The organism is Vibrio sp. A11 (assembly GCF_013048705.1).
Lineage (GTDB): Bacteria > Pseudomonadota > Gammaproteobacteria > Enterobacterales > Vibrionaceae > Vibrio > Vibrio metschnikovii.
Genome location: NZ_VHSI01000003.1, coordinates 230,687 through 277,143 on the forward strand (window position 1 = coordinate 230,687; position 46,457 = coordinate 277,143).

The window sequence follows — 46,457 nt, forward strand, 5'->3', positions numbered from 1 at the left end:
AATTAAGGATTATTTAAATGATCATCTAAATCATTAATATTTTTACTCTGTGATTTTTTATTTAAAGCACCATACTTTATTCCCATTCACCCAGGTTTCTTTTAATTCAAACGCTGGGTTAACAAATAAAAAATTGGCTTTTTTACCGATGGCGATTGAACCATATGTATGTTCGATACCTAGTAAACGAGCCGGGAATAAACTGGCTGATTCAATCGCGTATTTTAGTTCTACACCCACCATGGTTGATAAATTCTTCACCCCTTGGAATAACGCTAAAGTACTCCCCGCTAACCCCCCTTCTTGAGTTGTCACAATGCCACTTTGCATACGGACCAAATTACCGCCCAAGAAATACTCACCATCAGGTTGACCAGTCGCACACATAGCGTCACTGATCAGCACTAAACGTTCTGCGGCACAACTGACACAAATTTTCATTGCCGCTGGATGAACATGATGACCATCCGCAATCAACTCAATATAAGCTCGAGAGTCACTTAATCCAGCCCCCACCACACCAGGTTCCCGATGATGAAGACCACTCATCCCATTGTAGCAATGGACAACCCCATCTGCACCAGCCTCAAATGCCGACTGTGCTTGGGCGTAACTCGCATTGGTATGCGCCAACATCACGTTGACTCCTCGCCGCTTCAAATGACGAATGGCGTAGCATGCCTGATTTTTTTCTGGCGCTAACGCGACGGCTTTTAATGTATCTCGACTCACCGCGATCAGATGATCCAATTCCTGTGTGTCTAGCTCACGAAATAAACTCGAATCATGAGCACCTTTATGCCTCTCGGTAAAATAGGGACCCTCTAAGTAACTGCCTAAAATCGTCGCCCCAGGAACACCTTGCACCATGGCTTCAGCCACATTAATCAAAGCGCGTTCAATATGTGGTAGCTGATCGGTAACCGTGGTTGCGAGAAAAGCACCGACGCCTTGACTGGCTAAGTGTTGTGATAATTTCGTTAATGATTCGAGCGTACCGTCCATCACATCGACACCAGCGCCACCATGCACGTGTGAGTCTATCAATGCTGGTAACATCACATCCGCTTGCACCATGGTGGATATATCGTCTTCGGGTTGCTTAGGCCGAATTTGTGTAAAACACTCATCTTCGATAGTAATAATGTAATCTTGCTGCCATCCTTGTTCGGTAAGAATCTGTTTTACATAAATTTTCACTTTATTCACTCCTCGACATATCACAAAAGCATTTGGTTAAATGCCTTCACATGCCATTTCGGTCTGTGATTGTTTGGCTAACTCATCAAATAAACATGTCATTCCACGGTGGCCACATAACAAGGCCTGTTCTCTAAACTCGGTAATATTGAGTTCGTCACGCTCCAACATCATCTCCAAAATTAATTGCAGGTTAGCCCCTGTAATGACTTCTATATTACCGTGTTCTAAAGCAAGGGTTGACGCGATACGAAAGGGACTACCACCCAATAAATCGGTGATAAATACCAGCCCATCTTGTGTACCAACGTTCTCCATTGCGGTTCGAAATTGTTCTTGCAATTGTTGGGTCGTCGATTCCGGAGGGAAGTCAATCGCTACACATTGCTCTTGTGCCCCAATCACTTGGTGCATAGCCTTTTCCATGCCTGAAGCAAACGCGCCATGGCCAGAAATAATCACACTCAACATCTTCTTTTCCTCTTCTATTGGAGAGGGGGGATCCAGCTGACTAAAAGCATGAGCGAGGTCATGTATTATCCAACGCTCATAGCAATGCTAAGTAGATTGGCAGGAATGTTTATCCCTTTGGGCATTCACACCCCCCTCTGATTGTTCATCTTCTATCTCGGTTAAAATGTTATAAGAAACCGATAAAACGACCCGCAACCGCCATCACAACCGTGACCACAATCAGTTTAATTGGGCTCCAACCACGTTTAACCAGGGCATACATCAACAAGGTATACACTAATGGAAGGAATGCAGGCATCAGCTTATCAATTACATCCGCTTGCAACTTAACCACCGCATCACCAGCATTAATTTCTAGCGTAGTGGAGAGGCGTACATACGTCGCGACCAGTGCACCAATCACCGTCATCCCAACAATGGAGGCCGCATGACCTACTTTTTTGGTATTGGCTTTAATCATCGGTATCGCTGCTACGCCCATTCGGTAAGCGTAATGTGCTAAACCAAATCGAAGGCCAAAATGAACCACGTTAAATAAACAGAAGAAAACGACCGCCCCAAGAATCGAGCCTTGTAATGCGAGATCGGCACCAATCCCGCCACAAATCGGCAGCAAAGTGAGCCAGAACATGGCATCGCCAATTCCTCCCATGGGAGCACCAACCGCGATCTTAGTACTTTGGATACTATTCACATTCTGTTTTGAACGCTCCATCGCCAAAATAATGCCCATTACAAACGTGACTAAGAATGGGTGTGTATTAAAAAAGCCCATATGCCCACGCATTGACTTGGATAGATCATTTTTGTTGGTATGAATTTTTTCTAGTGCCGGTAATAGCCCATATAACCATCCTGCGGCTTGCATACGCTCAAAGTTAAATGAGGCTTGTAATAGTAGTGAACGCCATGCCATTCGGTTAATGTCTGATTTGGTTAACTCAGTACCAATCGATTTATCACTATATTCATCTTGTGGGACGTCAGGTGCTTGGTTGACATCGATATTGTGATTAGATTCCATCTTCAAATTCCTCTTGTTTAGTCGCAACAACAGTGGTGTCTGTTCCTTTTTTCATAAAATCAATCAATGCCATCGCCAGTGCTGCAGCGGCAATCGCTAACACAGGAAGTTCAAGCCAAGCTGCCGCGACGAATCCAAGAATAAAATAAGGAATGTAGGCATTTTTCATCATGATTTTCATCAGGACCGCAAAACCAATAGCTGGCATGATGCCACCCGCAACCCCTAAACCATCGATCAAGGTTTTAGGTAGCGCTTCAACAGCAACCTTGGCGTGTTCTGCACCCAAATAGATTGGAAGAAAAGCCCATAAGAAATAAAACGTACCCAATACCAGTAGCGCAAAATAGTTGACGCGTTCAATGCCTTTAGTGTCGGCGTTATCTGCCATTTGGTCACATTTAGACATCATTGGTGCCATCACAGAGAATAAGAAAGTAATCCCCATTTGTACTGCAACCGCAAAGGGTACCGCGACCCCAACAGCGACATCAGCAGGCACGCCAGAACTGATGGCAAACGTCGTCCCAACAATAGTCCCAATAATAACATTGGGTGGCTGAGCACCCGCTAATGGGGCTAATCCCATCCAAACTAGCTCTAATGTTCCGCCCACTAATATCCCCGTAGGTAAATCACCCAAAATCAAGCCGACTAAAGGGCCTAATACCACGGGGCGATGAAAGTGAGTTAAACCGTTGAAGAGATCTAATCCAGCGAAAAATGCGAGTATTCCCAGCATCAACGCTTGCATGAATCCTATTTCCATCTTTCAGTTCCTTTATAATTAAAGTAATTCAAAAATATCCGTAGCAGATTCGGTAGGGACTCCCTGCACACGGCATTTCACGTTATGTTTTTTTAATTGTTGAAAGCTTTCAATATCTTGTGCATTCACGGAAACGGTTTTATGAATTTGTTTTTTTCCATCCACATAATGCATATTACCAATATTAATTTCTTGGATTGGAACTCCCCCTTCGACTATTTTTAAAAAATCAGACGGTGTTTTTGCCACCAACAAAATTTTCTGGCGCTCAGAGGCTTTGTGAATATTATCGATGACTTTTTGTATGCTCCAGAAACGGATCGCAATCCCTTCAGCGATCACCATTTCCATCAAACTTTGTTGGATGCTGTCCTCGGCAACTTCGTCATTAGCAACAACAATAATATTGGCGTCGACAAACCCAACCCATTGCACACCCACTTGACCGTGAACCAAACGCTCATCAATACGACTTAATACGATATTTGGCATTATCTATTCCTTTCTAACGATTAAATGGATAAATAGTGACACCTTGTACAACGCGATTTACTTCACCACTAGGACAAGGATTATCTGGACCAATTTCGAGATCAAACGAGCGAGTAAACGCATAAATCTGTGCAAATAGTAAAAATGGAAAAACCAGTGCCGCATCATCCGCACCCACAAAATCTGGAATTTGAAAATAATCGCCTTCCGCAATCATGGCATCGACTTCCGTTGTTAACGCCACCACTTTCAAGGCTTTATTTTCCGCTCGTAACTCCCTCAAGAGATCCCGGTCATACTGGCGGGTATAAGGATCATTCGAAATAAAAATAAAAATCAGACTAGCATCATCGACAACCGACTTAGGACCATGACGAAAACCAACAGGGGAATCGAACGTGACGGAGAGCTTACCCGCCGTTAATTCAAGTAACTTTAATGCCGCTTCTTGCGCGACCCCTTGCAAGCTGCCACTGCCTAAGTAAATAATTTTATTGGCGTCTAAACGAGCCAATGCGGTAATACTGGCTAACTGGCCGGTCAAAATGGCACGGCACGCCTGTTCTATCGCTTTAAACCGTTCTTCATTAAACTGCTGGGGAAGCAAGGCATGTAAACAAGCAGCCATCATACTCGTTAGGCTACTGGTCATAGCAAAGCCTAAGTCATTCGTTTCTGGTGGCATTAATAATGCTAGACTCCTTGAATCACCCATGGCTCGTAAATACAGATTGCCTTGATCATTACACGTAATCACCAAGTGATAACAGTTATCAAGGACTTGGCTGGCAAGTTCAACTGCAGCAACGCTTTCTGGGCTATTACCAGAGCGAGCAAAAGAAACGAGTAAGGTTGGACAATTTTCAGCGAAATACTCATCGGGATCGGCAACAATATCAGTCGTTGCTATCGCATCAATTCGACGCTTTAATTTTCCAGATAGATAAGGGGCAAGTGCTCGTCCAGCAAACGCAGAACTCCCAGCTCCCGTTAAAACAATGCGTCCATTGGGATAAGAAAAGAATGAGTTCATAAAATCATGAATAATGGCTTGCTGAGATATCAACTTTTGCAAAGTTCTTTGCCAGACATCTGGTTGCTGAGTAATTTCTTTAGCCGTGGCTAGTCCATTTTTAGTCGCTAGCTGTTGTTGAGAAATATTTAAATACATAAGGTTAACCTTCTATTTATCACGGCAAGCAGCAGCGTATAACGCAACCACTTCACCAATTTTATTAAGAATGATTGTCTTGGGCTCAGGAGTGAGCCTACCTTCACGGATGGCTTGAAACTGAAGGGGGAGATATTGGCTGATTAACGGCAGAGGAATAGGATGATCTTGTAAGTTTTGTAATAGCACAGCTAAGCCGTCATTGACCTTTTGATCAGGCCAATAGTAGCGAATACGATCAGAAAAACTAAAGCTGCGAGCTAAACGCTGGGTTTCGCTGTCTCCTTCGTAATACCCCTGCCAATACTTAGGTTCAGCATGCATCGCACCTTCAAGCACTTGCCGCAATCCAGAGCAATGCCTTGCTGGAATCAATTCTTCTTCAATACATGAGAGGGAAAATAGCGCTTCACGTAAAGCAAATGTTAAAGCTGGACCGACTTTTAAAATCGCAAAGTGATCGCGAACTAATGCTTTATAAGCCTGTGCGGTTTGATAATCCGTCGAATGAGCTTCAAACACCAAATGAGGATAACGTTCAACGACTTTACTCAGCGCCTGTGCTTTCTCTGGGCAATAATCAATAATACCTTGATGATCAAACTCAACACCCGGCTGCACAACAACACCTATAACACGTGACCAGATATCGCCTAAACCAAGGTCAGAGAATGCTGAATAATGCGTTTCTATTGTATCAATAGCGGCTTGCGGCTGAGTCACTTGTAAACAATCGAGTTCCTCTACTGCACCGCCAGGAACCGGAACCTCCGTTCCTATTACATAAACTAATGACGAATGGCCAAATAAATGACAGGCGGTTTTCTCTGCCACTAATGCTAAGCGAGCAGCACGCTTCGCAACAGTAAAATCAGTTAATGGCTTTTCATCACCGAAGCAACTCATGCTGCAATCTAGATGAATTTTTTGAAATCCCGCAGCGACATACGCTGCAATCTGCTCTTCTGCATAGTTCATTGCCGTTTCCGCATCTAGATGCTGCCAACGGTTTGGCCCTAAATGATCACCACCGAGTGTGATACGTTCTATAGGAAACTCAGCTTTGGTGGCTAATTGTTTAACCATTATTTTGAAATCTTTTGGCGTCATGCCTGTATAACCACCAAATTGATCTACTTGATTTGATGTTGCCTCTATCAATAATTCGCTATTGTCACTCTTGGCATACTGAATTGCAGCTTCGATAACCAGTGGGTGAGCTGAACAGATAGAATAAATACCAACAGATTTTCCAGATTTGTGCTTTTTAATGATTTCCACAAGAGGGTTCATTTTCCTTACCTTTCCTTTTTATTTTATGATTTAAACATAAATCAAAACGTAACGAATAAAAACAAAAGAAAACAGCAATTGATAAGTGACTCACAAAAACAAAAAGAAAGAAAACGAAAGAAATGAAGTATTGAGAGGCAACTGAAGACAAAAGAAACAAAACGAAATATGATAGTCCTTTTGATTCCTACTCATAACAACAATATTGATAAGTCGTAATTATCAGAAAATAGGGTAACTAAAAGTGAAGAATACTAGCGAAAGACGTGAACACACGATTGCACTCCTGAAGAAAAACGGAAGTGTTCAGGTTACTGATCTTTCGAAAAAATTTGGGGTTTCAACGGTCACGATTAGAAATGATCTAGCCGCTTTAGAAAAACAAGGTATCGCAACACGTGCTTATGGAGGAGCATATCTTCAAGATGGTGATATTCGTCTTCATGAGCACTCGGTTGAAGATAAAAATCAACTCAATAAAGTCTTAAAACAAAAAATTGCAGCAGCGGCAGTAACGTTAATTGAGAAGGGGGATACTTTAATACTCGATTCAGGTACGACAACTTACTATATTGCAGAAGCATTAAGAAATGCCCATGATCTAGTAGTGATGACGAATGGATTAAATATCGCCAACGCCCTTTTTTCTGCAGAAGGGGTTGAAGTCATGCTAACGGGAGGAAAACTTCGCAGAAAATCGATGTCCTTCTATGGAATAGAAGCCGATAATATTCTAGAACACTATCACTTTAATAAATTATTTCTTGGCGTTGATGGATTTAATTTAGAAAAAGGCATAACTACCTACAATGAGAATGAAGCAAGACTTAACCGTAGAATGTGCAATATTGCCGATGAAGTGATTGTTGTAACCGATTCATCTAAATTTGGCAAAGTGAGTCTACATAAAATTCTTGAAACCGCCCGAGTTGATAAAATAGTGACTGACGAAGGTATTCCTAAAGAATATCTACAGGGGCTTGAGCAACTTGGCATTACTGTCATTGTAGTGAAGCAATAGCCTTTACTATGAAGGTCTAGGGCAAAAAACTCAAAATTAGCACCAGCTCTTCTAGTGATCGAATACTATCGCTACATCAGAAAAATGACTACCTATAACAATACTGTGTTAGGTCGCTATTCACATCAATGAATTCGACCATCAGAGGAGATCAAAGCATAGCAACGGTGCGTAGTTTCAAATCTGAGAGATATAAAATTTTTTGAATTTGATCCTGATTAGCCACACCATTACACTGACAACGTGACATCATAAGGTTGAGAGAATATATGCAGAATAGTCATGCCAAAATTGATATTCCAGAGCGCTCTGTGGAACGAAAATTTGTGCCCAAGCTGAGTAATTTCAAAGTTAGCGCATCCTATGAGGGGCTAATCGCTAGTGGTAAACCCTCAACTCTAGAAGCACTAAAGCGCCAATATGCGAGATAAGTACGGCGTCAGTCGGGATCATTATTGCTACCCCGATTCAGATACACTCGAAAATCAACTGAATATTCAAGGCAGTGATGAACTGCATGAGGCGGAAACCGCCTTTTCTGAATACCGATATATCCACTACGTCAGCCACCTTTCTACTTTAGAGCAATTCGACGTTGAGCACTTTCGAACCCTGCATTGGGTACTTTTTCAAGATGTCTACTCATGGGCTGGAAACTATCGCGATGTTGATATTAGCAAGGGCACGACGCGCTTTTGTAATTGTCTCTATATTGAAAGAGAGCTAAACCGCCAGCTGGCACGAATTCCTCAGCTACGTAACTGTGTCGATAGAGCTGCGTTTGTGCGCCTGATTGCTGATATTTTCTGTGAAATTAATATCGTTCATCCCTTTCGCGAAGGTAATGGCAGAGCAACGCGATTTTTCTTTGAAGAGTTAGTCTTTGTGGCAGGGTATGAACTGGATTGGCCTGAAGTATCCAAAGACCACTGGATTGAAGCCAATATTCAAGGCTATCACGGCAATTTATCGCTTCTCGAAGAACTATTTGATAGAGCGATCAGCCAAACCAAGCTCTTATAAATTGCTTTATTCTCCACCTTCATGATTCACGCAAGGTCAAGTCCTACTCATCATCCAAATACACCAATCAAACATACTTAGTGTCAACTCATGCTGAATTGAATGTAATTTGTCGTCACCACCAGCACGGCAACAACAAATTACACAACGTTCACTTAGCGAGATTCTAGTGGATAAGAACGATAGCTCCACATACCATAAGTTCTTAAAGCATCACGATTGTAATAGATTCCATCTCTTGATCCATTCTTAAAAACGAGTTTATCTTGAACCGCCCTACAAGTTGCTTTTATCAAAATAGGATATTTAGATTTTCTATACTAGGATGAAAATCATCAATGATATTTGTCTGGACTCTACGTAATGAAAGATCGCCTATTTCATTCGCTAAGCTTGGTGGTGTTTCTAGCATTCCTAGTACTCACGAGTTTTTATGCTTGGCAAGATAGTCGTAGAGTTAAACACTTTATCCAACACTATGAATTACCTTCCATAGGTATGGCATTAGCGGCAAGCGTCGATAGAACAGCTGGCGAATATCATCGAATTAGTGGTGAACTACAGCATAATAATTTTATACGTGACTGGATTCTAGCTGGCGAACAAGATATTGATATATTACGTACTTTCTTACGTGATATTAGTCTACGATTTCGTTTAGCGGATGCTAGCATAGTCAGTGATCGTTCCGAGACTTACTATTCAGATGATCAGCGAATCATAAAACTTGATCCCAATAATGTATCACGAGATGGATGGTATTATCTTTATCGTGAAACCTTACGAGATATCAATATAGATACATGGTATTACGCTGAAGAAGATAAGTTGCACATATGGGTTAATGCTCCTCTTTTTGATCATAATGGCGAATTTCTAGGTCTTACTGGCGTGGGAGTCGATACCGAAGATTTTAGTAATCTGCTGATGACTTATGGCCGCCTTAAAGGTTTTGACATTTATCTAGCACGATTAGATGGTCAACTGGTTTATGCAAGAAACCGACAGTTATTAGCAGACCAGCTTAACTTAAGCGATCTGTGGGATATAGAGTTCAACTTTCTTGATAAAAATAGAGACGGCATAGCATTAAGTTTTGCTAATAGAGATGATTCAGAGGTATTACTCTGGATACGCTTTATGGATACTTGGAATACTTGGTTAGTGGTAGAAAAATCTGCCGAATCCATTCAGTCTCGCATCAATGAAAGTTTAAAAAGTAGTGCACTTCTGGGTGGCTCTCTTAGCCTATTACTATTTTTAGTGATTTTTGCTTCTATTATGCTTGCACGGCACAAAGTAGATGAGAAGACACTCCATCTTGAATATCAAGCAGGTACTGATTGCCTAACGGGGCTGTTTAATCGCGCATACCTATCAGGGCTTATTCAGTTAGAATTAACTCGATTACGTAAGGTAGAAGGTGTCTCTGCAATCTTACTGATTGATATCGATTATTTTAAAAGAATTAACGATACATACGGACACCCAATCGGTGATCAAGTACTTTGTTGCGTTGCTCATAGCTTAAATCAAAATATTCGAGAAGGTGATGCGGTCGCGCGGTTTGGTGGTGAGGAGTTTATGGTACTGCTGCCGAATATTTCATTACAAGATGCCGTAGAACATGCAGAAAAGCTGCGTTTAGCGGTTAGTGAACTGACCTTTCCATGCCTTCCACAAGAGGTGAGTATTACGGTAAGCATCGGGATTTCATTGTTAGATATAACTAAAGATAATCCAATAGAGACGGCTTATTTTGATGCGGATAGAGCATTGTATCGTGCAAAATCTTCGGGGCGCAATCGTGTAGTGTGCTCATGAACAGTCCGAGTGTTTAGTGTTTATGCTTAAGTGGCTTAACGACACTATCCAAACCTTCGATTTTTAATGCCAGACACAGCTGAAGCAGTTGGCCTAACTCCCCTTCGGGAAAACCTTTGTTGGCGAACCACAGTAGGTACTCTTCAGGTAAATCGATCAAAACCCTACCAGCATATTTGCCAAAAGGCATGGGCATTCTGGCGAGTTTGAGTAGGTTTTCTTTTTCTAACATGATGTCACTTAGGCTCGGTGGGGCATTGGAATTGACAGCATACAAAAAGTCTCCCGAGCAGAGCAAGTGCTGGGAGACTGATAGCTTTATTAGTGGTCTTTAACCACGTAAAATCATTTGCTCACGTTCAGGCCCCACCGAAATCATCGATACCGGCACTTGCAGGAGCTCTTCAATCCGTAGTACGTACTTTTGAGCCGCAAGAGGCAGGCTTTCAAAAGTGCGACAACCGGTAATGTCTTCTTGCCAGCTTTCCATTTGCTCATAAATAGGCGCAAGGGCTGCCGTTTGTGGCCAAATCGGGTTTTCGCTGTGATTACCTTGATAGCCGACACAAATTTTCAGATCAGATAAGCCCGTTAAGCAGTCAATTTTGGTCAAAGCAACTTCGGTTGCCGCTTGTAGCTCAACCCCATTACGGGTTGCTACGGCATCAAAATAACCCATATCACGTGGACGGCCAGTAGTCGCGCCAAACTCGTTGGCTTTTTCACGAAACGCATCTTGCTCTTCCATCGCGGTGATCAAGGTGCCAGTGCCAACCGATGAGCTAAAGGCTTTCGCCACGGCAATCACTCGCTCTGGACGCAATGCGGGTAAACCACCGCCCAAACCTGCGTAAGCAGAAGTCACATGAGAAGACGTTGTCCATGGGTATTCGCCGTACACTAAATCTCGGCCAGCGCCCAACTGGGCTTCAAACAACAAGTTTCCACCTTGGGCTTGAATCGCTTTTAGCGGTACGGTGACATTACACACCGATGCTAACCATGGCTGAGCAACCTCTAGTAGCCATGCTGCCATTTCCGCAGCGCTTTGGGTAAACTCAAAACTTGGGTAAAGGGCTTTGAGTTGGGGCAATTTCCAATCTAGCCAAAATTGAATGCGTTCTTGTAACACTTCAGGTTGCTTTAACCAGCCAACTAAGATGCCTTTTTTCATCACTCGGTCACCATAAGCCGGAGCAATGCCTTGACGAGTAGAGCCGTAGGCGCGATCGCCTAAACGTGCTTCTTCTAAACTGTCTTCTAAAGCATGGAGAGGCAAACACAAAGTCGCACGATCGGAAATCGCCATGCGTAGCGATACGCCTGATTGCTCAACTTCCGCCATCTCTTTTGACAATAACTCAGGACTTATCACCATACCAGGGCCAAGTACCGCCAAACAATCTGGATTAAACACGCCACTCGGCAGTTGGTGTAATTTAAAGGTTCCGAATTCATTAACTACGGTGTGACCGGCGTTATTTCCGCCTTGAAAACGAACACTGGCTGAAGCTTGATCGGCAAGATAATCAACAATCCGACCTTTACCTTCATCACCCCAGTTAGCACCAACAACAACAATCGACGACATGAGTTACTCTCCTTAAAAGCAAGTGCCACCATCCTATGCCTAAGATTGAAATATGAAAAATTAATTATTATTATAACTCTGATAAGAATTCCATATCACCTTTACTGAATGCTCTCTGGTTTAAGGATCCATCATGCTTGATATTCACTGGCTCAATACCTTTGTCACTTTAGCGAAATATCAACATTTTGGTAAAACCGCAGCGGCATTACACATGACACAGCCCAACGTTAGCTTGCATTTAAAACAGTTAGAGCAAGCAACGCGAGTCAAATTGATTGAACGTAACCCTTTTCAACTGACTCAAGCGGGTGAGCGATTATTGCAAAGTGCAGAGAAAACCTTACTTGAATTACAAGTCTGCCAAGCCGATCTCAATGCTATTAACCATCTTCATCAGGGCACCTTAACCATTGCAGCCAGCGATATCATCTCTCGCTTACTCTTGATTGGCCCTTTTCAGCTGTTTCGTAAAACCTATCCGGGGATCGACCTGTCATTATTTAATACCACCTCTTCACAAGCGGCAGAGCTGGTGAAAACGGCCAAAGCCGATTTGGGATTTGTGATCGCGCAGAAAGAAGAAGCACCACTGAGTTTTACCGAGCTACGTGAGGTGCAGTGGTGCGCAATCGGCAATGGACTTGCGCAGTGGCAGGCGCAGGCCACGAATCAAAGCCTAGCGGTGAGCGAGCATTCACAAGATCCTCTCACCGCAGATGAACCGACGCTTATTCTGCTGGGTCATGATACTCGTACTCGAGATTTAATCGATCTCAGTTTGCCGAAACTGAACCTGCCTAACTATCGCATTATGGAAGTCGGTAGTGTGGATGCACAAATTGACTGGGCAGAAGCGGGGTTCGGAGTCGCGATTGTCCCTACGTTTTCAGTCAATCCGCAAAGGACATTACACACAACGCTTACCCCACTGCCCGACTTTTCTTCCACCAGTTTGGGTTATATCGTGCGCCAAAACCAATTGCTCTCAAGAGCTATCAAACAGTTGCTGGTGTGGGTCGATGAAGAAATCCCAAAATCGCAATCGTTGACTTAATGGTAAAATACCAGCATCAAAATGTGATTCAAGTCCCAAATTATTTCAGCAAAACGTATTGATAATAATTATCAATTACATCAGTATCCTTGCTCTCATTTTGACAAGGATCAAATTATGCAGTTGAAACCTTTGTTGGCTCTTATTCCTCTTCTGTTGACCAGCGCAACTCAAGCAGAAACCGCCGCTCCATCAGAAACCGATGAAACCATCACCGTACATGGGCAACCCATTCCTACTCATCAACGATTACGCAGTGATTTAGACAAAATGCGTGGTATCGCCAATGCGGATATCTTTTCTGGGATCACCAGCATACAAAGTAATAATATGCATAATGAAGCTGGCGCATTGGATATTGGCATTCGCGGCTTGCAAGGCGAAGGTCGAGTACCGATTTTTATTGATGGCAGCTTGCAATCTACTCACACCTCTCGTGGTTACCAAGGCGTCAGTGACCGAACTTATATTGATACTGACTTACTCAGCACCTTGACGGTTCATCAAGGTGCGACCATGGATAGTTCACCTTACGCTAGCGGCGCTGTTGGTGGCGTGGTTAACGCCACCACGCTAACCATTAACGATGTGATTAAAGATGACAGCTCTTTTGGTGTGATATTTAAAGCTCGGGCCAATAACCATAATCGTACCCCAGAAGTCAGTGGCGATTACCGTCAACAAGGCCGCTATTTATTAGCGAACCGTGACTCTGAATACAAATTTAAACACGGCTCAGCTATGATTGGCCTTGGTTATCAACATGAGTTATTCAGTACCGTACTGGCTTATAGTAAACGTTCAAAAGGTAACCATTTTTCCGGTAAAAATGGCTATAACGATTATCACGAACCCGTCGTCGGTCCGGCTCAAGAAGTGGTTAACACCAGTTTTGAAAGTGATTCGTGGCTCTTAAAATTAGCGACCAACAATCGCACCGCACATAATGCCGATCTCACCTATCGTTACCACGAACAAAAAGCCGGTGAGGTTTTGGCCGCTTATTGGTACAAATTTGATTATGACCAAAATTGGAACCCACTACCCGATGGTCAAGAGATGATGCCGCAATGGGGATTAGGCACAGCAAAAGTCAGTACCTATGCCGCCAACTACTACTATCAACCAAATCAGCCTTGGCTAAATCTGCATGCCAATGTGTGGTACACCGATGCGAAGCTCGCTCAATATAATGGGCTTTGGGCCCACGGCACTAACGCCGAGCAGTATTTCCATGGCTACAGTAACGATCGTTCCGGCTTTAGCGTCAGTAATGAGAGCTTACTGACCGACTGGCCGGTGCGTTTAACTTATGGTTTTGCGCAGCAGCAAGAGCGCTTATCGCCTGAAGAAGATGGACAAATTCGTTTTACCCAAACAGTGACTTCACGTGATGGTAAACGTCGTACACAAAATATTTTTGCTAATGCCGATATAAATTACGCACCGCTGAAAATAAAACTGGGGCTAAATGTCCACAATGCCAAGTCCACTGACCACCAAACCAAGCAACATCTCGATTACAAAGAAAAAGTGGATTTACTGAGTGAACTGACTTACCAACTCACCCCAACTACCCAGCTATTTTTGAAATCCTCACGTACTTATCGAATGCCGAGCTTATATGAAACGACACTATCGAATGAGGTATTCAGCTACAATCCTTTCAACCCTCTTAAACCTGAGCAATCATTCAATAACGAGGTCGGCGTGCAATGGCATAGCACGGATACAATGGCGAGTGGAGATAATCTTCATCTATCAGCGTCTTATTTTAGAAACAGCATTAAAAATTATATTTCTGGTGGGGTATTGCCAAAAACGCCGGGAATGCCTGAATGGCGTTCCAACTTTACCTTTACCAATTACGATAAAATGCAACTCTCTGGTTGGGAGCTGAGCGCCAAATATCACTATGCGTGGTTATACGCTCACCTTGCCGCTACCTTATACAGTGAAACCAAAATTTGCTCTACAGACCAAGCGGCATATGCAGAAAGCGAGCGCTGTAATTCTATGGGCTTTGCTTGGGGATTAACCCCAACGCGTATTCCCCCCAAAGAAAACATACACCTCAATCTTGGCACGCAATTTTTTAATAATACCCTTGATACTGGTATCAAGGTCTCTTATCACTCCGGTAAGTCGAATCCAAGCAATTGGTTAGCGGGCACTGGTGCCAGTGCGATTATCGATATTCCAGCGGATTATAAAATTGATCTCTACTCTCAATATGCCTTAAACCCTAACACACAGCTGTTTTTAGCCATTAATAACCTCACTGACCGTTATCAAGTCCAGCCCGGAGCGGTAATTAGTATGCCTGATCCAGGAAGAACGATTACCCTTGGTGTGGAAGTACACTATTAATCGAGATATCAAGCTAGGTGAAGGAGTTACCGCTCCTTAACTTGGCTGTATTTTGATGATTTTTCTACTTGAAGTAGGCAACGATATTGCTGCCTACTTCAAACAATTAACAGGATTCACACTAAGAAGTTAACTCATCTTAGCGCCAAACACCCCACTCTCCGGTGGTTCCCGGCTCTTCTCCTTTCGTCCACCACTGCGCGGTCCATTCACGCCCTTGGTGAACAACAATATCACCAGCGGTGTATGTTTTGCTCTCTTGCCACGCGTTATCAGGGGTCACTGGTGGCGGTGTTTGTTTTTGTAATGATAATTGGTAGCTAAACTGACCATGTGGCGCAAACACTTGGTTAGTATGGATATTTCTGGTATCAAACATATAGTGGTTCATTTCTTGGTGCCAAATACCGATATACCAATCTCCCGCCTGCTGCTGATTAAACTGACCCGCCAGTTCAACAGGCCAAGTGTGTCTGTTATTGGCTGAAATCTCGAGATGAATATCCGTCAGCTCTTGCCCTTGTTGGTTAAAGGTCCGAAATCGGACATGATCGCCGCTTTCCACTGGTCCAAACCCTGTTGGCACAAAATAACCTAATGCCGTTAAATCTGTCGGTTGCTCAGGTTCACTCGGTTCAGTAGGCGGCGTTGGGGCCTCTCCACCCACAAAGGTGATATCACTACAGTTATAAAACCCTTCGCCCGCCGGATCAATTCGCTGCCAGCGGGTATACAAAATCGCATCACCACTGCGTCCCTCAGGGAAATTGACCGTAAATCGGTATTTTCTATCAGCCCCTACTGCGACATTCCCCGCCTCATCAATTAACGCTAAATCGTCCCATGTCAAAGGTAGACTTGGATCGTACTCTGGTTTCGTTAAGTAAAACTCCCAATAAGAAGGATTATGTGGCACTGCAGCATGAAAAACTAAGTCCAATTGATGATGTTCATTTAGCTGAATCGGTGTTTTCTGCCAATGAGGAGAGACAATATTTAACCCAGCTTTAGCTGCATGACCGGCAGAACAAAGCTGACCATCCGGTATCACTGCTTTCACCTGCTCGAGATCTCGATAACGAGCCACATTCGCAGCCACTTCATTGCGTTGAACAAAGGGATACGCTCCCGATTGATCATAAACCGCTTGGCAAGCCGCATTGGGAATAGTGTTACTCCAAAAACCACCATCTAAATAGCACGTATTTTGCCGCGCACTGGGAAACTCAACCCAGCCATGTGCAAAAGCTAATGAGGGAATAGATAAACTGATACACAAGGTACTCAGGACTAATCGATGTTTCATTGTTAGGTTCCTTCCACTGACGATGTTAATAATGACAGATGAACTAGGGCGATGTTTTACGATGATCAACCAACTCAACCATCACCATAAAAATGGGCTATCTTTTCAAACCCAATACGTCCTAAAGCTAGCAAGATTCACTGATAACCCAAGTCAAGGACCACTATCGATGCTCCAAAATACAACCTACCTTCCAAATCTATACTGCTCATACTTTGAACGCTCATTTTCCTACGAGGGACATCAAATTTTATCCTCTCGCCAGATCATCAAACTAAATTGGTCATTGATTCGTTGCAAAGAAAGAACTCTCGAACGAGCAGGCATGGCGTCACATTAAACCAATCTAATAAAAACAAAGCTTTATTAGTAAAAACTAAAGATCAAAAGACCATCATTTCGATTATTTATCACTCATAAAAACCAATTAATTATTTGTTTTTATGAGTAAATTAATTGTAACACTTCATTCATCACAGAAATAATTTGCAACATACCTACAATTCTCGAAAAGTTTCGAACGAAAATAAAACATTATTCGTTCGCTCCATTTTGAATGTTCTATTCCCCCAGCAACCTAATTACATTACGAGGCCATTATGTTTGGGATCTTTAAACCACATGCTCACATTGAGCGGCTATCTTCTGAACGAGTTGATAGCGCCTATTCGCGTCTGCGTTGGCAGCTTTTTATCGGTATTTTTGTCGGCTATGCCGGTTACTACTTAGTCCGTAAAAACTTTAGCTTAGCGATGCCTTATTTGATTGAACAAGGTTTTAGTCGTGGTGATCTGGGGGTCGCACTGGCTGCGGTTTCTATCGCTTATGGATTGTCCAAGTTCTTAATGGGTAACGTGTCTGACCGCTCCAATCCTCGTTACTTTTTAACGGCAGGCCTAGTGTTATCCGCCTTAGTGATGTTCTGCTTTGGCTTTATGCCTTGGGCAACGAGTAGCATTACCGCGATGTTCATTTTGCTGTTTTTAAATGGTTGGTTCCAAGGGATGGGCTGGCCCGCTTGTGGGCGAACTATGGTGCATTGGTGGTCACGTAAAGAGCGCGGAGAAATTGTTTCGGTGTGGAACGTCGCCCATAACGTGGGTGGCGGGCTGATTGGTCCCATCTTTATTTTAGGCTTATGGGCCTTCAGTGGTGACTGGAAAGCGGCTTTTTACGTTCCGGCTTTCTTTGCCTTGTTAGTGGCGCTATTTACTTGGTTAACCATGCGCGATACTCCACAATCTTGCGGCTTACCACCGATTGAAGAGTATAAAAATGACTACCCAGAAAATTACGATAAATCTCATGAAAAAGAGATGACAGCGAAAGAGATTTTCTTTAAGTACGTTTTTAATAACAAACTGTTATGGGCGATTGCGATTGCTAATGCGTTCGTCTACCTCATTCGTTATGGTGTATTAGACTGGGCTCCAGTTTACTTGCAAGAAGCTAAAGCCTTTACGGTCAATAAATCTTCATGGGCTTATTTCCTCTATGAGTGGGCGGGCATTCCCGGAACCCTACTCTGCGGCTGGATCTCAGATAAAGTCTTTAAAGGTCGCCGCGCCCCGGCAGGTATTCTGTTTATGGTTTTAGTAACCCTAGCCGTATTGGTCTACTGGTTTAACCCAGCCGGTAATCCAACCGTTGATATGCTTGCATTAATCGCTATAGGTTTCTTAATTTATGGCCCAGTAATGCTGATTGGGCTGTATGCGCTTGAATTAGCGCCGAAAAAAGCCGCAGGAACCGCAGCAGGTTTGACAGGGCTGTTTGGTTATCTCGGTGGTGCCGTCGCCGCTAACGCCATCTTAGGTTATACGGTTGACCATTTTGGTTGGGATGGCGGATTCTTTATCCTTGTTGCATCGTGCATTTTGTCTATTGTTTGTTTGCTCTATGCCTTTGTCGGAGAAAGAGCCTTCCACAAAGAAAAAGATGCCAGAGAAGCTGCAGAAGCCGCACAATAAACGCTTACTGAACCTTCTGTTTAACCACATAAGCCCGAAAATACTTCGGGTTTATGTTTTACGAATGTTTAATCGCTATCATTAGCCGTTCATTTTGTCCTTTAAAAGCGGCTTTAACTCTGCGAGCAATAACATTCCATCTTTAACTATACCCAAACTACTTGCAGCTAAATATAGCGATAAGTGGGTACCCTATCATGGCCATAGATGATGATGTGATTAGGGCGAACGAAGGTAACCAAAAAACCCTTCAGTTTTATAAAAGAAGGGGATATAGGAAGAAAATAATGAAGAAATTACTCCATATTGCTCTACTGACATTACTCACCTCAACGTCTCTACATGCCGAACAGCTAGTAATTGCTCATCGAGGAGCATCTGGCTATTTACCCGAACATACTCTTGCAGCTAAAGCGCTAGCCTATGCAATGAAACCCGACTATATCGAACAAGATGTGGTAATGACAAAAGATGATCATTTAGTCGTACTCCACGATCACTATTTAGATCGCGTTACTGATGTAGCAGAGCGATTTTCCGATCGTGCTCGACAAGATGGTCGTTTTTACGCTATTGATTTCACCCTTGCAGAAATAAAAACCTTACGTGTTACAGAAGGATTTAATCTAGATGAACAAGGGCAAGCTGTCGCCGTATTTCCGTCTCGCTTTCCAATGTGGCATGCAGATTTTACCGTCCCCACTTTAGCGGAAGAAATTGAGTTAATACAAGGACTCAACCATACGTTAGGTTACGATATCGGTATCTATCCCGAAATTAAAGCACCTTGGTTTCATCGTCATGAAGGGAAAGATATTTCTAAAGCTGTCTTAAACACGCTAAAAAAGTATGGCTATCAAACTAAAAAAGATAAGGTTTATTTACAATCTTTTGATCCTATTGAGCTCAAACGTATCCATGACCAATTACTACCCAATATGGATATGGACATTCGTTTAGTCCAGCTGATCGCCCACACTGATTGGAATGAAACCATGATCTATCAAGATCAAACTGCCACACCATATGACTATCAATGGATGTTTAGTGAAGATGGAATGAAAAAGGTTGCTCAATATGCTGATGGTATTGGTCCGTGGATGCCTATGCTGGTAGACAATAGCTCGACTAAAAGCAACATCGTGATTAATCCGTTAATGCACTATGCTAGAGATGCAGGCTTAGAAGTGCATCCATATACTTTTCGAGCCGATCCTGGACGTATCGCTCCTTGGGCCGAAAGCTTTGATGATATGCTAGAGGTATTCTACCATCAGGTTAAAGTCGACGGTTTATTTACGGACTTCCCAGATAAAGTGGTGAAATTTTTAGGCCGATAAGTCATGGCGCAAAAAGTGAACCGCACGGTTCACTTTCTATTTTACTTTCACACTCTGACGGACAACCAGCGTTGGTTCTAGTTGAACCACTTGAGGCTCGCGGCTCTGATTTTTAAGCTTATTTAATAGGGTATCGATCGCTGCCTGACCTAAACGGTATTTGGGCTGATGAATAGTCGTCAGGGAAGGCGTCATAAAATTTGCGATATGAATATCATCATAACCGATGATCGAAAGCTGATCTGGAATAGCGATATGAAGGTCACTGGCGGCATGAATCACCCCCATGGCCATCATGTCATTACTGACAAAAATTGCGCTGGGTAATGGCCCTTTTTTTTGCAATCGATACAGTGCTTGCGCGCCTCCTTCACATTCAAAATCAGACTCAATAATCCAATCAGGATTAATGGTTAAGCCCGCTTCTAACATGGCTCGTTTATAACCTTCATAGCGCATTTGCGCTTGATGACGACTCAGTGGTCCAGTAATACAGCCGATGGATTGATGACCACATTCAATTAAGTACTGGGTCGCCATGTAGCCACCACGTAGCGAGTTATCTTGGATTTTATCACTGGCGAACAGCATTGGCCCCCAATCCATAACCACCACTGGAATATCAGGATAGCGCTCAAAGACTTCAATCCGTTCGCCTTCTAAGGTCGAGCACATTAAAATTAAGCCATCGACTCGTTTTTGTAATAGGGTATTGATCGACGCTTTCATACGTTGATTATCCCCTTCGGTATTACATAAGATCAGGCTATAACCTTGTTGATAGCAGCTGCGCTCAACCCCTTTAACGACTTCTCCGAAAAATGGATTGGTTGAGGTAGTCACTAACATACCAATGGTACGGGTACGATTCATTTTTAAACTACGCGCCAAAGCCGAAGGCGCGTAATTGAGATCTTTCGCGGCTTTGTTGACTCGCTCGGCAATATCATCACTGACATAGCGAGTCTTATTGATTACATGGCTAACCGTGGAAGTCGAAACCCCTGCAACGCGCGCAATATCTTTCATGGTTGCCATATCATCTTATCCCTTATTGATGCTGAGCTAAAAATTCATCCACTTCTTGGCGAGTCGGAATCGACGTTTGTGCGCCAAAACGGGTGACTGAAATCGCTGCTGCGGCATGAGCAAACTTAATCGCTGATTCTAAAGGCATATTCTCTAACAAGCCAGTCACAAACGCACCATTAAAAGTATCGCCCGCGGCGGTGGTGTCGGTGGCCGAGACGCGAAAACCAGGGATAAGTTGTCCACGACCATGTTCACTTAACCAAACCCCTTTTGCGCCAAGAGTAATAATAACAATTTCAATGCCTTGCTGATGTAACACTGTGGCCGCTTGCTGGGCTGAAGCATCATCAGTGACGGTAATGCCGGTGAGCACTTGCGCTTCCGTTTCATTGGGGGTGATCACATCAACACAGCTGAGCAAGCTAGAAGACAACTCACGGGCTGGCGCTGGGTTGAGTACCACCTTTGTTTTCGCTTGTTTAGCGACTTGCGCCGCTTTAATGATGCCGTCAATCGGCGTTTCAAGTTGCATTAACAAGTAACTGGCGGCACGAATACTTGGTAGGTCATCTTCGATGGCTTCTGCGGTTAATCGGTCATTAGCCTCAGCTGAAAGACAAATGCTGTTTTCTCCACGGTCGGAAACTTGGATCATCGCAATGCCTGTTGGGCAATCCGCTTGTACTTTCACACCACGAATATCCATTCCATCCCGCTTAAAACGTTCACAACTTTCGATACCAAAGGCATCATCACCAACGCAGGCAATAAAACCGATATCCGCCTTTAAGCGCGCGGCGGCAACCGCTTGGTTTGCTCCTTTACCGCCAGGAATGACTTGATAATTTCGGCCATGAAGCGTTTCTCCAGGACGAGGGAAAGTAGGGACTTGTAGAACATGGTCAGCATTGACACTACCTAATACCACCAATTGGTTCATAAGAATTATCCTTCTATAAGATAGAAAACCTCGCCCTATACTCAGAGCGAGGTATACGATACATGAGTTATTGACTGATAATTTTCAGCGGCACAGGAAGATAAGCCTCGACCGTCTGACCTTTGAGGATCTTATCAGCAGTTTCAACCCCTAAAGCGCCAATCATGTCGGGTTGCTGAGCAACCGTTGCCCCTAATTGACCACGCTTTACTGCGGCAATGCCATCCTCAGTACCATCAAAACCAACAATCAAAATGTTTTTACCAGACGCTTGCACCGCGCGCAGCGCGCCCAATGCCATTTCATCATTTTGCGCAAAAACAGCTTGCACGCTTGGGTTTGATGCTAATAGGTTTTCCATGACGTTTAATCCTTTGGTGCGATCAAAGTCAGCAGGTTGGCTGGCAAGCAAAACCATATCACGCTCTTTAACCGCATTCATAAAACCTTGTCCGCGTTCACGAGCCGCCGAGGTGCCGGCGATCCCTTCGAGCTGAATGACTTTGGCTTTTTCGCCAACTTTTTCAACGATAAATTGACCAGCCATCTCTCCGCCCATTACGTTATCCGAAGCGATATGACTGACTACCTCACCACGGCTCGCGCCACGATCCAAGGTTACCACAGGGATATTCGCGCGATTGGCTCGGCGGATAGCGTTTGATACAGCATCGGAGTCGGTTGGGTTAATTAAAATCGCTTTTACACCTCGAACCGTGAGATCTTCTACGTTCGACAGCTCTTTACTCGGATCGTTTTGCGAGTCCAAAACGATCAGGTTATAGCCTAAGTCTTTGGCTTTCGCTTCCGCACCATCTTTCATGGTGACAAAGAATGGATTGTTCAGGGTTGAAACGACAATGGCAATCGTGTCTTTAGCAAAAGCTGAGACCGATACCGAAGCCGATAACAACGCAGCAGAAATTAACGTCGCAAGTTTTTTCATGTTAATCATCCTTTTTTGTAGGGGGAACCAGACAAAAGCACGCTTACATCTGGTAGGTTCACGTTTTACTTATTTTTATTGTCCACCAGCACAGCCAGCAATATAACCGCCGCTTTCGCTATCATCTGGTAGTAAGAGGTCACATCGAGTAAGTTCAATGCGTTATTTAAAAAGCCGATGATCAGTGCACCAATTAAGGTACCCATGATCCGACCTTTGCCGCCCATTAAGCTGGTGCCGCCTAATACAACCGCTGCAATCGCATCCAGCTCATAGCCCATGCCTGCCGTAGGTTGTGCAGAAGAGAGCCTAGAAGTAACAATGATGCCCGCTAAGGCCGATAACAGACCACAAATGGCGTACACACCGATTTTAACGCGATCAACATTGATACCGGATAAACGCGCCGCCGACTCATTACCGCCCATGGCATAGATATAACGACCAAAACGTGTGTGATTGAGCAAGTACCACGCCGCCGCAAATACCACCACCATCATCCAAACGGGTACAGGAATGCCCAGTGCGTAACCGGTACCAAACCAAGCAAACGCATCAGCGGTATCGGTAAAGCCGGTTGAAATAGGACGCCCATCGGTATAAACCATGGTGACGCCACGCAGGAGTGTCATGGTGACTAACGTGGCAATAAAAGCTTGTACCTTACCTTTGGCAATGATGATGCCACTGATACCTCCTAGCGCCGCGCCAGCAAGCAAAGCCGTTGGTACCGCTATCATAACCGGAACTTCAAGGGCAATCAGGCTGGCAGCAAACGCACCACATAGGGCCAACACAGAACCAACACTGAGATCAATGCCCGCGGTTAAAATAACTAAAGTCATACCAACCGCAATGATCGCGTTCACCGATGTCTGACGTAAAATATTCAGTATGTTGTCGACGGTAAAAAAGTTGGGATTTAAAAATGACACCACAACGACTAAAAATAGCAGAGCAATCAGTGACTTTTGTTCAATCAACCACGCTTTACTAAACCACTTTTTACCACCGTCTGGCGTCTGATTACTTAGGGTTTTACTATTCATGCTGCTTCCTCGTTCAAGGTTTTGCCAACGGCACACGCTAAAAGATTTTCTTGATTGGCTTGCTTGACATCAAATTCGCCACTGATCCGCCCTTCATGCATCACTAAAATTCGATCGCTCATACCAAGCACCTCTGGCATTTCCGATGAAACTAAAATGATACTCATCCCTTGCGCTTTAAATTTATTGATTAATTGATAGATTTCTTTTTTTGCACCGACATCAACGCCACGTGTCGGTTCATCCAAAATCAACACCTTCGGTCTGGTCATTAAGCCTTTGGCGATCGCCACTTTTTGCTGATTCCCACCTGAAAGATGACCAATGATCTGGTTGCGAGAAGGGGTTTTTATATTGAACAGTTGAATGAAATCTTCTACCGCCGTCGCTTCTGCGCCATGCTGAATTTGTATGCCCTTGGTCAGTTTATCGAGGGCGCACAGCGACATATTTTCTTTGACTGATAAACCGAGTACCAGACCATCGCCTTTGCGATCTTCTGAGATGTAGGCAATACCATTGGCTAAACCATCTTGCGGGCTAACGGGGTTAATGGTACGGCCATTAAGATTAATCACACCCCGCTCAGAAGGCAGCGCGCCATAAATCACCTTCATTAATTCGCTACGCCCCGCTCCCATCAAGCCAGAGATACCTAAAATCTCTCCTCGACGCAGGGTAAAGCTGACATCATGAATCCCCGATCCGGTCAAACCTATCACTTCGAGACAAACTTTATTTTCTGGCTCTACGTCAATACGTGGATACTGCTCTTCTAATTTACGCCCAACCATCATTTCAATCAGACCATCTTCATCGGTCTCACTGACTTGGCATTGACCGATGAATTTGCCATCTCGCAACACGGTAATATCATCGCAAATTTCAAAAATTTCTTTTAAACGATGAGAGATATAAACGATGCCACAACCTTGGTCGCGCAATTCATTAATCACTTTAAACAATGAGGCGGTTTCGGTATCCGTTAATGCGTCGGTTGGCTCATCCATGATGATCACTTTAGACTCAAAGGAGAGTGCCTTGGCGATTTCCACCATCTGCTGTTCACCAAGACTCAGCTCACCGAGCAAGGTTTTAGCACTGTGTTTAACATTAAGACGGGCTAACAGCTGATCCGCTTCCGCGTACATCTCTTGCCACAAGATACGACCGAAAGCACTGGTTTTTTCTCGGCCAAGAAAGATGTTTTCTGCAATTGTCAGCTGCGGGATCAGGTTTAACTCCTGATGAATAATACTGATTCCCGCTTGCTGAGAATCCCTAGGGCCTTTGAAACTGGCTGGTTGACCTTGATACTCTATGGTGCCAGCATCTTTGCTGTAGATCCCCGTCAATACTTTCATTAAGGTCGATTTGCCAGCGCCATTTTCTCCCATCAAGGCCATGACTCGACCCGGATAGACGTTTAAACAAGCTTGATCAAGCGCCTTCACACCAGGAAAAGCTTTATCAATCTGACTGAGAGCTAAAATCGGTTGAGTCATCACTCCTCCTTATCGTTAAATCACAACATCGAATGCTAAAACACCACGCCCGATTGAAAAATCACATTGGCATAGGGTGTACACTCACCGGTTCTTACCACCGCGCGGCTGGCAACCGTACGAGTTTTAAACTCATCATGGCTAAGATACTCAATCGCAATAGGTTGGCCTGTTTTCTGTTGCTCGCGGTGTAACTCAGCGAGTAATTCGCTATGTAAATCAGGGCTGACTTGAGCAAACTCGTTAGCCAATAGCACCGCTTGCACTTGCATTTCGCTAAGGATGACGCGCACCGTATCCAAAAAACTCGGGATACCCTGCGTTAAAGCTAAATCGATCCGCTGTACAGAATCGTCAATCGGTAAACCAGCATCGCCAATCGTAATTTCATCGGTATGACCTAACGTTGCCACTAGATAAGAGAGCTCTGCGTTTAGGAGGAGATTTTTTTTCATTATTTGACCTTTATTTCAGTGCACGTTGAGGTGAAGCTAGGACCCATCTCGACAGTTTATTATTGACAAAACACTCATCGAAACGTTTCGATAGCATAATAACGCCACTTTTTTGCTTTGCATCTAGATTAAAATCAGACTGTGAGTTGGATCGTTTTATCGATATTTGATGATGGATAAACAGTGAGAATGATCACTGAGATTTTTATTAGCCAATCAATGATCGGCTGAGTCATATCCGCAATTGCCGTAGGAAAAACAGAAAAATGACCAGAAAGCATGGCTTGTTCTAGGGCGAATTAGGTATCATGACTTACGTTTTCTTTATCGGTAGATCAACAATGAAAAAATTAGCGTTATTATTGCTCAGTACCTTGGCTCTCGCTGCTTGTGAAAACGAAGTAGGTACTAGCTCTTGGTGCCAAGAGATGCGTGAAAAACCTAAAGGTGAATGGAGCGCCCAAGGAGCGGTGGATTTTGCTAAACACTGCTTATTACAAACTGAAGTGGGCAGTCAAGAGTGGTGTGAGGATATGCAAGAGAAACCAAAAGGCGATTGGACAGCCAATCAAGCCACTTCATACGCGAAACACTGTATTTTTTAGTTTCTCGGACACTAAAAATAGGATGAAAAGATGCTCACTACTGGCGGGCATCTTTTGGAGAATCCATGACGACCATAGTGCTAATGGATTTTACCGTTAGGCATTCACCTAACACATCCGCATGAAAGCGCTTATAAGCACTGAGATCTTTAGTCTCAACACGAAGTAAGTACTCATTCATTCCAGTAATGTTATGACACTCCACCACCTCTTTAGCAAAGCGTACGTGCTCTTCAAAACTGAGTTGTGCCTTTTTGGTATGGCTATTCAAACCAATCGCAACATACGCCACAAACCCAATATCAAGTTGGCTTTTATCGACGATCACTCGATAACCCTTAATGACTTTCTTGCGCTCAAGCTCTTGCACTCGCCTTAGTGTCGCTGAGGGTGATAACCCTACCCGCTCGGCAAGCTCGACATTAGAGATCCGCCCATCCGCCTGAAGCGCTTGCAATATTCTTTCGTCAAATCTATCCATAAGTCATTTTTATTGCTAATTGAAGTCATTAAAAACAAATATAAACACAATATTGCCCAACAATACCATTATTATTTTCTCATCATTTACTTAACAAGAGCCGCTCATGGATTACACACAATGGGGACCACTCATCGCATTCGCGTTTGTTTCTACTTTTTCACCCGGTCCAAATAACATCATGCTCATGACCTCAGGAGCCAACGTCGGATTTGTACGGACCATTCCTCACATGCTGGGCATTATTTTAGGATTCAGTATCATGGTGCTGCTGGTTGGTGTTGGACTCACCGAACTGTTTCATCGTTATCCAATGCTACAATACGGACTGCAAATCATCTGCACCGCCTACTTAATCTATTTAGCCGTAAAAATAGCCTTGAGTAACCCCTCACAAACAACGCAGCGTTATCAACCGATGACCTTTACTGCTGCGGCACTCTTTCAGTGGGTGAATCCGAAAGGCTGGTCAATGGCGCTCACCGCTGTAAGTGTGTTTAACCAACAGGCAAGTTGGATACAATTAATGGTCATCGCCTTGGTATTTGCGATGGTCAATATACCATCGGTAAGCGTCTGGACGGTGGCCGGTAAGCAGCTAAGCCAGTGGATGAATCATCCACGCTATGTCCGTTGGTTTAATGGTGCCATGGGCGGATTATTGCTGCTGTCTGTGTTACCGATGCTGTAAATAGGTTGTTTTGCTAAAGCTTAGGGAGAAATACTGACTTTTTACGCCGAGCGCAGTAAACTCTCCCTTGTTTTTAACCACCGTTGTCTTCACTATGCCTGCCGATTGCTTTACCCCATTTATCACTGACATTACTAATATCTCATTACCTGAACGCTTCACTTATCCGTTTTGTTATCAGCCACATCCTTTAGCGCTGATTGCCGCCAAACAGTTACAAACTCATCTAACAACACAAAATGATTGGGTCCACCCTTTTGGCATTGAACAACAAAGTGACGGTCACGGAAAAATGTTTGGCGTTTTAGTGGTGAAAAATGCTCAACAGCAATTGGGATATCTCGCTGCGTTTTCTGGTCAGCTCGCCGAGCAAGATCATCTCCCCGGTTTTGTACCGCCAGTGTTTGATCGTTTTACGCAGACGGAATTTTTTAGCGCAGAAGCCAACCATATCGCCGAAATAAATCAGCTAATTAAGCAGCTAATGAACTCGGAGCAGCACAATGCTCTCATCGAGGCTTTACAGACCTGCCAAGAGCAAGCGAATCAAGCGATTAGTGCGCAACAAAAAGCAATGATCGATAGCCGAGCACAGCGGAAACAGCAACGAGCGATGGTATCGAACCAAGTAGCAACAGCGGAACAACAGGAGCTGTTCAGCCAGCTTGCCCAGCAAAGCGTGCAAGAAAAATGGCAATTAAAACAGCTGAAGCTTGAATGGCAGCAAAAAATCGCCGCGTTAGATGAAGAACTTAACCAGCTCAATCAGACCATCACAACGCTTAAACAAGAGCGTAAGCAACGTTCAGCGCGCTTACAATATCAGCTCTTTTCTCATTATTTTTTTCTCAATCAGTACGGAGAGAAAATAAACCTTAATGCTATTTTTGCCGAGTGTGCCAACCCCGTTCCTCCAGCAGGAGCTGGGGAATGCGCAGCACCGAAATTACTGCATTATGCTTTTCAGCACCAATTAACCCCGATTGCCTTAGCGGAATTTTGGTGGGGTAGCTCACCGAAATCGGAGATCCGCCAGCACGGTAAGTTTTATCCTGCATGCCAAAGTAAGTGCCAACCGATTTTGGCACACATGCTCAAAGGTATGCCGTTAGAGGATAATCCCTTATTAGTGAATCCTGCCGAGGGAAAACAAATTGAGATCGTCTACCAAGATGATGCGATAGTCGTTATCAACAAACCTGCTGAGTTTTTATCTGTGCCGGGAGTGAACATCAAAGATTCCGCTTTCACCCGCTTAGCAGAGCAATTTTCTAACTGTGAAGGTCCGTTTGTCTTGCATCGCTTAGATATGTCGACATCCGGGCTATTAGTCTTTGCCCTAACGCGTCGCGCGAATAAATCGCTGCAAAAGCAATTCATCACTCGGCAAATTGACAAGCAGTATGTGGCTCTATTATCCGGTGAACTTGAGCACAATAGCGGTGACATCGCGCTGCCTCTCGCGGCAGATCTAGACGATAGACCAAGACAAAAGGTCTGCTTTGAGACGGGAAAATCGGCGCAGACACGGTGGGAAAAGGTAGCGATTGAACAAGGCCAAACCCGAGTAAATTTATACCCTCATACGGGACGAACCCATCAGTTGCGCGTCCACTGCGCTCATCCTGATGGATTGGGTTTTCCTATCGTTGGCGATGATCTGTATGGGCAAGCCGCTGAAAGACTGTGTCTACATGCTCAGAAGTTAAGCTTTTATCATCCCTATCATCATCAAAAAATGACCTTTGAAGTACCAGCAGACTTTTGATTACAGACTTGCGCCTTTGGTCGCGGGTTTTATCTCTTTGTGGATTTTCGTGTTTTTGGTTTCCTTGGCGTCAACTGCATCGACTAATTGAGTGACGTTTTCACCTGCAGCAGGGTGAGTCATGCCATTGAAACGTCCACCTTGTTCAATACTCAAATCGTCAGTATAGAGAGTGCCATTAACCACCCCTTTACTTAAAATCTCGATTTTGTCGGCGTGACAAGTGCCTTCAAATGCACCGTTAATGATCACATGTTGCGCAAAAATATCACCATTTACCGCGCCACTTTCACTAACCACAATCGTCTTGATAACATGCAGTTGTCCATCGATGAGACCATCGATTTGAATATTGTCTTCTAACCGGAGTTGTCCGCTAATTGAACAGCCTTTTGCGATGAGAGTTGTAGCTGCGCGCTGACTCTGAGTTCGACTTTGTTTACTAAAGATTCCCATCGAATACCTCTTACTTGACTAAATAAACTTTCAAAATCATTAATGCCCCAATCGACAAAAGGTTTGGGATCTAATGGTCGACCGACAAAACGTACTTCGTAATGTAAATGAGGCCCAGAAGAGAGACCGGTATTACCCGAATAAGCAATCAGATCGCCCTTTTGTACAAAATCGCCACTTTTCACCGCAAACTTTTGTAAGTGCGAATAAGAGCTTGAAAAACCATAAGCGTGTTGTAAGCGCAAAAAGTTACCTGAACCTTGGTTACTCGCCCGAGTGACTTCCACCACCCCATCGGCTGGCGCGTAGACAGGAGTACCGATATTAACCGCAAAGTCTTGCCCGCGATGAAAAAGTACCTTACCCGTTACAGGATGAGTTCGCTGACCATATCCTGACGAAATTCTTGCCTCATGCACAGGTGCGCCACTGGGAATTTGGGTTAACATCACCATTCTGACCGAAGAGGTAATCGCAGCCGTGTCTAAACGAGATTCTAATTCCGCACCACTGTCTTCTACCCCTAAGACTTTTTCAAGATCGCCTAATCGATCGGCAACCAACTGCATTTTTTCTTCACGCTCTTGTAAATCATGCTCTAAATTATTTTTTAGTTCTTGCAGTGAAGATAGCTCGCCCAGTAATGAAGAGGATTGGCTCTCTAATTCTTGCTGCTTTAATTTGGCAAAATCCACTTCGCTGGACAAATAATAGATCACCCCACCAATGGTCAGTAATGCAACCAGCAGAGTATAACCCACTGTTTTTAAAACATGCCGATACCACTTACCTAAATGGAAGTGTCGCGTACCGTGGATAGATGAAACAGAAACGATAACCTTTTCTTTCATTGATTCTATTAATACTAAGGTGGAATTCTTGGATTCTAGCAGGTAACCCGCAATGACTAAACGTTTTGCTTGATTGGGCTATACTAGGTTAAGCAGCTTCTGACATGGATCTCTTTTTTATTTTTATAATAAGTAGCGATAAATTACCTCTCTGTCTGACATTGATATCCCGAAACAACTTGAGATTGCCAATCAACATCAAACGAATCCATCCACCATAAGCATAGATAAAGAGCCAATGAATGTCGCTGTAACTGTATGCAAAGGTGGCAGGCGATACTACCCCTCTTCATCACTCAGCAACATCAGATGAGAAAACAATTGGTGAAGGAATATTCTGATAATGCATCCTCACACCATTTCGTCAAACTGTACTTAAATTACAGAAATCATTTAAACATCGTCAATTATTTAGTTTTTTAATAATAGGCAAAAATCAGCACGATACTTAGATCACACAATTATTCAAACAAATCAATCATTGTTACTTAATTGAGATATAGATCACCATATGAGACAAACAGAAATCACCCAATTTGATACATGGCGCAACTAAAATAAGTTGACAAAATAAAAACAAAGAAGATGTAAATTAATTACACAGCAAAATGGTGAAGAGAATCACGTAATGAGCACAGCTAAAAGACAGTTATAGCGTGATAGATCACAAAAAACCCGTTGTCAGCTCTAACGTAAAATTGTGTGATAGATTGATTGGGTACTAAGCAACCAACGGTTTTAGACGAACCGTTATCACACTACTTCTTTAGAACATCGAACGGGGAACGGATATGTTATCACCAGATGCTAAGGTCAAGATACAAAATTTTGGCCGTTTCTTATCAAACATGGTTATGCCCAATATTGGTGCGTTTATCGCTTGGGGCTTTATTACCGCACTTTTTATTCCTACAGGTTGGTTACCCAATGAAACATTAGCTTCTTTAGTTGGCCCGATGATCACCTACTTGCTGCCTCTGCTGATCGGTTATACCGGGGGTAAGTTAATCGGTGGTGAACGAGGTGCCGTTGTCGGTGCAATAACCACCATGGGGGTTATCGTCGGTACGGACATTCCTATGTTTATGGGCGCAATGATCGTCGGGCCAATGGGCGGCTGGGCCATCAAATACTTTGATAAACGTGTTGATGGCAAGATTAAAAGCGGCTTCGAAATGTTAGTGAACAATTTCTCTGCTGGTATTATCGGTATGATCTGCGCCGTCATCGCCTTTTATTTAATCGGCCCTTTTGTCAAAGTGCTATCGGATGTTTTAGCGGCTGGCGTTAACTTTTTGGTCGCAGCACACCTACTTCCATTAACATCCATTTTCGTCGAACCTGCGAAAATTCTATTTCTTAACAATGCCATTAATCACGGTATTTTCTCTCCACTTGGCATTCAACAAGCCAGCGAAACAGGGCAATCCATTTTCTTCCTGATTGAGGCTAACCCAGGACCGGGATTAGGTATCTTATTAGCCTATATGGTGTTTGGTAAAGGGACCGCTCGTCAAACCGCTGGTGGGGCAACGATTATTCACTTTTTCGGTGGTATCCATGAGATTTACTTCCCTTACATACTGATGAATCCTCGCTTGATCTTAGCCGCGATTGCTGGAGGAATGACTGGAATCTTTACCTTAACGCTATTCAATGCAGGCATTGTCTCTCCTGCCTCACCAGGTTCTATTTTTGCCATTTTATTAATGACCAATAAAGCATCCATGCTTGGTGTGATCTGCTCTATTTTTGCCGCGGCTGCCGTCTCCTTCATTGTTGCTGCCATTCTCATGAAAGCTCAGCATTCAACCGATGAAGAGGGCGATCAAGATTCACTCGCCAAAGCTACTGCGCAAATGAACACGTTAAAATCCACAACAGCAGAACAAGCTAAACCGTCGCCAGCTAAGCATGATCTCAAACTAAACCATATCAAAAACATCATTGTGGCCTGTGATGCAGGGATGGGATCAAGCGCGATGGGGGCCAGTTTATTGCGTAAGAAAGCCCAAGCAGCAGGCTTAAACATCACCATCACAAATCTGGCGATCAATAACTTGCCACAAGATGTGGATATTGTGATCACCCATAAAGATCTCACTGACAGAGCACGTAAACACGCTCCTAATGCCCAGCATCTATCACTCACCAATTTTCTTGATAGCGACATGTATAACCAATTAGTCATCCAACTGCTGGCCGCCACACATCCCAAAGCAGCCAATGACAGTTGTCTCATTAAAGCACCGTTAGTCGCCGCTAATGATGAATATTTTGACCCTCAGCAGCCTTCCATTTTTAGCTTACAGAAAGACAATATCTACCTAGGTTTAACCGCAAGCCATAAAGAGGAAGCCATTCGCTTTGCTGGTAATAAGCTAGTAGAACTTGGCTACGTGTACCCGGAATATGTTGATGCGATGCTTGCTAGAGAACAATTAGTCTCGACCTACTTAGGTGAATCGATCGCGGTTCCTCACGGCACAATTGAAGCCAAAGATCGAGTCATCAAAACGGGTATTGTCATTTGTCAGTACCCATCCGGAGTCCAATTTAGCGACGATGAAAACGATATCGCCAAATTAGTGATCGGTATTGCCGCCAAAAATGATGACCATATTCAAGTCATTACTGCCATTACCAATGCCCTTGATGATCCAGAGGCCATCAACACCCTGACCTCGACCAATAACATCAAAGAGATCTTGGCAATTTTGAACAATGCCCAAGCGGCCTAATTGCCTTTGCTCTTGAGGCAAACGAGGTCAGCATCCCCCGTAATTTATGCTGACCTCACCCCAATCTTTGTCAGTCACTATTTGGTAGGTAATGAATTATGAAAAATGCAGTACATTTTGGTGCCGGTAATATTGGCCGTGGTTTTATTGGAAAACTACTCGCCGATGCGCACATTCAAGTCACATTCGCCGATGTTAATGAACCCTTAGTGGATCAACTTAGTCATCAACAACAGTATAAAGTTAAGATTGTCGGTCATGACTGTCAGATTGATACCGTTACTAAGGTAACCGCCGTTAACTCCGCGAGCCATGAGCTCATTGAACGAATGGTTAACACCGATTTAGTCACCACGGCTGTCGGTCCCGCCGTATTGGATATGATTGCAAAAACCATCGCCAAAGGGATTGAAGCGCGTTTTGCGGCCGGTAATCAACAACCTCTTAATATTATCGCTTGTGAAAATATGGTACGAGGCACTAGCCACTTAAAAACCGAGGTGTTTAAGTATTTATCCTCTGATCTCCAAGCCAAAGCTGAACAATATATTGGATTTGTTGACTCAGCCGTCGATCGAATTGTCCCTCCCGCCGAAGCCGCCAACGATGATCCACTTGACGTCACGGTTGAAAGCTTCAGTGAATGGATTGTCGATGAGCAGCAGTTTAAAGGCGAAATTCCTTGTATCAAGGGCATGGAAACCACCCAAAATCTGATGGCTTTTATCGAAAGGAAACTGTTTACCCTCAATACCGGACACTGTATTACCGCTTACTTGGGCTGTTTGAAAGGACACCATACCATTCGTCAAGCCATTGAAGACCCAGAGATACGCGCCGAGGTCAAACAAGCGATGCAAGAGAGTGGAGAAGTGCTCATCCAGCGTTATGGGTTTGATCGCACAATGCATCATGCGTACATCGAAAAAATCTTATCGCGTTTTGCAAATCCTTACTTAGTCGATGAAGTGGATCGCGTTGGACGTCAACCTCTACGAAAATTAGGGCCGAATGATAGATTAATCAAGCCATTACTCGGTACAATAGAGTACGGCACAGATAATACAACCTTACTGAAAGGGATTGCCGCCGCCCTAAAATATACCAACCGTAACGATCCGCAATCCATTGAATTGCAAGCTTCACTCAAAGAACGCGGGATCCCAAAAACGCTGGCACATTATTCAGGCTTAAAAGAAAACAGTGTCGAAGTACAAAAAATTGAAGCAATTTATCATCAGCTTTAACGTGACACTAAGATGGGAAGGACACCGCCTTCCCATCTCAACCTTAAATTAGATAGTATATGGCACAGAAAATTGACGAAATCGATATTTTAGAACAACTGAACAACGCCCCCTCTGTGCGTGGCTTTTTTATCACAACCGTTGACATATTAACCCAAGCGGTTGATGCACTGATGCAGCGTATTTTTCGCAAAGATAATTTTGCGGTGCAATCGGTTGTTGGGCCATTATTAGACGACACTGGACCACTTGGTAACCTTTCTGTTCGCTTAAAGCTCTTATATGGCCTAGGCGTGGTGACCGATGACACTTATCATGATATCGAAGCTATCATCAAACTGCGTAATCAATTGAATAGTGATGCCATGGAGTACAGCTTTACCGATCCTAAAGTGATTCACGCCATAAAAGCATTAAATCTTGTCCAAAACAGAGGGTTGTTACCCGTGACGATGGTTGATCCTGACGGCGACATCGATCTCGACTTCTATCACTTACAACTACAGCGCCAACAACAAGTGATCCGCTCTGGACTTTCTTTAGCGATTATTGAGGTTTGCAATGAGTTAAATAAAGAGAGCCCGTTCTAAATCATTATGGCCTATTGTATGACTCGTTCTCGGATTTATCTTAGGAATGACAAAGATCGTCTTCCCAATTTCTCGGCAATACACTTACCGATTTTTAGAGCAAGTGTTAGTCTTGATCTCATTGTGAAGCGAACCAGTTTAGATAACGATGATCAAAATAGGCATTATTGGCTTGGGGGATATCGCCCAAAAAGCTTACTTACCCGTGATAACCCAACGTCCCGAGGTTGAACTGGTCTTTTGCACTCGAAATCAGCACACTCTTGCGCATTTAGCCGCTCAATATCGGATTACTAAAACCTGTACCCAATATCAAGATCTGCTCAAATTCCAAGTCGATGCCGTGATGATCCACGCGGCAACGGCCGCTCATCCTGAGATTGCGGCTTTTTTCTTACGTCATGGTATCGCCACATTTGTCGATAAACCATTAGCAAACAGCGCGGCTGATTGCGAACAATTGTACGCATTGGCTGAACAATACCAACAACCGCTTTATGTCGGGTTTAATCGTCGCCATCTTCCTCTATTAAATCAACATTTGGTCGGAGTACAGCAAGGCTTAGGAGACGACTTACTCGGCTTACGCTGGGAGAAAAATCGCCATGCTTTACCTGGTGATATTCGTACCTTCTTGTTTGATGACTTCATCCATCCATTAGACAGCATCAATCTCTACGCTAAAGCAGATTTGCAAGACGCTTACATCACCCATCAAATGGCCGGCAAACAGTTAGCGCGAATCGATATTCAATGGCAACATGGAGCCACTTTGTTGCATGCTTCAATGAATCGACAATGTGGCATTACGAGTGAATCTATTAGTGCGCAGTTCGTTAATCAAAGTTATCAATTTCACTCTTTTTCTGAAGGTATACACTGGCAGAATAATCAGCAACAACGACTGGCTTCGCCAGATTGGACACCGATGCTGACCAACAAAGGATTTAGCGCGATGATCGATGAATGGCTCAGGGTGATACAACAAGGAAAGCTCGCCCACTCGATCATTGAGCGCAACCTCGCTAGCCACCAATTAGCCGAAGCACTCTGCGCGCGTATCACTCAATTAACCGATAGCATCTAAACGCAGACAACCTTTTATCAAACCACGCACAATGACATTAGAATTATGAACCTAAAACAACGCGCAAAATTACTGGCCGCCTTCGAGAGCAAAACCGAAGTGCCAATGCTTATCTTATCGCTCATTTATGTACTATTGGCTTTAATACCCGATGTCGCTCAGCTAGACCAAGAAGAACGCCACTTTATCAATCAATTGATTTGGTTAGTGTGGGGCGTTTTCGCCACTGAATTAGCCATTAAAATTTTGCTCAGCCAACAGCGTGGCCGCTATTTAATGCAAAATTGGCCTGATGTCTTGATTGTTGCGATGCCATTCCTAAGACCATTACGTTTTATACGTATTCTGTTTATTTTACCGAGAACCTGGCGGCAAACCAAAGCGGTCTTACGGCAAAAAACCCTCAGTTTTATTGGCTTAACCAGCTTATTAACCGTGATGCTAAGTTCAGCGTTTGTCTATTTGGTGGAGAGAGGCAGCGACAGTCCAATTGAAGATTATAGTGATGCACTTTGGTGGGCAATGACCACCATTACCACCGTAGGCTATGGCGATATGTATCCAGTGACCGCTTTTGGCCGCGGCGTTGCGGTGTTTCTCATGTTAACGGGCATCACCCTCTTTGGTTTATTAACCGCGAGCGTGGCCTCTTTCTTTGTCGATGATAATCACCAACAGCGCCTAGATTCACAGCATCAGCATAGTCATAGAACATGCAGTCAGCAACCTCGATCCCAATTTCATCTCGCTCGGTTTCGTCAGCAGTTAAAGGACAAACATCATCTGCATCATAGTCATACTAAACACCGATAATAGTGTATTCAATCGCTCAGATAGAAAAAGCCGGTCGCATCGCAACCGGCTCTGTATCGAAGCTTATACACAAACAACTTGGAGTTGCAGGTAGGCGGCAAGTGAGTGAGTCCCCATGAGCATAGATAGACTATGTGATTGGGGTGAACAAACGTAGCCAACACTCCTGCAGCTTCAAGTAGGAAGGGGATAACGGTATTAAGCCTTAAGGTTGATAAGGTAAAGAAGAGTGGTGCAAGACGATGCGAAGTTGACCTTGCTCATCTTTCTTAAAGGCCCAGCTTTTATCCACCATCGTGGTTTGCCCTTGCTTATCAACCAATATGACATTGCCCATGGTCAAGGCTAAATCACCATTAATATAAACCGCAGCATTCTCAAAACGGTATTCCTTCCAACCTTTTAAAGCAAAGCCAGAGTCTTGCGCATAATCACTATTACCACCGACAAAATAGGCTAACGCTCCAACCACATCGGTACGAAACGTTTGCTGACCACTGGCGAGCGTCGGTTTGAAAAGTACCGCGCCTTGTTGGTAACCATAAGCTTGATCCAACACTTGGCTGGCTAACGTTTTTGCCGCCGCATGGCCTTGCTTTTCATACGTTTGGCTGATATTGATTAATGCCTCGCCCCATGCCTGTTGAGCATTGAGCACTTCTTGATGGGTAATATTATTATTCACAACCGGCGAAGAAGCCTGAGCTGCCCACGGTAACACGCTGGATAATAATAGTGCTGAAATAGAAAGTGTTTTATGGATGCGTTGCATAGTCTCTGCCTTACTGGTTTAGGTAATTTGAGTGACTACTGTAACGCGCTTCAATGAACCTAAACCCTGTGCGAAGATTAACCTAAGATGAACATGGTTTACCGTGAGTGCATAAATCGCTTACTCTGCAGTTATTGACGCTATGCTGTGAGGAAATGGCTGTGTTTCGCTATCAATTATCGTTTGTATTGGCACTTTTACTGTCGCTGATTTTGGCTCAGGCAGGAGCGGCTTATTGGTCAAATCAGGTCGCTAATGAGCATATTCAGCGTGGACAAATTTCTAGCCAAATTTTGCAAAACTTCATGCAACTGAGTACCGAAAAACAACAATTGAAGATCTGGCTTGCCGAATATCTATTGATAAAAGATGGCAGTACCTTAAAACGCGACCTACGCTTTGCCAAAATTGAAGATTTACTGGAAAAGCTCAATCAGCTCACCGAACAAGCCCAGCAACAGAGTTTAACTCAGCAAGACTTTGCGGAGATCACTCAGCAAATTAAAGTCATCTCTTTATTTGAAACCAACTTCGCCAGTTTAAAACAGGCGCTACGCTCATGGGAAATCGCTAAAATTACCGATGATGATGAGCGCTGGCTGCTACTTAGCCAATCCTTTGATCAAGTAGATAACACCGATCTTCGCCAGTTACTCAATCAAGCGATCAGTGTGCAACAACAGCGTACTGCTCGTTATGAAAGTGCAGCGATGAGCGCGTTATCGAACGTGAGAAGCGTGATCATCAGTCTCGCCGTGATTGGCGTGATTTTAGGTGGATTACTCGGTGGCTGGCTACTGAGAACCTTATCAAAACCATTGGCGGAATTGGTCAAAAGCACTACCGCGTTAGAGCAAGGTCAACTGGATCACCGAATCACCATCAGTGGCCCTTATGAGCTAAAAACCCTCGCTCGCCACTTCAACTATATGGCACAAAGCCTAGAGCAAGCTCAGCAACAGGAAATGGCTTCGCGCCAGCTGATTGAAAAAGAAGTGACCGCACGCACCCAAGAGCTCGCTCAAGCACTGCAAACCCTAGAAAAAGCCAAACATCAGCAAAAAGAGTTCTTTGCCAACGTCAGCCACGAGCTACGTACCCCTGCGACAGCGATTTTAGGCGAAGCGCAAATCACCCTACGCAGTCGTCACAATAGTGATGACGAGTATCGGCAAACTTTACAACGTATTAACGAGTCAGCGACGCATTTATCTTACCGAATTGATGATCTATTAATGCTGATCCGCCAAGATGAACAATTATTTCAGCCGACTCTCACCGCGATGACACTTGAGACGATTTGGCAAGCGGTTGGGCGGCAAGCGAACTTACTCGCCAACTCGCAACAGGTTATCGTTGAGTCGACTCATCCAGCACAAGCCAATTGGCAAACGCTGATTTGCTATACCGACTTAGATAAACTATTAATGATTATCCGTATTATTGTTGATAATGCATTACGTTATGACCCGAAAAAACAGCCACTTGGACTAACGTTAATGCTCGAACCCAACCAAGTATTGTTTCAGCTCAGCGATCAAGGTATTGGTATCGCTAGCGATGACCTTGAGCGTATTTTTGAACGCTATTTTCGCGCTAACAATGGCAAACAATATCGTCCTGACGGACTCGGTATAGGCTTAACCTTAGCTCAGAGCATGGCTAAACAATTAAATGGCGAGATCAAGATCGCTAGCCAGCTTAATCAAGGTAGCCAAGTGACCCTTAGTTTTCCACTGGAAGAGGTTTAGGATGCGCATTTTATTAATTGAAGATGATCCTAGAATCGCAAGTTTTATCGAACGAGGCTTAAAAGCAGAAGGTCATCAGATCCAACACCTGAATGATGGCCAATACGCAGTAGAAACGGTCATCAGCTATGAACCTGATCTGCTGATTTTAGATCGCATGCTACCTCATTGTGATGGACTGACCATCTGCCAACAAATTCGCTCGGCAGGCATTGATGTACGCATCTTAATGCTCTCTGCCCTAGGCGATGTCGATGAACGAGTCAAAGGCTTGCGTACCGGCGCAGACGATTATCTTGCTAAGCCATTCCATTTTGAAGAGTTACTGGCTCGTTTAGATGCTCTACAGCGACGTCACTCTGAATCCAGTCCATTACCCACACTACAAGTCGCAAATTTAGTGCTCTGTTTGCCAACAATGCAGGTCACACGAGACAATCAACCCATTGAGTTGACCGCCAAAGAGCTGTCAATTTTGGAATTATTGATGAATAAACCTGGGCATATTTTTAGTCGCGAGCGAATTCTGGCTAACGTTTGGGGAATGCATCAAGATCCATTAACCAATGTGGTCGATGTTTACATGCGCCGATTACGCAAAAAAATTGACGACCCTTTCACCGCCCCGCTGCTCAAAACCAAACGCGGCATGGGTTATTATCTACAAGCCGATCAGTAAGTGTGGCTTGGCTATGTTTGGTTTTGGAATAAGAGAGGATGGCTCACTCAGTCAATACTCAACAAGCAGTCACTATCCATGCTGACAACTCTTGCAGCTCCTTTGCATACTCTGAGTGTTGCTGCGCTAATTGCTCAATGCACAAAGCAATAGCACAGCGATCATAGGGTATATGAGTCATTTTTTGGGCTAATCGCTCCATCGGGTAAGGATCGAGCATATCACTGAAAATCGTCGCTTGCTGAATCACTCCTTGCTCAACATCGAGAAAGATTTCTACTCCTCCCCATGTAAAACGCTCATCCAAATGATGAGTAAAAGGTGGGGTTTGGCCAAAGTTCCAATCCCAACTGCTTTGTTTCGAAAACTTATCTTCAAAATCAGGCAAATTAGTAAACTGTTCAGGAGAAATGTACTCAACTTGGGCATCTTGTTGGTAATGCTGTAAATAAGCGTGGATGATCGCATCGCATACTTGCTGGTGGTCAATATCCGCTTTAACGCTATTAAGGTTAATCACACGAGATTTAACCGAAGTAATCCCTTTCGCCTGCAGTTTTTTGGGATCAGGATTAAGATAATCCGCTAAGCGGCTCATGTCTGCACTCAAGAGTAAAGTGCCGTGATGAAAGCCACGATCGATCGTTTCTCGATAGGCTGAGCCAGAGAACTTGCGCACCCCCTCCTCATCTTGCAACACCAAATCATTACGCCCATTAGCAACGCCGTGAATACCCAGTTGTTGTAATCCAGCTAATACAATCTGCGTCGACACCTGTTTATCGTACTCAGGTTTGCCAGCCATAAAAGTAAAATTAGTATTGCCCAAATCATGAAAAACCGCGCCACCACCCGTCTGTCGGCGCGCCAGTTTCACCCCATCGTGTTCCATGCGTTCAGTTCGGCACTCCCGCCATGGATTTTGCGCTCGTCCAATAACGACAGTATCGGCATTGCGCCACAAAAACAGGATACGCTGATCGGCGGGCATCGAGCGGAAAATCGTATCTTCAACCGCTAAGTTGAACCAAGGATTGGTTGATTCAGAAATAAGAATACGGGTACGAGTCATGTCTAATTCACATTGCTATTGAACAAACCGTTATCGTACTGAGCATGACTCAAGATAGCGAGCAGAAATCCGTAGGCTCACTAGGAAAATTGAGTTTGTTGAAAACTGGGGCGCTGTACGATATCCGCGTACCAGCTTGCTAATTGTGGATAAGCCGTCTGCCAATTGAGTTCGCTCAAACGAAAGTCAAGATAAGCCAAACCAACCGCGATAGAATAATGAGCAACCGTTAGCGTACCACGGATTAAAAGTAAGTATTCACTCTCAAGTTGAGTCAAAATCCTCTCTATTGCACGATGGCGACGCTGAGCAAGTTCCCCACCATTAAGCTCATTATACTTATTGGCAATGACGGTTTGAAAAGCACTATCCATTAATGCTTGACCTAGACCTAACCATTGCATCACTTGCTCGTTGTCATCCATTCTCGGCGCACAAGGAGAGTGAATATCCAAGTATTGTAGGATAAGTAAGGTTTCACTCAAGGCAACACCTGCGTCCGTGATTAACACGGGAACTTTTGCCGCTGGGTTAACCTGCAAAAGTGTATCCGGTGAACCCCACGGATCGACCATGGCTAAATTTAACAGAATTTGTTTTTCTAGTGCACAAATGCGCACTAAGCGGGCATAAGGAGAAGTGGCATTTAAATAGAGAGTTAACATGACTGTTTCACCGATTTTGATCGAAAAAATGGACTTGCCCAGATACAAAGCAAAGCGAATAACATTAATAGTGCCGCCGTGATAAATAGCGGGGCGTACTCACCCACTTTTTGATAATAAAAGGACATGCCCCAACCCGATAATGCTTGTAATAAAGCAAAACTAGCCGTTGCCCTACCCCAATAATATTGATGCCGTGTCGTGCCAACTAACTCAGCAATTCGGCCTGCGGTTAACGCGACAATACCTGGTGTCAATGCTCCGACGATGAAAGCTGAACAAAAAAGTAACACTGGCATCGCGGTCAGCACTGGCAAAAGAATGGCGAACGCTTTTAGTGCGTAAGCAACCCAGAGCGCTCTGTGCCAAGATAATTGCGATACCAACCATTTGGCAATCAATGGTCCACTGAGACAGCCGCCGCCAAAGGCAAACCACAACCATAACGCTTGTGGTTGCGTGAAGTTCCGCTCACGAACCAAATAATCAACCCAAAAAATGGTGTGCGGAATAAAACCGGCAGCATCAAGCGCATAAGCCGCAATCACTAACCAAACAGCGCCAGTAGCAAAAGACGATGAAGGTTCCGAGGATAAAGATGAGTGAGATATAGCTGGCAGTTGCCATAAGCCGAATATCATCAAAGCACTAATACACAAAGAGAGACTACCGATAGCCAACCAGGTTATCGAAAGACTAAAACGAAGTAGGAGCGGGATAATCGCAGAAGAAAGTACTACACCTAAACCTATGCCCATGAAGATCATGGTCATAACCACATTGCGATGATTTTTATGGCTATGCAGCAAAGCGAATGCAGGGCCAATAACCATTAAATGCCCACCAGCAACACCAGCAAGAACTCGCCAACTAGCAACCCACAGATAGTGGATAGGCAAAAAACAGACAAAATAACTAACACTGACCACCAAAGCAGCAACGGTCAATAATAAGCGATCTCCGATCTGCTGCGCTAAACGATGAGCACTCAAGGCACCAATCAAATAGCCCAGTAAATTCAAGCTACCGAGGTAACTGGTCTCAGCGACCGAAAACCATCCCTCGCTCGATAGCATCGGTATTAAAGGGGTAAATGCAAAGCGAGATAAGCCGATGCCAATCAGCGTCGAACTCATACCAACCATCAATACTAATAAGGCATTCGTTGATCGCATATTAAAGCTCATTCAGCCATTTAACGTTCACTCTGCTCATCGATTCCTTGACTCATGAGTTGATTTGGCCGCTCAGCAATGATGGTTCGATATAACCTATGCTAAACGCCATAAGTAGAAAGCAGCCACAAAAAGAAACCATAAACTAACAAATAATCAACAACTTGACATCTTGATGATGCAAAGATCAGCCCTACTGCACATTTATGACTAAGCACGCTATACTTGACGACTCAATCATCACTTACGCTATTTTTATGCACACAAACGATCCGCATGCGCAGCCGCATAATCCTTTACACGGCCTAACATTAGAAAAAATTCTGACTCAATTGGTAGAACATTATGGCTGGCAAGGATTAGCGCAACGAATTAGCCTAAACTGTTTTAAAAGCGATCCGTCAATCAAATCTTCCTTGAAGTTTTTACGTCGTACAGAATGGGCAAGAAGTAAGGTAGAAAATCTCTATATTGAGACCTTTCATTAAACCATATACCCAAACAACTTGGAGTTGCAGGTAGGCGGCAAGTGAGTGAGTCCCCATGCACATAGATAGGCTATGTGATTGGGTGAACAAACGTAGCCAATACCGCTGCAGCTTCAAATAGGAAGGGGATAGATTAAATAAAGGGCTGAGCAGCCCTTTATCTACTATAGACGTGACATTATGAAAGGATATTGTTGTACAATTTGAATAATTAACAGCTCAATTGCTTAAGTCGCTCACCAATAGCTAACTCTAACTCATCTAACCATTGATAACGTTTGGTATACAGACGACGTTTATTACGGTTTAAGGTCTCAACCTCTTTACGTGCTGGCATCATCGCAACGCGATACCTATAACGACTGATTTTCTCTGCCTCATATTCTGTCCATAGCTCATCATAATCAAAACTGACTTTATTACGCTTGGAACCAATATAACGCAGCGCTTGGTAAATATGGCCGCGATTAGAAATCGCATAACAGCGCTCAACACCCAACTGACGAGACACTAATAAAGCTAACTCAACCATTAATGCTTTCGTCCGTAAACCATGTACTGTACGCGTTAAATCTTTAATAATTTGCTGACGGTTTTCAATCTTATCACTTGGGCCTTGCAAGGCTCCGATATGCATAGTCTTACCGTGATCAGAAAAATGAAAGCTGATCGAATAAATAATAGTCCCCACTTGATTCACTAACCTTAAACCAATCGACCCCTCACGACTGGCTCCTCGGTTTAAACGGATATCATAAGCTTCGCCATTTTTATCTTCGATACATAATAAGCTCACACCTTGGTCGGACATGATCTCCGTACAATGCTCACCAAAACGCTCAGCTACAAATAAAAAATGCTGCTCAAGGAGCTCCACCCTTTGCATTAGCGATAAATCAACACAGAGGTAGGGTTTTAGTGGTTTTTCTAATAGCTGTGGATTGTCATTCAGCACCTTAGCGAGAATAGGCTGCTCAAGCATTGATAACATCCGCCGCACAGCTTGGGGGTGCAACAATGCCCATAAACGAAAACGCCAGTTTTTACGAATACGATCCCAGCCTTTGCTCTCTGGATAAATTTTTGCCGCCCATTCAGGTAGATCGTACTGGATATTAGTCAACATAGTATTTATTACTCACACTTCGTCAGTGGTGGGATAAATCACTCACCAGAGTCAATAGACATGATCGCAATTATACAGCGTTTTATTGCTTCATACTCGGTAACTAATGTATGGGATTGTATGGGAAAATAACTCTTATTATACAATAACTTAAAAAATAACACCTCAATAAAAAACCATCAAAAAGACGGAAAATGACCCAATCCTCATATTGATAAAAATGGAAAAGACAGAAGGCGACATATGCAGACAATCATTAGTTCAGATTTTAGGTAGACTCCATTCATAAGATATTTTTATCTTCATGTCTTCGCCGTCGTTAAAGAATAATAGGATCAAAATGTTACAGATTGCTTTACTACTTTTAGGTTCTGACTTTGTTAAAAAACACTCACTTTACCTATGGCTTTTCGGAACTCTGTGGGTGATGACTGGTACCTTTATCTTTTTTGATGGATTGAATCAACAGCTATTATTACCTAAGAATACCTTTGGTCTTATTTTATTATTTGAAAGCTTAATGACCTTAAGCATTGCTCTATGCAGCATAAAAAATAAAAACCACTTACTATTATGTAAGGGAATTGTTTTTTTATTTTTCTCCTATATTTTATTAATAAATAATGGATACAGTAACGAAATTATCTCAGCGATTTTTGTTCTCGCTTATTTTATTACCGGATCCTTTGCTATGGCTTCTGCTTGGATCGTCCGATTCTATCGATGGAAAATTACTCTTACATGGGGAATATTCCAAATGTTGTTTTCATTTTTTATTTTAACTCATCATCAATCGACACTATCTTTTTTTATCGGTTTAATTATGATTGGTACTGGCGTAAGTGCTTTATCGATTGCTACTCGATCTCGTTATATAGCAAAAGGATTCACCATATTTAACATTATCAACCCTAAGTTATCTCTCGACTCTATCAAACAGAACACCGTATCGAAGGTATCACATCGAGCCACTCAGTCTCTCCAGCAGCCTTTAACCATTCATATTTGGACACCTGTCGGTTCAGCAAGCACGCCTCCCTTACCACGTCCAATTATTAATCGTTATATTGCTGCGGTTGATAAAAATGGTACTATTTCGACAGGTCACGCCTCATTAGAATTACCCTCGGAGCTTTATGTAAGCTTATACCCAGAGGAAGATATCGATCGCAAAGCGGCTGACTTTTTTCGCCTATTAAGAGCAACACCAGATAATAATGTACCTGGACGGTTTTTATCAGACTATCAAACTGAAGCTGCAGACTGGTGTGAATCCGATCAAAAGATTATGTTTGAACATTATAATCGCGATGCTTTACTAAATTTTTGGGAAAGTTATCGTCAATATCCGATTTATAATATAACGCATCAGAATTGCTCTAGTACGGTTGCTTATGCTTTAGAAGCGGCCTTAGAAGGTCAGGGCGTCCGCATGAATGGTTAGAATTTAGCCGCCAACTTAAATCCAGCTAACAAGACTTGCTCCAAGAAGCCGGGGTTCATCATGCAACGCTTCTGCTTCATTGGCACACTAATTTTGGTTGGCT

Annotated in this window: 43 protein-coding genes; 19 read left to right on the forward strand and 24 right to left on the reverse strand. The window is 43.7% G+C overall.

All coding sequences use genetic code 11. The features are described 5' to 3' along the window. Positions 1-57: 57 nt before the first annotated feature. The 7 genes from nagA to kbaZ form a co-directional block, all read right to left on the reverse strand. A complete protein-coding gene (gene nagA, locus FKQ60_RS05295; RefSeq protein ID WP_306687435.1) occupies positions 58-1,200 on the reverse strand; it encodes an N-acetylglucosamine-6-phosphate deacetylase in 1,143 nt (380 codons plus the stop codon). 36 nt (positions 1,201-1,236) lie between these two features. Then, positions 1,237-1,671, reverse strand: a complete 435-nt coding sequence (agaF, locus tag FKQ60_RS05300) for a PTS galactosamine/N-acetylgalactosamine transporter subunit IIA (protein ID WP_154170861.1) — start codon at positions 1,669-1,671, stop codon at positions 1,237-1,239. A gap of 169 nt (positions 1,672-1,840) precedes the next feature. Continuing rightward, complete coding sequence (agaE, locus tag FKQ60_RS05305; protein ID WP_004396896.1) at positions 1,841-2,698, reverse strand: PTS N-acetylgalactosamine transporter subunit IID; 858 nt, start codon at positions 2,696-2,698, stop codon at positions 1,841-1,843. Further along, positions 2,688-3,467 carry a PTS N-acetylgalactosamine transporter subunit IIC gene (agaW, locus tag FKQ60_RS05310; RefSeq protein WP_040905236.1) on the reverse strand — a complete coding sequence of 260 codons (780 nt, stop codon included), beginning with the start codon at positions 3,465-3,467 and terminating at the stop codon, positions 2,688-2,690. The genes agaE and agaW overlap by 11 nt, the downstream gene beginning before the upstream one ends. A gap of 18 nt (positions 3,468-3,485) precedes the next feature. Further along, complete coding sequence (agaV, locus tag FKQ60_RS05315; RefSeq protein WP_004396894.1) at positions 3,486-3,959, reverse strand: PTS N-acetylgalactosamine transporter subunit IIB; 474 nt, start codon at positions 3,957-3,959, stop codon at positions 3,486-3,488. A gap of 13 nt (positions 3,960-3,972) precedes the next feature. Further along, positions 3,973-5,130: an SIS domain-containing protein gene (locus FKQ60_RS05320; RefSeq protein ID WP_170906150.1), complete on the reverse strand. Its 1,158-nt coding sequence runs from the start codon at positions 5,128-5,130 to the stop codon at positions 3,973-3,975. A 12-nt stretch (positions 5,131-5,142) separates the two neighbouring features. Continuing rightward, positions 5,143-6,423, reverse strand: coding sequence for a tagatose-bisphosphate aldolase subunit KbaZ (gene kbaZ, locus FKQ60_RS05325; RefSeq protein ID WP_170906151.1), 1,281 nt, complete (start codon positions 6,421-6,423; stop codon positions 5,143-5,145). A gap of 244 nt (positions 6,424-6,667) precedes the next feature. Between kbaZ and agaR the strand changes: the two genes are divergently transcribed. From agaR to FKQ60_RS05340, 3 genes are all read left to right on the forward strand, one after another. Continuing rightward, positions 6,668-7,444 carry a transcriptional repressor AgaR gene (gene agaR, locus FKQ60_RS05330; RefSeq protein ID WP_004396891.1) on the forward strand — a complete coding sequence of 259 codons (777 nt, stop codon included), beginning with the start codon at positions 6,668-6,670 and terminating at the stop codon, positions 7,442-7,444. A 420-nt stretch (positions 7,445-7,864) separates the two neighbouring features. After that, on the forward strand, positions 7,865-8,467 hold the full coding sequence (locus tag FKQ60_RS05335; RefSeq protein ID WP_170906152.1) for a Fic family protein: 603 nt from the start codon (positions 7,865-7,867) through the stop codon (positions 8,465-8,467). Between the two features lie 363 nt (positions 8,468-8,830). Next, positions 8,831-10,291 carry a sensor domain-containing diguanylate cyclase gene (locus FKQ60_RS05340; protein ID WP_170906153.1) on the forward strand — a complete coding sequence of 487 codons (1,461 nt, stop codon included), beginning with the start codon at positions 8,831-8,833 and terminating at the stop codon, positions 10,289-10,291. 13 nt (positions 10,292-10,304) lie between these two features. On the opposite strand, the gene FKQ60_RS05345 is transcribed toward FKQ60_RS05340, so the two are convergent. Together FKQ60_RS05345 and FKQ60_RS05350 are read right to left on the reverse strand one after the other, a co-directional pair. Beyond that, positions 10,305-10,523, reverse strand: coding sequence for a DUF3820 family protein (locus FKQ60_RS05345; protein WP_004396888.1), 219 nt, complete (start codon positions 10,521-10,523; stop codon positions 10,305-10,307). 99 nt (positions 10,524-10,622) lie between these two features. After that, positions 10,623-11,882: an adenylosuccinate synthetase gene (locus tag FKQ60_RS05350; RefSeq protein ID WP_072670889.1), complete on the reverse strand. Its 1,260-nt coding sequence runs from the start codon at positions 11,880-11,882 to the stop codon at positions 10,623-10,625. Positions 11,883-12,015: 133 nt separating this feature from the next. Here FKQ60_RS05350 and FKQ60_RS05355 point away from each other — a divergent pair, with 133 nt between their 5' ends. After that, positions 12,016-12,939, forward strand: coding sequence for a LysR family transcriptional regulator (locus FKQ60_RS05355; RefSeq protein WP_170906154.1), 924 nt, complete (start codon positions 12,016-12,018; stop codon positions 12,937-12,939). Positions 12,940-13,056: 117 nt separating this feature from the next. Next, complete coding sequence (locus FKQ60_RS05360) at positions 13,057-15,309, forward strand: TonB-dependent receptor (protein WP_170906155.1); 2,253 nt, start codon at positions 13,057-13,059, stop codon at positions 15,307-15,309. 139 nt (positions 15,310-15,448) lie between these two features. Here the strand turns inward: FKQ60_RS05360 and FKQ60_RS05365 are convergent, their stop codons facing one another. Then, positions 15,449-16,615: a lytic polysaccharide monooxygenase gene (locus tag FKQ60_RS05365; protein WP_170904441.1), complete on the reverse strand. Its 1,167-nt coding sequence runs from the start codon at positions 16,613-16,615 to the stop codon at positions 15,449-15,451. Between the two features lie 599 nt (positions 16,616-17,214). Between FKQ60_RS05365 and glpT the strand changes: the two genes are divergently transcribed. Both glpT and glpQ read left to right on the forward strand, forming a co-directional pair. Next, positions 17,215-18,585 (forward strand): glycerol-3-phosphate transporter, encoded by a 1,371-nt coding sequence (gene glpT, locus FKQ60_RS05370; RefSeq protein ID WP_004396883.1) that lies wholly within the window; start codon positions 17,215-17,217, stop codon positions 18,583-18,585. Positions 18,586-18,872: 287 nt separating this feature from the next. Then, a complete protein-coding gene (gene glpQ, locus FKQ60_RS05375; protein ID WP_170906156.1) occupies positions 18,873-19,925 on the forward strand; it encodes a glycerophosphodiester phosphodiesterase in 1,053 nt (350 codons plus the stop codon). Positions 19,926-19,961: 36 nt separating this feature from the next. Here glpQ and FKQ60_RS05380 read toward each other — a convergent pair whose 3' ends face one another. The 6 genes from FKQ60_RS05380 to rbsD all read right to left on the reverse strand — a co-directional run bounded on the left by FKQ60_RS05380 (position 19,962) and on the right by rbsD (position 25,852). Beyond that, positions 19,962-20,963, reverse strand: a complete 1,002-nt coding sequence (locus FKQ60_RS05380; protein ID WP_158145228.1) for a substrate-binding domain-containing protein — start codon at positions 20,961-20,963, stop codon at positions 19,962-19,964. 13 nt (positions 20,964-20,976) lie between these two features. Beyond that, entirely contained in the window at positions 20,977-21,897 is a 921-nt protein-coding gene (gene rbsK, locus FKQ60_RS05385) for a ribokinase (RefSeq protein WP_170906157.1), read from the reverse strand. Positions 21,898-21,964: 67 nt separating this feature from the next. Further along, positions 21,965-22,843, reverse strand: a complete 879-nt coding sequence (gene rbsB, locus FKQ60_RS05390; RefSeq protein ID WP_170905315.1) for a ribose ABC transporter substrate-binding protein RbsB — start codon at positions 22,841-22,843, stop codon at positions 21,965-21,967. Positions 22,844-22,908: 65 nt separating this feature from the next. Then, on the reverse strand, positions 22,909-23,892 hold the full coding sequence (gene rbsC / locus FKQ60_RS05395; RefSeq protein ID WP_170905316.1) for a ribose ABC transporter permease: 984 nt from the start codon (positions 23,890-23,892) through the stop codon (positions 22,909-22,911). After that, positions 23,889-25,397, reverse strand: a complete 1,509-nt coding sequence (gene rbsA, locus FKQ60_RS05400) for a ribose ABC transporter ATP-binding protein RbsA (RefSeq protein WP_170905317.1) — start codon at positions 25,395-25,397, stop codon at positions 23,889-23,891. Before rbsA ends, rbsC begins: the two co-directional genes overlap by 4 nt. 35 nt (positions 25,398-25,432) lie before the next feature. Continuing rightward, positions 25,433-25,852 (reverse strand): D-ribose pyranase, encoded by a 420-nt coding sequence (gene rbsD / locus FKQ60_RS05405; RefSeq protein ID WP_170906158.1) that lies wholly within the window; start codon positions 25,850-25,852, stop codon positions 25,433-25,435. A gap of 341 nt (positions 25,853-26,193) precedes the next feature. On the opposite strand from rbsD, the gene FKQ60_RS05410 reads away from it, so the two are divergent. Beyond that, positions 26,194-26,457 carry a DUF3012 domain-containing protein gene (locus FKQ60_RS05410; protein ID WP_170905319.1) on the forward strand — a complete coding sequence of 88 codons (264 nt, stop codon included), beginning with the start codon at positions 26,194-26,196 and terminating at the stop codon, positions 26,455-26,457. A 37-nt stretch (positions 26,458-26,494) separates the two neighbouring features. Here the strand turns inward: FKQ60_RS05410 and FKQ60_RS05415 are convergent, their stop codons facing one another. Then, the gene (locus tag FKQ60_RS05415) at positions 26,495-26,938 is read right to left on the reverse strand and encodes an Lrp/AsnC family transcriptional regulator (RefSeq protein WP_040905225.1); all 444 of its coding nucleotides are present in this window, start codon (positions 26,936-26,938) and stop codon (positions 26,495-26,497) included. Positions 26,939-27,044: 106 nt separating this feature from the next. On the opposite strand from FKQ60_RS05415, the gene FKQ60_RS05420 reads away from it, so the two are divergent. Both FKQ60_RS05420 and FKQ60_RS05425 read left to right on the forward strand, forming a co-directional pair. After that, entirely contained in the window at positions 27,045-27,629 is a 585-nt protein-coding gene (locus FKQ60_RS05420; protein WP_154170845.1) for a LysE family translocator, read from the forward strand. A 94-nt stretch (positions 27,630-27,723) separates the two neighbouring features. Beyond that, positions 27,724-29,397 carry an RluA family pseudouridine synthase gene (locus FKQ60_RS05425; protein WP_170906170.1) on the forward strand — a complete coding sequence of 558 codons (1,674 nt, stop codon included), beginning with the start codon at positions 27,724-27,726 and terminating at the stop codon, positions 29,395-29,397. On the opposite strand, the gene FKQ60_RS05430 is transcribed toward FKQ60_RS05425, so the two are convergent. Both FKQ60_RS05430 and FKQ60_RS05435 read right to left on the reverse strand, forming a co-directional pair. After that, entirely contained in the window at positions 29,398-29,853 is a 456-nt protein-coding gene (locus FKQ60_RS05430) for a polymer-forming cytoskeletal protein (RefSeq protein ID WP_212752386.1), read from the reverse strand. Further along, complete coding sequence (locus tag FKQ60_RS05435) at positions 29,757-30,704, reverse strand: M23 family metallopeptidase (RefSeq protein WP_170906159.1); 948 nt, start codon at positions 30,702-30,704, stop codon at positions 29,757-29,759. Before FKQ60_RS05435 ends, FKQ60_RS05430 begins: the two co-directional genes overlap by 97 nt. A gap of 791 nt (positions 30,705-31,495) precedes the next feature. Here FKQ60_RS05435 and FKQ60_RS05440 point away from each other — a divergent pair. The 5 genes from FKQ60_RS05440 (at position 31,496) to FKQ60_RS05460 (ending at position 37,182) form a co-directional block, all read left to right on the forward strand. Beyond that, positions 31,496-33,445 carry a PTS mannitol transporter subunit IICBA gene (locus FKQ60_RS05440; protein ID WP_170905320.1) on the forward strand — a complete coding sequence of 650 codons (1,950 nt, stop codon included), beginning with the start codon at positions 31,496-31,498 and terminating at the stop codon, positions 33,443-33,445. Between the two features lie 98 nt (positions 33,446-33,543). After that, on the forward strand, positions 33,544-34,692 hold the full coding sequence (locus tag FKQ60_RS05445) for a mannitol-1-phosphate 5-dehydrogenase (RefSeq protein WP_158145233.1): 1,149 nt from the start codon (positions 33,544-33,546) through the stop codon (positions 34,690-34,692). 59 nt (positions 34,693-34,751) lie between these two features. Next, complete coding sequence (locus tag FKQ60_RS05450) at positions 34,752-35,282, forward strand: MltR family transcriptional regulator (RefSeq protein WP_004396869.1); 531 nt, start codon at positions 34,752-34,754, stop codon at positions 35,280-35,282. 151 nt (positions 35,283-35,433) lie between these two features. Beyond that, positions 35,434-36,369 (forward strand): Gfo/Idh/MocA family oxidoreductase, encoded by a 936-nt coding sequence (locus FKQ60_RS05455; protein ID WP_170905329.1) that lies wholly within the window; start codon positions 35,434-35,436, stop codon positions 36,367-36,369. Positions 36,370-36,414: 45 nt separating this feature from the next. Further along, positions 36,415-37,182: a potassium channel family protein gene (locus FKQ60_RS05460; RefSeq protein ID WP_170906160.1), complete on the forward strand. Its 768-nt coding sequence runs from the start codon at positions 36,415-36,417 to the stop codon at positions 37,180-37,182. A 205-nt stretch (positions 37,183-37,387) separates the two neighbouring features. Here FKQ60_RS05460 and FKQ60_RS05465 read toward each other — a convergent pair whose 3' ends face one another. Further along, on the reverse strand, positions 37,388-37,954 hold the full coding sequence (locus FKQ60_RS05465; RefSeq protein ID WP_170906161.1) for a phosphoribosyl-AMP cyclohydrolase: 567 nt from the start codon (positions 37,952-37,954) through the stop codon (positions 37,388-37,390). A 161-nt stretch (positions 37,955-38,115) separates the two neighbouring features. On the opposite strand from FKQ60_RS05465, the gene FKQ60_RS05470 reads away from it, so the two are divergent. Both FKQ60_RS05470 and FKQ60_RS05475 read left to right on the forward strand, forming a co-directional pair. Beyond that, a complete protein-coding gene (locus tag FKQ60_RS05470; RefSeq protein ID WP_170906162.1) occupies positions 38,116-39,705 on the forward strand; it encodes a HAMP domain-containing sensor histidine kinase in 1,590 nt (529 codons plus the stop codon). 1 nt (position 39,706) lies between these two features. Then, complete coding sequence (locus FKQ60_RS05475) at positions 39,707-40,384, forward strand: response regulator transcription factor (RefSeq protein ID WP_170906163.1); 678 nt, start codon at positions 39,707-39,709, stop codon at positions 40,382-40,384. Between the two features lie 58 nt (positions 40,385-40,442). On the opposite strand, the gene FKQ60_RS05480 is transcribed toward FKQ60_RS05475, so the two are convergent. The 3 genes from FKQ60_RS05480 to FKQ60_RS05490 form a co-directional block, all read right to left on the reverse strand. Beyond that, positions 40,443-41,456, reverse strand: coding sequence for a lipoate--protein ligase (locus FKQ60_RS05480; protein ID WP_170906164.1), 1,014 nt, complete (start codon positions 41,454-41,456; stop codon positions 40,443-40,445). 80 nt (positions 41,457-41,536) lie between these two features. After that, positions 41,537-42,121 (reverse strand): glutathione S-transferase family protein, encoded by a 585-nt coding sequence (locus FKQ60_RS05485; RefSeq protein ID WP_170906165.1) that lies wholly within the window; start codon positions 42,119-42,121, stop codon positions 41,537-41,539. Continuing rightward, positions 42,115-43,296: a YbfB/YjiJ family MFS transporter gene (locus tag FKQ60_RS05490; protein ID WP_170906166.1), complete on the reverse strand. Its 1,182-nt coding sequence runs from the start codon at positions 43,294-43,296 to the stop codon at positions 42,115-42,117. The genes FKQ60_RS05485 and FKQ60_RS05490 overlap by 7 nt, the downstream gene beginning before the upstream one ends. A gap of 257 nt (positions 43,297-43,553) precedes the next feature. Here FKQ60_RS05490 and FKQ60_RS05495 point away from each other — a divergent pair, with 257 nt between their 5' ends. Next, positions 43,554-43,784 (forward strand): VF530 family protein, encoded by a 231-nt coding sequence (locus FKQ60_RS05495; protein ID WP_083797782.1) that lies wholly within the window; start codon positions 43,554-43,556, stop codon positions 43,782-43,784. Positions 43,785-43,995: 211 nt separating this feature from the next. Here the strand turns inward: FKQ60_RS05495 and FKQ60_RS05500 are convergent, their stop codons facing one another. Continuing rightward, positions 43,996-44,910: a VirK/YbjX family protein gene (locus tag FKQ60_RS05500; protein ID WP_170906167.1), complete on the reverse strand. Its 915-nt coding sequence runs from the start codon at positions 44,908-44,910 to the stop codon at positions 43,996-43,998. A gap of 340 nt (positions 44,911-45,250) precedes the next feature. Here FKQ60_RS05500 and FKQ60_RS05505 point away from each other — a divergent pair, with 340 nt between their 5' ends. After that, entirely contained in the window at positions 45,251-46,354 is a 1,104-nt protein-coding gene (locus tag FKQ60_RS05505; RefSeq protein WP_212752388.1) for an MFS transporter, read from the forward strand. Positions 46,355-46,457 lie beyond the last annotated feature (103 nt).

Coding starts and splice junctions, on each gene's coding strand:
- agaF (WP_154170861.1), bottom strand. CDS start 1,671: ATGTTGAGTGTGATTATTTCTGGCCATGGCGCGTTTGCTTCAGGCATG.
- agaE (WP_004396896.1), bottom strand. CDS start 2,698: ATGGAATCTAATCACAATATCGATGTCAACCAAGCACCTGACGTCCCA.
- agaW (WP_040905236.1), bottom strand. CDS start 3,467: ATGGAAATAGGATTCATGCAAGCGTTGATGCTGGGAATACTCGCATTT.
- agaV (WP_004396894.1), bottom strand. CDS start 3,959: ATGCCAAATATCGTATTAAGTCGTATTGATGAGCGTTTGGTTCACGGT.
- FKQ60_RS05320 (WP_170906150.1), bottom strand. CDS start 5,130: ATGTATTTAAATATTTCTCAACAACAGCTAGCGACTAAAAATGGACTA.
- kbaZ (WP_170906151.1), bottom strand. CDS start 6,423: ATGAACCCTCTTGTGGAAATCATTAAAAAGCACAAATCTGGAAAATCT.
- FKQ60_RS05335 (WP_170906152.1), top strand. CDS start 7,865: ATGCGAGATAAGTACGGCGTCAGTCGGGATCATTATTGCTACCCCGAT.
- FKQ60_RS05340 (WP_170906153.1), top strand. CDS start 8,831: ATGAAAGATCGCCTATTTCATTCGCTAAGCTTGGTGGTGTTTCTAGCA.
- FKQ60_RS05345 (WP_004396888.1), bottom strand. CDS start 10,523: ATGTTAGAAAAAGAAAACCTACTCAAACTCGCCAGAATGCCCATGCCT.
- FKQ60_RS05350 (WP_072670889.1), bottom strand. CDS start 11,882: ATGTCGTCGATTGTTGTTGTTGGTGCTAACTGGGGTGATGAAGGTAAA.
- FKQ60_RS05355 (WP_170906154.1), top strand. CDS start 12,016: ATGCTTGATATTCACTGGCTCAATACCTTTGTCACTTTAGCGAAATAT.
- FKQ60_RS05360 (WP_170906155.1), top strand. CDS start 13,057: ATGCAGTTGAAACCTTTGTTGGCTCTTATTCCTCTTCTGTTGACCAGC.
- FKQ60_RS05365 (WP_170904441.1), bottom strand. CDS start 16,615: ATGAAACATCGATTAGTCCTGAGTACCTTGTGTATCAGTTTATCTATT.
- glpT (WP_004396883.1), top strand. CDS start 17,215: ATGTTTGGGATCTTTAAACCACATGCTCACATTGAGCGGCTATCTTCT.
- glpQ (WP_170906156.1), top strand. CDS start 18,873: ATGAAGAAATTACTCCATATTGCTCTACTGACATTACTCACCTCAACG.
- FKQ60_RS05380 (WP_158145228.1), bottom strand. CDS start 20,963: ATGGCAACCATGAAAGATATTGCGCGCGTTGCAGGGGTTTCGACTTCC.
- rbsK (WP_170906157.1), bottom strand. CDS start 21,897: ATGAACCAATTGGTGGTATTAGGTAGTGTCAATGCTGACCATGTTCTA.
- rbsB (WP_170905315.1), bottom strand. CDS start 22,843: ATGAAAAAACTTGCGACGTTAATTTCTGCTGCGTTGTTATCGGCTTCG.
- rbsC (WP_170905316.1), bottom strand. CDS start 23,892: ATGAATAGTAAAACCCTAAGTAATCAGACGCCAGACGGTGGTAAAAAG.
- rbsA (WP_170905317.1), bottom strand. CDS start 25,397: ATGACTCAACCGATTTTAGCTCTCAGTCAGATTGATAAAGCTTTTCCT.
- rbsD (WP_170906158.1), bottom strand. CDS start 25,852: ATGAAAAAAAATCTCCTCCTAAACGCAGAGCTCTCTTATCTAGTGGCA.
- FKQ60_RS05410 (WP_170905319.1), top strand. CDS start 26,194: ATGAAAAAATTAGCGTTATTATTGCTCAGTACCTTGGCTCTCGCTGCT.
- FKQ60_RS05415 (WP_040905225.1), bottom strand. CDS start 26,938: ATGGATAGATTTGACGAAAGAATATTGCAAGCGCTTCAGGCGGATGGG.
- FKQ60_RS05420 (WP_154170845.1), top strand. CDS start 27,045: ATGGATTACACACAATGGGGACCACTCATCGCATTCGCGTTTGTTTCT.
- FKQ60_RS05425 (WP_170906170.1), top strand. CDS start 27,724: ATGCCTGCCGATTGCTTTACCCCATTTATCACTGACATTACTAATATC.
- FKQ60_RS05430 (WP_212752386.1), bottom strand. CDS start 29,853: ATGGGAATCTTTAGTAAACAAAGTCGAACTCAGAGTCAGCGCGCAGCT.
- FKQ60_RS05435 (WP_170906159.1), bottom strand. CDS start 30,704: ATGAAAGAAAAGGTTATCGTTTCTGTTTCATCTATCCACGGTACGCGA.
- FKQ60_RS05440 (WP_170905320.1), top strand. CDS start 31,496: ATGTTATCACCAGATGCTAAGGTCAAGATACAAAATTTTGGCCGTTTC.
- FKQ60_RS05445 (WP_158145233.1), top strand. CDS start 33,544: ATGAAAAATGCAGTACATTTTGGTGCCGGTAATATTGGCCGTGGTTTT.
- FKQ60_RS05450 (WP_004396869.1), top strand. CDS start 34,752: ATGGCACAGAAAATTGACGAAATCGATATTTTAGAACAACTGAACAAC.
- FKQ60_RS05460 (WP_170906160.1), top strand. CDS start 36,415: ATGAACCTAAAACAACGCGCAAAATTACTGGCCGCCTTCGAGAGCAAA.
- FKQ60_RS05465 (WP_170906161.1), bottom strand. CDS start 37,954: ATGCAACGCATCCATAAAACACTTTCTATTTCAGCACTATTATTATCC.
- FKQ60_RS05475 (WP_170906163.1), top strand. CDS start 39,707: ATGCGCATTTTATTAATTGAAGATGATCCTAGAATCGCAAGTTTTATC.
- FKQ60_RS05480 (WP_170906164.1), bottom strand. CDS start 41,456: ATGACTCGTACCCGTATTCTTATTTCTGAATCAACCAATCCTTGGTTC.
- FKQ60_RS05485 (WP_170906165.1), bottom strand. CDS start 42,121: ATGTTAACTCTCTATTTAAATGCCACTTCTCCTTATGCCCGCTTAGTG.
- FKQ60_RS05490 (WP_170906166.1), bottom strand. CDS start 43,296: ATGCGATCAACGAATGCCTTATTAGTATTGATGGTTGGTATGAGTTCG.
- FKQ60_RS05495 (WP_083797782.1), top strand. CDS start 43,554: ATGCACACAAACGATCCGCATGCGCAGCCGCATAATCCTTTACACGGC.
- FKQ60_RS05500 (WP_170906167.1), bottom strand. CDS start 44,910: ATGTTGACTAATATCCAGTACGATCTACCTGAATGGGCGGCAAAAATT.
- FKQ60_RS05505 (WP_212752388.1), top strand. CDS start 45,251: ATGTTACAGATTGCTTTACTACTTTTAGGTTCTGACTTTGTTAAAAAA.